A 57,671-nucleotide genomic window follows, 5' to 3' on the forward strand; every position below is an offset into this window, starting at 1 on the left:
TGATCGGCGCGGCAGCGATCAACGGCACGGGCAACGCGCTGGCCAACGTGCTCACGGGAAATGCCGCCGCCAACGTGCTGGCGGGAGGCGCCGGAGACGACACCTACGTCGTCGACAGCGCGGCGGATACCGTCGTCGAGAGCGCCGGTGCAGGCGTCGATCTGGTGCAGACTTCGATCGACTACACCCTCGGCGCGAACCTCGAGAATGTGACGATCGCCGGAACCGGCGCCGTCAATGTCCGCGGCAATGGGCTCGCGAACATGTTGCGCGGTAACGCCGCGGCGAACACGCTCGACGGCGGCGCCGGTGCGGACGCGATGCTCGGCGCCGGGGGCGACGATCTCTACGTCGTCGACAACGTGGCCGACGTCGTCACTGAAAATCCCGACGCGGGCGCGGACACGGTGCGCACGAGCGTGTCTTACGCGCTCGCGGCCAATGTCGAGAACCTGACGCTGCTCGATGGCGCCGTCACCGGAGCGGGGAACGGCCTGAACAATACGATCGTCGGCAACAGCGCCGCCAACACCCTCGAGGGGCGGGCGGGCGACGATACGTACGTCATCGACAGCGCTGCCGATCTCGTCGTCGAGAATCCGAACGAAGGCGTGGACACGGTGCGCACGGGCGTGACCTACACGCTGGCACCGAACGTGGAGAAGCTGGTGCTCACCGGTTCGATGGCTGCCGACGGCACGGGTAACGCGCTGAACAACGTGCTTGCCGGCAACGCGGCGGCGAACAGGCTCGCCGGCGACAGGGGCGACGATACGTACCTCGTCTACGACACGGCGGATACGCTCGTCGAGCGCGCCGGCGAGGGCGTCGACACGGTCGAGAGCACAGTGACCTACACGCTCGGCGCGAACGTCGAGAATCTCACTCTCGCCGGCGCCGGCGCGATCGACGGAACCGGCAACGAGCTCGACAACGTGATTGCGGGAAACGCAGCGGTCAACCGTCTCACCGGCAGCGCGGGCAACGATATGCTCGACGGCGCGGCGGGTGCGGATTCGATGCTCGGCGGAACCGGCAACGATATCTACGTCGTCGACAATGCAGCGGACTCCGTCGTCGAAAAACCCGGCGAAGGAACCGATACGGTGCGCAGCTCGATCGGTTATACGCTCGGCGCCGACGTCGAGAACCTGGTGCTGACGGGCGCCGCCGCGATCAACGGCCTCGGAAACGGGCTCGCTAACGCGATCACCGGAAACGCAGCGGCGAACGTTCTCAACGGGGCGGCGGGCGACGATACGCTCGACGGCGGCGCGGGCGCCGACACGCTGACCGGTGCTGCCGGCAACGATCTCTATGTCGTCGACAATGCCGGCGATACGGTCGTCGAGAACCCGAACGACGGCGTCGACACCGTGCGCGCCTCGATCACGCTCACACTCGCCGCCAACGTCGAGAACCTCGCATTGACCGGAACGGCGGCGATCGACGGCAAGGGCAACGACCTTAACAACGACATCGGCGGTAACGACGCGAACAACACGCTCGACGGCGGCCGGGGCACGGATACATTGCGCGGCGGGCGCGGTGACGATGCGTACGAGGTCGACAACTCAGCGGATGTCGTCCTCGAAAATGCGAACGCGGGGCTCGACGTCGTACGCACTGTCGTGACCTATACCTTGCCTGAGAACGTCGAAAACCTGGTGCTTGTCAGCTTTACTGCCATCGATGGCACCGGCAACGCGCTCGACAACGTCGTCGCCGGTAATTCGCTCGCGAACGTGCTGAGGGGTGCCGGCGGCAACGACCGGCTCGACGGCGGCGGCGGCGCCGACACTCTGATCGGCGGCCCGGGCAACGACACGTACGAGCTGCTGAGGATTCGGGACACACTGACCGCGCAGACTTTCGGAGGGCAATTCTTTACGTTCGCGCGTCCCGGCGAGGAGATCCTCGTCGAACAAACGAACGAGGGACGGGACACGGTCGTGAGCCGGACCAGTCACACGTTGCGCGCGAACATCGAGGCTCTCGTCCTGACGGACGACGCGCTGCCGGTATGGGCCGGCACGGCGGAGGAGCTGCTCGGACGGAATTCGGCGCTGGAATCGCTGGTCGAGGGCGTCGGCAACGACCTCGCGAACACGCTGAACGGCGGCGCGAAGAACAACAGGCTGAACGGGCTCGGCGGCGCGGATACCCTCTTCGGCGGCGCGGGAGACGACATCATCGACGGTGGCGACGGCAACGACTTCATCGACGGCGGACCAGGCTCCGACTCCATGGACGGCGGTGCGGGCGACGATACCTTCATCGTCGACCGTGAGTCCGACGCGACCTCGGATAGCGGCGGCTTCGACGTGGTACTGAGCTCGACCAGCTACAAGCTCGGCTCCGGCATCGAGAACCTGACGCTGACCGGGAATGCGACTTCGTCCGGCAAAGGCAACGCGGAGAGCAACCTCCTCACCGGCAACGACGCAGCGAATACCCTGTTCGGCGGAACGGGCGGCGTGGACACGCTGCGCGGCGGTGCGGGCGACGACACGTATTACGTCTATACGGGGTTCTTCGACGGCGTTGTCGAGAACTCGAATCAAGGCATCGACACCGTCGTCTCCGAAGGCGATTACACCCTGGGTGCAAACCTGGAAAAGCTCGTCCTGGCGTGGGATAACTCGAAATACGGCATGGCCGGCAGCCGCGGCTGGATCGGGCGCGGCAACGCACTGGACAACGAGATCGTGGGGACCCAAAGCGCCGGCGACACGCTGCTCGGCGAAGGCGGGAACGACCTTCTGAAAGCCGTTTCAGGTGCGAGGCTGGACGGCGGGATCGGCAACGATGTCATGCAAGCTGCCGTCAGCGGCAGCACGCTCACCGACGTGTCCGGCAACAACCTTCTGCACGACGGCGCGGGGTGGAACAGCCTCACCGTGGGTGACGGCAATGATCTGCTCATCGCCGGCCGCGGCGACGATACGATCACCACCGGAGCCGGCCGCGACGTCATCGGGTACAACCGCGGCGACGGTGCCGACGTCGTGAACGCGAGCGCGGGCGCCGATAATACGGTCAGCCTCGGCGGCGGGATTCGTTACGCCGACATGACGCTGAACAAGGTCGTGAACGATCTCGTGCTCGGTCTCGGCGCGGGCGACAGCATCACCTTCAAGGACTGGTATGCCGCACCGGCGAATCGCAGCGTGCTCAACATGCAGTTGATCGCGGAGGCGATGGCGGATTTCAACGCCGCCTCGGCCGATCCGCTGCGCAACCGCAAGGTCGAGACGTTCAACTTCGCCAACATCGCGAACGCGTTCGATGCATCCGGCGTTGCGACCGCATGGGCGCTGACCGATACGCTGCTTCGGCAGCATCTCGCGAGCTCGAGCGACACCGCCGCGATCGGTGCGGATGTCGCCTATCGCTACGGCAGGAGCGGTTCGCTCGCAGGCATGGGGTTCGATCCGGTCGTCGGCATGCTCTCGAACGGCGCGTTCGGCGCGTCGGCGCAGGCGCTGCAGGGCGCCGCCGCGACCGACGTGGGCGCGAAGCGCCTGATGTGAATGTGCGCGACGCGCAAAGAAAAAGCCGGCTCATCGCCGGCTTTTTCTTTGAAGCGGGAGGTTCGCGAATAAAGCTACTCGAGCTCCTCCGGATCGCTCGCCCGCACGCGGTCCCACGCGGCTTCGATGCGGGTGTCGAGATCGTCGACCAGGGACGGCAGCAGGAGCAGCTCGCTGATCATCGTCTCGAGCTCGTCGTCGAGGCCGTCTTCGCCGCCGTGCATCGAGGGGGCGTCATACAGCGTGGTGGCGAGCTCGATCTGCGCATCGAGCTCCGCCGCGCGGCAGATCAGCGAATGGCGGGTTGCGATGAGCGTGGCCAGGTCGTGGGCTTCTTGTGAAAGCATCGGGAGAGCGGCACGACCGACGCGTGCCGTGGGCGAAAGCGCGCAAGGATAGCCGAGAAACGCGGCCGCGAACGCGCCGCGCGCCGGGTGCGCGGGTAAAAATCCCTCTTTTCCTCACAGCAGCGCCGCGATGATCAGCACCAGCACGCCGATGACGGCGACGAGGACCAGCACCCCGATCAGCAGGGCTTCTCCTCGCCCGCGCTTCGTTCCTTGCCGGTCCGCCGGCTCGCCCGGCGCACGGGCGCGGATATGCCGGTCGAATTCTTCACCCTCGGCCTGTTCCATGACCTGCCGCAAGGCGGTTGCTTCCCGATCGGTGAGCATGCGTGTCGTGATTCGCGGTAAAAGCAAGCGGCGGCCGAAGCCGCCGCGAAGTGTGATGTCGAGGACCCGCCGTTAAAGCACATGCAGTACCAGAATTCGAGAGTGCGAGCCGGCACAACCACTTAGCGGCACTTGTCCTCGAGCCGCGCGCGCATCTGTAAAGCACGCCGACAGTTCCCTCGCGCGCACGCCTGGCGTTTCGTTCAAATCCGGCTGAAAAAAATTCGAGCTCGCGTGACACCCGCGTGAACGAAAAAGCCCGCTGTTCGCGGGCTTTTTGTTGGGGCAGTGAAACCGCTTACTCGACCTTCACCTTCGCCGCCGCAGCGACCTTCTTCCACTGCGGAATCTCTTTCGCGATGATCGCCCCGAACGTCTCGGGCGAGCCGCCGGCCGGCGCGACGCCGTCGGCTTCGAGCTTCTCGATCATGTCCTTCTGGCTGATGATCTTGGTCACTTCCGAGTTGATGCGGTCCACGATCGCGCGCGGTGTGCCTTTGGGCGCGATGAAGCCGTGCCAGTTGGAGACGTCGTAGCCTTTCACCGTCTCGTCGACCGCGGGTACGTTCGGCAGCGCCGGGATGCGCTTCGCGGTGGTCACCGCGATCGCGCGGAGCCGCCCCTGCTTCACGATCGGCATCGTCGCCGCGATCGAGCCGAAGATGAGCGTCGTCTGGCCGCCCATGGTGTCGGTGAGCGCCGGACCGGTGCCTTTGTACGGGATGTGGTTCATCTTGATGCCGGCCTGCATCGCGAAGAGCTCGGTCGCCATGTGCACGATGCTGCCCTGGCCGCTGGTCGCGTAGTTGATGTCGCCCGGCTTGGCCTTCGCCGCGGCGATCAGCTCCTTGATGTTCTTGACGGGCAGCGACGGATGCACCGACACGAGGAACGGGCCCTTGGCGATCTGGATGATCGGCTGGATGTCGGTGACGGGATCGAAGTTGAGCTTGTAGAGGCTCGGGTTCACGGTGTAGCTCGCGGCGACCATCGTCAGCGTGTAGCCGTCGGGCGGCGATTTCACGCCGAGCTCGGTGCCGATCGTGGCGCCGGCGCCGGGACGGTTCTCGACGATGAATTGCGGGCCCTTGATCGCCTCGGTCAGCTTGGTCGCGATGAGGCGCGCGATGAAATCGGTGCCGCCGCCGGGCGCGAAGGGCGCGATGATGCGCACGGGCTTGGTGGGCCATTGCTGGGCCGACGCGGTGCCGATCGTGCCGACGACGGCGGCGGCGACGAGCGTGAAGCGGAGCGTTGCCTTGGTTGCTGCGAGCATGGGGGTCTCCTGTAAGAGAGGTGCTTGGGGCTCGACTCCCTAACAGTCTGGGTCGGACCCCGTGGGTGGGGGGTTGCCGCGGGGGCGGAACTATATCATTTCCGATCGAAATCTAACGTTTTGTCAGATTTGCCCGGGCATCTCCCGCGCCGGTAAAGTCGCGCCCCTGTGCGGCTCGACTCATAAGGCGGGGGAAACAGGGACTTCGGCCGGCACGCCGCGTCATGCGGCCTGCCGGCCTTTCTTTTGTCAATCGGTCAAATCTCGCGTTCCGGGAGGTTTGCCCCGCCGTAGCCGTGTCTATACAGTCGCGTGAGCAACTACAAGAACCCGTGCAGGGCTCGAACGCTCGTCGTCTCGATTTCCGTTCGCTGACCCGCCGCGGATAACCGCGCGCTCGCTCGCGCATATACAAGCTCAAAAGGGGGCTTCATGGCATCGAAGGTCAAGGCGGTTCCGATCATCCGCGGGACCGAGGGGGACGACGTGCTCCTCGGCACGGATAAGGGCGAGATCATCACCGCGCGCGGCGGCGTGGACGTGATCACCGCCGGCGGCGGCAACGACGTCGTCGACGGCGGTGCCGGCAACGACGCGATCGACGGCGGCGCCGGCAACGACCTCCTCGTCGGCGGCGACGGCAACGACACGCTGACCGATCACGAAGGCTCGAACGTCTTCGTCGGCGGCGCCGGCCACGATGTCATCTTCAGCTTCGGCGCGCAGTCCGCGGTCGTCGACGCCGGCACGGGCGACGACAGCATCTCGACCACGCTCGTCTCGACAGTCGAGGTCTCGGCGGGCGACGGCGCCGACGTCGTCGATGTCACGCAGGCGCAGTCCGCGCGCGTCGACGGCGGCGCGGGCAACGACCGCATCCGCCTGATCGAGGCGGGCACGGCGAGCGTGGACGGCGGCGCCGGCAACGACGACATCGATCTGTTCACCGGCGCGGCGACGCTCGCGGGCGGCAGCGGCAACGACGTCATCCGCATCGGCTTCGGCGCCACGCAGGCGAAGATCTCGACCGGCAGCGGCGCCGATACGATCGTGATCGAGCGCGCGTTCAGCCCGGCCGCGGTCACCGTCACCGACTTCAGCGCCGGCAAGAACGGCGACAAGCTCGACCTCTCGACGCTGCTCGGCCAGCTCAACGGCTGGGATCGGTCGACGAATCCGTTCGCGCTCGGTTACCTGCGCGTGACGCAATCGGGCAAGGACACGCTCTTTCAGGTCGATACCGGCGGCGGCGCCGACGGCGCGCAGTTCGAGACGCTCGCCGTCCTCCAGGGCGTGAAGGCGGGCAAGCTCATCTCCGCCAATTTCGAGCCGGGATATTCGCCCGACGGCGCGGCGCCGCCGGCGACGACGATCAACGGCACGGTCGGCACCGATACCATCACGGGCACCATCGGCGCGGACACGATCCGCGCGCGCGGCGGCGACGACTTCGTCAACGGCGGCGGCGGTAACGACCGCATCTTCGGCGAGGACGGCAACGACTCGCTGCGCGGCGACGGCGGCGACGACCTGCTCGACGGCGGCGCGGGCGACGACTTCCTCGACGATGCGCTCGGCAACAACACCTTCATCGGCGGCGCCGGCAACGACAACATCAACAGCACCGGCGCCGGCACGTCCGCCATCGACGGCGGCGACGGCAACGACGGCATCGTCGCGTTCGGACACGGCACGCTGAAGGCGGGCGCGGGCAACGACACGGTGATCAGCGGCGCGCTGACGAGCGTCGACCTCGGCACGGGCGACGACACCTATACGCTCGCTTTCGGCGAAGCGGGCATCGTCACGTCGGTGAACGCCGGCGACGGCAACGACACGCTGTCGATCCATGGCGCAGCGGTGGTGAACGCGGGCGCGGGCAACGACGTCATCGCGGCGGCCGCAACGCCCGGCCAACCGGTCACGATCACGACGGGCGCGGGCTCGGACCGTATCGTCGCGGCCGCTCTGCCCGACGTCGTTCACGCCGTGACCGTCACCGATTTCGCCGCGGGCGCGGGCGGCGACGTCGTCGACTTCTCGAACATCGAGATCCAGCTCCAGAACTGGGACGGTGCGACCAATCCGTTCGCGACCGGCCACATGCGCGTCGTGCAGCAGGGCGCCGACGCGCTGCTTCAGGTCGACTTCGACGGCGCCGGCGGGTTCTACGACTACGCGACGCTGACGATCCTGCGCAACGTCAACGCGGCGACGCTGACGAGCGCCAACTTCGCGCCGGGCTGGAGTCCCGACGGCTCGCCGCCCGGGGCGCGCACACTCACCGGCACCGAGGCCGGCGACAATCTCGTCGGCGACATCACCGACGACACCCTCTTCGCGCTCGGCGGCGACGATACGGTCAACGGCGGCCGCGGCGCCGACACGCTCTTCGGCGGCGAAGGCGACGACCATCTCGACGGCGGCCCAGGCAACGACGAGCTCCACGGCGGCGGCGGGAACGACAATCTCGTCGACTCGCTGGGCGCGAACCGCTTCTTCGGCGACGCAGGCAACGATCAGATCACGAGCCTCGGCGAATCCGCGTATGCCGAAGGCGGCGAAGGCGACGATCGTTTCGACTTCTTCGCGGGCAACGTCGAAGCGCACGGCGGCGCGGGCAACGACACGCTGAATGCCTTCGGCGCGCAGTCCGCAACGCTCGACGGCGGCGACGGCAACGACGGCTTCACGGTGACCGGCCAGCCGTTCAGCGGACCCTATCGGGTGTTCGGCGGCGCCGGCGACGACAACGTGGTGCTCGTCGCTACTGCCGAGATCGATGCGGGTGCAGGGAACGACTTCATACAGCTTACGTCCGGCGGGTTCAACAGCACGATCGCGACCGGCGACGGCAGCGATACGCTCGCGGTGACTGCGTTCTCCGGGAGCTCGGCCTCCGTCTCCGACTTCACGAGCGGCGCCGGCGGCGACGTGGTCGATCTCGCGCTCGTCACGCCTTTCCTCAACGGATGGGACGGCACCTCCAATCCCTTCGCGAGCGGTTTCCTCCGCGTCACGCAGAGCGGCGCGGATACGCTGCTCGAGCTCGATATCGACGGTGTCGTGGGCAGCGGCGGCTCCAACGTGCTCCTGGCGCTCCAGGGCGTGACCGCGAGCACGTTGACCGCCGCCAACTTCGCGCAGGGGTACGATCCGCAGCAGGCGCCGGTGATCGCGGACCAGACGTTCCCGGGAACGCCGTTCGACGACTTCATCACCGACGGCCTGGGCAACGACACGCTGCTGGGATTCGGCGGCAACGACTTCCTCTTCGCAAACCAGGGCAATGATCTGCTCGACGGCGGGGACAACGACGATGCGCTCGTCGACGACGTCGGCAGCAACACCTTCATCGGCGGCGACGGTAACGATTTCATCAACAGCTCGGGCGCGCTCGCAGCGACCGTCGATGCGGGCACGGGCAGCGACACGATCTCGCTGTCGCTCGTCGCTTCGGTGGATGTGCAGGCCGGTGCGGGCGTCGACCAGGCGACGATCGTCGGCTACTCCGGCGCGACCGTGAACATGGGCGAGGACGACGACCAGCTCGTCATCGGCTCGGACTTTGGCGTCGGCGTGGCGTACGGCGGCAGCGGCAACGACTACATCGTCGCGCAGACCGGCTCGACGATCGTGGATCTCGGCGAGGGGAGCGATCGCTTCGTCGTGCAGGGCGGAACCGCGCACACCGTGACGACCGGTGCGGGCACTGACACCATCGAGTTCTGGAACCCGGTGAGCTCGCCGGTGGTCGTCACCGATTTCACGGCCGGTCCCGGCGGCGACCGCATCGAATACACCGTAGTGGCCACCTCGTTTGCAGGCTGGGACGGCGTCACCAACCCGTTCGCAACCGGGCATGTGCGCCTCACGCAAGCCGGCGCCGACACGCTGTTCGAGATCGATCGGGACGGTGCGCTCAATCCCGAAGGCTTCGTCACCTATGCGCTGCTGCAAGGCGTCGACGCGACGGCGCTCATGCCGGGCAACTTCGCGCCGACGTGGGACCTGGGGGGCTCGCAGGAGCTCACGCTCGTCGGCACCGACGATGCCGAGACGCTCGCCGGCAACGCGTCCGCGGACCACATCTTCGGACTCGCCGGCGACGACATCCTTCTCGGGTTTGCGGGCAACGACACGCTGGAAGGCGGTGACGATCGCGACACGCTCCTCGGCGGCGTCGACAACGACGTCCTCGACGGCGGCAACGGCAACGACTTCCTCAACGGCGAATCCGGCGACGACGTGCTGACGGGCGGCGCGGGCCGCGACACCCTCACCGATTTCGAAGGCAACAACGAGCTCTACGGCGGCGATGACGGCGACGCGATCAACGCGTTCGGCCTGAGCGCGTTCGTCGACGGCGGTACCGGCGACGACATGATCTCGGTGCAGACGGCCGGGCAGGCGCAGGTCCACGCCGGCGCCGACAACGACAACGTGACCATGCAGGGCGTCGCGGCCGGCTCGACGCTCGACCTCGGGGACGGCGACGATTTCGCGTTCGTGAACAGCGTCGATGTCACGGTGACCGCCGGCGCCGGCAACGACACCGTGCAGCTTGGCGGCGGCAGCGTCACGGTCGACATGGGCCAGGGCGACGACGTGATCGCGCTGGTCGCCTCTGCGGCAGACCATGCGGTCGCCACCGGTACGGGGACCGACTCGATCGTCCTCTTCTCCACGCAGGATCACCTCGCGACGGTCACCGACTTCACGACCGGCGCAGGCGGCGACGCGATCGACCTGCGGCAGGTGCTGGCGGCGACCCCGCCGGCCGGATCGCTGGGTGATTACGTCTCCGTCACCAACACCGGCGGCGGTACCGCGGTATTCGTCGACCCCGACGGCGTGGGGGGCGACTTCCACTGGGCGCTCACACTTCAAAACGTCTTCGATCAGAACGCCGCCGATATGGTGGCGAACGGCAATCTGTTGGTGTGAGGCCGCGACCCCAGCTGATCGGCGAGGGGGGGCGGCCGCCAAGCCGGCTCCTGCTGAGGGTGTTTCTATAGGCCAAGCAGTTCTTACTTTCTGAATTTATATTCCTTATAGGTGCATAAACTTCGCTGATACATTGCCGTAAACGTCTTATCGCAATGCCGCAACGCGGCAAGACCTTACGGAGTCAGCCCAGTGGTGCAGATACAGGAAGCCAGCCGCACCGACCTCACGGTGCGTTTGATCGCCGCAGCGGCGCGCGATCATGGTCCCGCGGTTTTCGTGCTCGGGACGTCGCTCGCAGACAGGGTGCTCGCGGACGTCATCGTGCGTCGCCGCATCCCGGTCGATCTGGTGGCCGTCGGCGCGGAAGCCGACGCGGTCCGGACCTGCCTCATTCGCGTGTACGACCTCGGCGTCGAGCGCGTTCGCACCGCGGACACGCTGGCCGACGCGCTGTTCGGCAAGCACGCCCGCCTCACCTCGGGCCGCGGGGCCGGCGTCCCGCCGTACGAGTACGACGCCGACCACGGCATGCTCAGGTTCAACCCGCTCGCCGGGTGGAGCGACGACGAGCTGCGGGCGTTCGCGGCGGCCGAGCACATCGACCCTTACGAGCCGGCGGGGCATCCGCACGCCTGTCGTCCCGACGCCGAGCGCGTCGCCGCCTGAAAAATCCGAACTCAAGACCGTCACCGGCGCGCCGTAACCAGCGGCTCGCTGCCCGAAGGAATAACGCTTTGAAAACGATGTTCAAACCCCTGGTCGCCGCGCTCGCCCTGGCGGCGACCGGCGCTTACGCTCAGAACTATCCCGCCAAGCCCGTCCGGCTCATCGTGCCGTTCGCACCCGGCGGCAGCACCGACATCCTCGCCCGCACCGTCGCCATCCCCCTCGGCCAGGCGTGGAAGCAGTCGGTCATCATCGACAACCGGCCCGGCGGCGGGACACTCGTCGGCACTCAGCTCGCGTCGGGGGCGCCGGGAGACGGCTACACCGCGCTCGTCACGAACATCGCCTACACGCTCATTCCCAGCGTGCAGGGCGAGGCGGGTGCGCAGGTCGCGCGGCGCCTGCGCGGCGTCGCTCAGCTCGTGTCGCAGCCGACCGTGGTGGCGGTGAATCCGTCGCTGCCGGTGAGGAACGTGGCGGAGCTCGTCAAGTACGCGAAGTCGAAGCCGGGCTCGGTGAATTTCGGCAGCAGCGGCATCGGCAGCGTCGGGCACCTCGCCGGCGAAGTGCTGCGCCAGCGCGCGTCGGTCGACATCACACACGTGCCGTACAAGGGCGGCGCGCCCGCGGCGATCGACACGATGACCGGCCAGATCCAGGTCGTCATGGTGGGACTCCCGACGGTCATGAGCTACGTCAAGACGGGCAAGCTCAAGATGCTCGCGGTGACCGATCCGAAGCGCGCGGCGGCGATGCCCGACGTGCCGACGGTCGCCGAAGGCGGTCTCCCCGGTTACTCGGTGACCAACTGGGTCGGCGTGCTTCTTCCGGGCTCCGCTTCCCCCGCCCTGGTCGAGCGCCTGAACAAGGACGTGGTCGCGGCGATCAAGTCGAAAGAGATCGGCGCCAAGCTCGAAGCGCAGGGCTTCGAGATCGTCGGTGGCACCGCGGCCTCCTTCGACCATTTCGTCCAGCGCGAGATCGGGCAGTGGACGGCGGTCGTCAAGAAGGCCGGCATCACCCAACTGTAAAACCTCAAATCGGGGACAGACCCCAATTTCCGCCCATTTCTGGCGGGTCTGTCCCTGATTCTCAATGGAATTTAAATCGGGATCTGCCCCCGATTTTAGGAAAACCGCGGGCAGACCTGAATTTTTGATGTCGCTATAAATTCGCCGATTGCGCTGCCGTTAACAGCACGGCTGTAGGGAAATCACCCGGCGGGACGAGGGAATGAAGAACACGACCAGCAAGACGGCGCAGGAGACCCTGGCGCGGCGGATACCCGCTGGCGTCGAGCGGCGCATTCTGGACGCCGTGGCGGGCATCCGCTACGGCTCGGTCGTGATCGCGATCCAGGACGGACGCGTGGTTCAGATCGATTCCACCGAAAAGCAGCGCATCCCCGCGGACGGGTTTCCCGAACATTGATTCGACAGGGCTGCAGGACTTGCAGCCCTTTTTGTCTCTACCGCAGCTGACCAGACGACTGGAGGCCGCCGAAACGACGAAGCGCTGCTCGCGCTTCGTGTGAAAGGTGCCTCATGTCGCCGCTTGCTTCACGGACCGAAATTCTCGCGCGCACGCTGCGTGACGCCGCGCGCGATCATGCGCCCGCCGCTTTCTCGTCGAGCCTCTCCGCCGAAGACATGGTCGTCACCGACGCCATCCTGTCGGCCGGCATCGACATCGAGATCTTCACCCTCGACACCGGCCGACTGCACGGCGACACGCTCGAGCTGATCCAGAAGATCAAGCAACGCTACGGATACGCCGTGCGCGTGTACACGCCGCAGGCCGACGCCGTCGCGCACTACATCGCACGCCACGGCCGCGACGGCTTCTACGATTCGCCCGAGCTGCGCCGCGAGTGCTGCCACATCCGCAAGGTCGAGCCGCTCCAGCGCGCGCTCGCCGGCAAGGGCGCGTGGGTCACCGGCCTGCGCAGCGTCGCGCACGCGCGCGAAGCCATCTCCGTCCGGCAGTTCGACGCCGCCTACGGCCTGGTCAAGGTGAACCCGCTCGCGACGTGGACCGAGGAGGACGTGTGGGAATACGTCCGCGCCAACGACGTCCCTTGCAACCGACTCTACGACCAGGGCTACCGCTCGATCGGCTGCGCGCCGTGCAGCCGCCCCACCACGCCCGGCGAGGAAGTGCGCGCCGGCCGCTGGTGGTGGGAGCAGGGCGCGGTGCGCGAGTGCGGCCTGCACGTGAGCGCGGAAGGCAAGCTCGTACGGACGAAACAAACAGCCTAATCACAAGGAAGCAAACATGAACCTCGCTGAAGCAAAAGAGCTGCGCGCAGGCCCGATCGCCCGCGAGCACCTCGACTGGCTCGAAGCCGAGTCGGTCTACATCCTGCGCGAAGTGGCCGCCGAGTGCACGAACCCGGCCATGCTCTTCTCCGGCGGCAAGGACTCGATCGTGATGCTGCGCCTCGCGGAGAAAGCGTTCCGTCCGGGCAAGTTCCCGTTCCCGCTGCTCCACGTCGACACCGGCCACAATTTCCCCGAAGTGATCGATTTCCGCGACCGCAAAGCCGTGCAGCTCGGCGAGCGTCTCGTCGTCGCGCACATGGAAGAGTCGATCAGGCGCGGCACGGTGAAGCTGCGCCGCGCCAACGACAGCCGCAACGCCGCGCAATCGGTCACGCTGCTCGAAGCGATCGAAGAGCACGGTTTCGACGCCGCGATCGGCGGCGCGCGCCGCGACGAAGAGAAAGCGCGCGCGAAAGAGCGCATCTTCAGCTTCCGCGACGAGTTCGGCCAGTGGGACCCGCGCAACCAGCGCCCCGAGCTGTGGGAGCTGTACAACACGCGCGTCCATCCCGGCGAGCACGTGCGCGTGTTCCCGATCAGCAACTGGACCGAGCTCGACGTGTGGCAGTACATCGCGCGCGAAGGGCTCGAGCTCCCGTCGATCTACTACGCGCACCCGCGCGAGATCGTGCGCCGTAACGGGCTGCTGGTGCCGGTGAGCGACCTCACCCCGCCGCGCGACGGCGAGAAGGTCGAAGTCGCGACCGTGCGCTTCCGCACCGTCGGCGACGTGACCTGCACCTGCCCGGTCGAGTCGAGCGCCGATTCGCCCGAAGCGATCATCGCCGAGACCGCGGTCACCCGCATCACCGAGCGCGGCGCCACCCGCATGGACGACCAGACCTCCGAAGCCTCGATGGAGCGTCGCAAGAAGGAAGGGTACTTCTGATGGATATGCACGTTAACAAAGAGATCGAGCGCGCCGGCGTCGAGGGCGCGGTGCTGCGCTTCATCACCTGCGGCAGCGTCGACGACGGCAAGAGCACGCTCATCGGCCGCATGCTGCACGACAGCCGCCAGGTGCTGGAAGACCAGCTTGCCGCGGTCGAGAAAGCCTCGACCAGGCGCGGCATGGCAGAGGTCGATCTTTCGCTGCTGACCGACGGCCTCGAAGCCGAGCGCGAGCAGGGCATCACCATCGACGTCGCGTATCGCTATTTCTCGACGGCCAGGCGCAAGTTCATCATCGCCGACACGCCGGGGCACGAGCAGTACACGCGCAACATGGCGACGGGCGCCTCGACCGCGCACGCCGCGATCGCGCTGTGCGACGCGAGCAAGGGCCTGCTCGAGCAGAGCCGCCGCCACCTCTACATCGCGCACCTGCTCGGCATCCGCCATCTGATCGTCGCGGTCAACAAGATGGATCTCGTCGGCTACGACCAGAAGACGTTCGAGCGGATCCGCGCCGATTTCTGCGCGTTCGCCGACAAGCTCGAAGGCAAGCCCGCGCTCCGCTTCATCCCGCTCTCCGCGTTCAAGGGCGACATGGTCGTCGACCGCGGCGACAACCTCGACTGGTACAAGGGGCCGGCGCTCCTCGAGCTGCTCGAAACGCTCGAGCCCGAAGTCGCCGCCACCGAAGCGCCTTTCCGTTTCCCGGTGCAGCTCGTGCAGCGCGACGCCGAGCGCGGCCGCACCTATCTCGGCCGCGTCGCTTCGGGCCGCGTGAAAGTGGGCCAGGCGATCAAGGTCCTGCCCGGCGCGGTCGAGACGACCGTCAAGGCGATCTACTCGCACCTGGAATCGCGCGATTTCGCCGAAGCCGGCGAATCGGTGGCGATCTCGCTCCACGACGAGCGCGACATCGTTCGCGGCGACCTGATCTCCGAAGCCGAGCGTCCTTCGACGCTCGAGCGCGGCTTCGACGCGACCCTGGTGTGGATGTCGACCGACGCGCTCAAGCCCGGCGGCCGTTACCTCATCAAGCACACCAGCCGCGTCACCAAGGCGAAGATCGCGCGCGTCAACCACCTCGTCGACATCAAGACCCTCGACAACGTGGAAGCGGGTGAGACGATCGGCGTCAACAGCATCGTGAAGGCGACGCTCAACGTGCAGCAGCCTCTCGCGATCGACGCGTATGCGAAGAACCGAACGACCGGCGCGTTCATCCTGATCGACGAAGCGAGCAACCAGACCGTTGCCGCGGGCATGATCGGATAAATCGTGTGGCGGCTTGATCGGTGCGTTAGCGCCGAGCGGCGCGTAACGCACCGCGCCGTCAGTAGCCGACGGCCTGGCCGTCGGTCCGCTTTTCGGACGCTGCGCAGTACCCGTCTTCCAGCTTGTAAATGAGCTGCGCCCGCCCGAAGTCGGTCGACCAGCGGTCTGCCACGGTCATGTCGTGGCCGCGCGCGCGCAACGTGTCGATGACGTCCGCCGGGATGTTGTGCTCCATCCCGACCTTCAGCCCCGTATCGACCCGCCAGCGCGGCGCATCGGACGACGCCTGCGGGTTCTGGTGGTAGTCGACCAGCCGCGACATCATCTGCATGTGTCCCTGCGCCTGCATCGATCCGCCCATCACGCCGAAGCTCATCAGGGGCTGCCCGTTCTTCGTGACGAAGCCGGGGATGATCGTGTGGAAGGGTCGCTTGCGCGGCGCGACGACGTTGGCGTGATCCGGCCGCGTCTTGAAGCCCGAGCCGCGATTCTGCAGGCTGATGCCCGTGCCGGGCACGACCACGCCCGAGCCGAAGCCCGAGAAGTTCGACTGGATGAACGAGACCATCATGCCCGATTCGTCGGCGGCGGTCAGATAGACCGTGCCGCCTTTCGAAGGCTTGCCGTACTGCGGGTCCTTGGCCGTGCGCATGTCGATGAGCTTCGCGCGCTCCTTGAGATACGCCTTGTCCAGCATCTCGGAGGGCTTGACGCGCATCGTGGCCGGATCGGAGACGTACTCGTAAATGTCGGCGAACGCGAGCTTCATCGCTTCGATGCCCAGATGCAGGCTGTCGGCCGAATCCACCGGCAGCGAAGCGACGTCGAAGTTCTCCATGATGCCCAGGCCGATCAGCGCCGCGATGCCCTGGCCGTTGGGCGGGATCTCGTGCAGCGTGTAGCCGCGGTAGTCGATGCCGATCGGCTCGACCCAGTCGTTGTGATGCGCGGCGAGATCGTCCATCGTGAGCACCGCCCCGTGCTGCTTGGCGAATGCCGCGATCTTCTCTGCGAGCTCGCCTTTGTAGAAAGCGTCGCCTTTGGTCTCGGCGATGCGCTGCAGCGTCTTCGCCTGTGCGGGGAACGAGAACTTCTCGCCGGGCCCGGGCGCGCGCCCGCGCGGCATGAACGCGTCGGCGAAACCGGGCTGGCTGTGAAGCTCCGCGGCGCCCGCGGCCCACTGGCGCGCGATGGTCGGCGTCACCATGTAGCCGTCGGCGGCGTACTTGATCGCGGGCTCGAAGAGATCGGCGAACGGAAGCTTTCCGAACTTCTCCGACAGGTCGCGCCACGCCATTACCGCGCCGGGCACCGTCACCGATTCCCATCCGCGCTGCGGCATCGCGGGCTGTCCCTGGAAGCGGTCGAGTGACCAGCCCGCGGGCGAGCGTCCGGATGCGTTGAGGCCGTGCAGCTTCTTGCCGTCCCACAGTATGCAGAACGCATCGCTGCCGATGCCGTTGCTCACCGGCTCGAGCACGGTGAGCGCGATCGCGGTGGCGAGCACCGCGTCGACCGCGTTGCCGCCTTTGAGCATCATGCGCAATCCCGCCTGCGCGGCGAGCGGCTGCGAAGTCGAGACCGCGTTGCGCGCGAGCAGGGGCATGCGCTGCGAGGTATAAGGGAACTGCCACTCGAATGGTTTCATGGTCGGAAGGGGAGGGTATCTCTCGGGAGGCGCCGATTATACAACCCGGATTCCTGCATACCCCATGCCGCAAGCGCGCCGTAATGCGGCGGCTCTGGACCTACGCTATTGCGAAACGGTGAGGATGGCAGCGAGCGGAAGGAAAGGAGGTCTCGGAGGGAAACCTTGGTTTCCCTCCGAGGCGTTCACCGCGCGATCCTCAGTAAGCCGCGTAGCGGCTTACTGAGGATCAATGCGGGCGTCGCGCGCCACCTTCTTCCACTTGTCGATCTCGCTGCGGATCGACTGCGCGTGCTCTTCGGTGGTGCTGCCGAGCGGCTCGGCGCCGGCGGCAATGAGCGCCTTGCTGTTCTCCGGATCGCGGATCGCGGCCTGGAGCGCGAGATTGAGCTTGTCCGCGATCGGCTTCGGGATGCCGGCGGGTCCGGCGAAGCCGAAGGGGCTGCTGACCACGAAGCCGGGAATGCCCGACTCGATCATCGTCGGGATGTCCTTCGCCATCGCGGCGCGCTTGACGCCCGTCTGCGCGATCATCCTGAGCTTGCCGCTGTGCACGTGCGGCACGAGGAGCGGGATGCTCGCGAACTGAAGCTGGACGTTGCCCGCGACGAGATCGATCACCGCGGGGCCCGCCCCTTTGTAAGGCACGTGGACGAGCTTGATGCCCGCGCTCGAATTGAGCAGCTCGGCCGCCAGGTGTCCGACGGTGCCGCGGCCGGAGGTGGAATAGAAGATCTGACCCGGCCGCGTTTTCGCCAGCGCGACCAGCGCCTTGACGTTCGGCGTCGGCAGCGAAGGGTGGATGACGAGGCCGGTCGGCACGTCGACGATCAGGCCCAGCGCGGTGAAGTCCTTCGCCGTGTCGTACGGCATCTTCCTGATCATCGCCGGATTGATGACGAAGCTCGCAGCCATGATTCCGGTGGTGTAACCGTCGGGGGCCGAGCGCGCGATCGCCTCGCCGCCGACGGTGCCGCCCGCGCCGGGTCGATAATCCATCACGATCGGTTGTCCCAGCGCTTCGCTCATCTTCGGCTGGAGCAGCCTGAAGAAGATGTCGCTGTTCCCGCCAGGGGCGGCGGGATTGACGATGCGGACCGGTTTGACCGGGAAGGTCTGGGCCTGCGCTTCGCCGCCGGCGGCGAAACATGCTGCGACTGCAAGTGCGACTGCCGACTTCACGATCATTCCTCCTCCAAGGTTTGACGCGACGTCATTCCCGCGTAGGCGGGAATCCATTTTGTTTTTGTCTGAAATGGATACCCGACAGTCCCCGCTGCCGCGGGTTCGGGAATGACGGACAGCGGTTACTCAGCTTCGATGTGCGCGTTCCTCGCCACCTTGATCCACTTCGCGATCTCGTTGCGGTTGAACTTGTCGTGCGCTTCGGGCGTGCTCGCGACGACGTCGGCGCCCTGATTGCCGAGGTTGTTCTTCACGCCCGGATCCTGCAGCGCTTTCACCAGCGTGCCGTTGACGCGCTCGACGAGCGGGCGCGGCATGTTCGCGGGACCGAAGAGCGCGAAGCCGCTCGCGACGACGAAGCCTTTCACGCCCTGCTCGACGGCGGTCGGGACGTCCTTGGCCGCGGCCGAGCGCGTCTCGCCGGTCTGCGCGATCATGCGCAGCCGTCCGCTGCGCGTGTGCTGGAGCGCCGCCGGCATGCTCGAGAACTGGAAGTGGATCTGGCCCGACACCACGTCGGTCAGCGCGAGGCCGGCGCTCTTGTAATGGATCGGCGTGAGCTTCATCTTGGTGAGCGACACCAGCAGCTCCGCCGCGAGATGGCCGACCGTGCCGCGGCCGGCGGTGGAGTAGTTGAGACCGTCGGGCGTCGATCTCGCGACCGCGATGAGCTCCTTCATGTTCTTCGCGGGGATCGACGGATGGATGACGAGCGCCGTCGGCACGTCGGCGATGATCCCGAGCGGCGTGAAGTCCTTCACCGAGTCGTACGGGAGCTTCTTGATCATCGCCGGGTTGATCGTGTGTCCCGCCGACACCATCAGCAGCGTGTAGCCGTCCGGCGCGGCGCGCGCAGCGACTTCGGTGCCGATGCTGCCGCCGGCGCCGCCGCGGTTGTCGACGATCACCTGCTGGCCGAGCACCTCGCCCCACTTGGGCGTGAACGCGCGGGCGATGATGTCGGTGTTACCGCCGGGCGCGAACGGCACGATCATCCGCACGGGTTTGGTCGGATATTGCTGAGCGGACGCCGATGCGGCGACGAAAACGGACAGCGCAAACGCTGCGCGGTGGAGCTTGCACTTCATGCGGGAGATCTCCTCGGTTCGAATCGGCGCGTCGTGAGGCGCGCCTTGCGAGCGGCATCATAACCGCGCCGCGTGCTATTTCGCCAGACCGAGATCCGACAGCACCGAGCGGAACACGGCGTACTGCGCGTCGAAGTATGCAGCGAGCTCCCGACTCTTCATGAAGTGCGCGACGCCGCCGGTGCGCTCGATCTCGCGCTGCCATTCCGGGGTGGCGACCACCTGCTCGAACACGCGTTCCCAGTAAGCCGTCTGCTGCGGCGTCCAGCCGCGCGCGCCGATCACCGGCCGCCAGTTCGCGACCACGGCGTCGACACCCTGTTCGCGCCACGTCGGCACGACCGCGAGCGCACCGCCGAGGCGTTGCGGTGCGGAAACGGCGATCGCGCGCAGCTTGCCGCTCTGCACGTGCGGGATGAGGTTGGCGGACGGCGTCACCACGAGCGCGACGTGCCCGCCGAGCAGCGCGGTCATCGATTCGCCGCCGGAGGAGAAGATCACGACCTTGAGCTTTTTCACATCGGCGCCGGCGGCCTTGGCGACGATGCCGGCCGCGATATGGTTGGTGTTGCCTGCGCTGGTCGCGATCCCGATGGGAAGCTCTGCCGCGCGCGTGCGCAGCGCCTCGATCAGGGCCTTGCCATCGCGGATCGGCGAATCGGCAGGGACCGCGAAACCGAGATATTCGTCGTACAGCATCGCCACCGGCGTGAAATCGCGATGGCCAAGCACAGTTTTCCCGGTGATGTGATTGGTGAGGAGCGAAGTCGCGGTGATCTCGTAATAGTGCGCGTCGCCCGGATGTGAATTGAGATACGCCTGCACGATCGTGCTGCCGCCGCCGGGCTTGTTGACGACGTTGACCGGCGTCGGCACGACACGCCGGTCCTGCATGATCTTCTGGATCGTCCGCGCGGTGCGGTCGATGCCGCCGCCGGGCGAGACGCCGACCAGCATCTCGACCGGCTTCGTCGGCGCCCACTGTGCGTGAGCGGCGAATGCCGCGGTGCAGAGCAGCAGCGCGGCGGCAAAACCTTTGGTCAAAGACATTCGAGCAGCCCCAGGTTGAATGGGGATAGAATTTACACTCACCTCGACCTTCCGGAAGTCACTCCTATGGCATCCAAGCGCATGACCATCATGGGGACGCGTCACGTCGTCTCCGCGGGCCACTATCTCGCCGCGCACGCGGGTTTCAAGATCCTCGAAGCGGGCGGCAACGCGATCGACGCCGGCGTCGCCGCCGGCATCGCCATCGACGTGCTGCAGACCGACAAGGTCAACTTCGGCGGCGTCGCGCCGCAGATCATCTACACCGCCAAAGACCGCAAGGTGAGCTGTATCGACGGTCTGGGCGTCTGGCCCAAGGCGATCACGCCCGATTATTTCGCGAAGCGCCACGGCGGCAAGATCCCGCCCGGCGTGGAGCGCGCGGTGGTTCCCGCCGCGCCTGACGCGTGGCTCACGTCGCTGGCCAACTTCGGCACGATGAGCTTCTCCGACGTCGCGGCTGCGGCCATCCGCTTCGCGCGCGACGGCTTCCCGATGCACGGGCTCATGTCGGAGTTCATCACCGACAACCTGTCCTCGTACCAGCGCTGGCCGTCGAGCCGCAAGGTGTTCCTGCCGAAAGGCCGTCCGCCGCTGGAAGGCGAGATCTTCGTGCAGAGCGATCTCGCGAAGACGCTCCAGTACATGGCCGACGTGGAGCGGAAAGTCGCGCGCAAGAAAGGCCGCAAGGCGGGCATCAAGGCCGCGCGCGACGCGTTCTACAAAGGCGACATCGCGCGCGAGGTGACGCGCTGGATCGAGAAAGAAGGCGGTCCGATGCGCTACGAGGACTTCGCCGGGTTCAAGGTCAACTTCGAGCCGACGGTGCGCACCAAATTCCAGGGCATCGAGCTGCACGCCTGCGGCCCGTGGTCGCAGGGCCCGGTGATGCCGATGGCCCTCAACATCCTCAAGAGCTTCGACCTGAAGGCGATGGGCCACAACTCGGCCGAGTACATCCACGTCGTCAACGAAGCGCTCAAGCTCGCGTTCTCCGACCGCCACAACTGGTTCGGCGATCCGAAGTTCGTGAAGGTGCCGATCAACGGCCTGATGAGCGACAAGTACGCGCAATGGCGCCGCGGCCTCATCAGCGTGGAAAAAGCGTTCGCCGAGATGCCTCCGGCCGGCGATCCGAAGACGCTGAAAGAGATCGCCAATCGCTGGATGCCCGAGCCGCAGTCCGAGGAGGCGCCCGGACCGGGCGACACCTCGTACCTCTGCGTCATCGACAAGGACGGCAATGCGTTCTCGTGCACGCCGAGCGACGGCTCGAACAACGCGCCGATCGTTCCGGGCGTGGGCATCGTGTGCTCGGGCCGCGGCACGCAGTCGTGGGGCGATCCCACGCATCCTTCGTCGGTCGCGCCGGGCAAGCGTCCGCGTCTCACGCCCAGTCCCGCGCTCGGGCTCAAGAACGGCAAGGCGTTCATGCCGTTCGGCACGCCGGGCGGCGACGTGCAGCCGCAGGCGATGCTGCAGGTGTTCCTGAACGTCAACGTCTTCGGCATGGACGCGCAGGCCGCGATCGACGCGCCGCGCTTCGCGAACTACACCTACCCGGGTTCGTTCGAGCCGCATCCGTACTATCCGGGGCGCCTGTACATCGAATCGCGCGTCGACAAAGCCACGCGCGACCAGCTTTCCGATCTCGGGCACAAGGTGTACGAATGGCCCGAGCAGACGTGGCTCGCCGGCGCGGTGTGCACCATCGTGGCCGATCACAAGAACGGCGTGCTGCACGGCGGTGCGGACACGCGGCGTCCGGCGTACGTGCTGGGCTGGTAGCTAGATTCCGTGCGCCACGGGATCGCGTCGGCGATCCTGTCGGAGCCGCCTCGCGATGACCGGTGCCGGTCATTGCGAGGAGCGCCAGCGACGAAGCAATCCCGAGGCGCTCGATAAAACAATCTCCCGAGGAGACAATGCGAAGAACAACGATCGCTGTCGCGCTATTCACGCTCGCAACCGCGAGCCATGCGCAGACCTATCCCACCAAACCCATCCGCTGGATCGTCGGCTATACCCCCGGCGGCACCGCGGACATGCTCGCGCGCGCCGTGGGGCAGAAGCTGACCGAAGCCTGGGGACAGCAGGTGGTCGTCGAGAACCGTCCCGGCGCGGGCACGAACATCGGCACGGAAGTTGCGGCGAAAGCCGCGCCCGACGGTTACACGCTCTTCATGCCGACCGTCGCGAACGCCATCAATCCCACCTTGTATCCCAAGCTCAACTTCGACATCCTGCGCGACTTCGTGCACATCACGAACTTCGCCAAGGTGCCGGGCATCGTCGTCGTGCATCCGTCGGTGCCGGCGAAGAACGTGAAGGAGCTGATCGCGCTCGCGCGGGCGAACCCGAACGCGCTGCGCCACGGCTCGACCGGCATCGGCAGCCCGCACCATCTCGCCGGCGAGATCTTCAAGTCGATGTCGGGCGTGAAGATGGTGCACGTGCCCTATCGCGGCGCGTCGCCGGCGCTCGTCGACATCGTCGCGGGCCACATCGAGGTCTATTTCGGCGCCATGGTGTCGACGCTGCCGCACGTGAAGAGCGGGCGCGTGCGCGCGCTCGGCGTGACGACGTTGAAGCGCGTCGCGGCGGTGCCCGACATCCCGACGATCAGCGAGCAGGGCCTCAAAGGCTTCGAGACCGGCTCATGGTTCGGCGTCTCGGTGCCGACCGGCACGTCGAAAGAGATCGTGAACCGGCTGCACAAGGAATCGGTGCGCATCCTCGCGCTGCCCGAAGTGCGCGACCGCATGATCGCCGAAGGCGCCGAGTTCGTCGGCGACACGCCCGAGCAGTTCACGGCGTTCCTCAAGGGCGAGATCGAGAAGTGGGGCAAGGCGGTGAAAGCGTCGGGCGCGAGATCCGAAGGCTAGTGATGAAGTGATGAGGTGATGAAGTGATGAGATCGTCATTCCCCCGCAGAGCTTGTCCCCGAGGTATTCGTCGGGGGCGGGAATCCATTTTGACTTTGGTGTGCGCCGCGCTTCTCTTCGGAAGCGCAGCGGGCTACGCTCAAACCTATCCCGACCGCCCGGTGCGCATGGTCGTCGGCTTTCCGCCCGGCGGCGCGGCGGACATCCTCGGGCGCATCGCCGCGCACGAGCTTTCTGCACGCATCGGCCAGCAGGTCGTCGTCGACAACCGCGGCGGCGCGGGCGGCCTCATCGCCACCGAGATCACCGCGCGCGCGACGCCCGACGGCTACACGCTGCTCTTCACGTCGATACCGCACGTCATCAATCCGCACCTCTACCGTAAGGTGACCTACGACGCGCTGAAAGACTTCATCCCGGTGATCCAGTTCGTGGCGGTGCCCCTCATGATGGCGGCCACCCCGTCTCTGCCGGCGAAGAGCGTGAAGGAGGTGATCGCGCTCGCCAAGGCGAAGCCGGGACAGCTCAACTACGGCTCGGGCGGCAGCGGCTCGTCGAGCCATCTCGCGTTCGAGCTGTTCAAGTCGATGGCGGGCATCGACATCTCGCACGTGCCGTACAAGGGCACCGGCCCGCTCATCACCGACATGCTCGGCGGCCAGATCGCGCTGACGATCGCGAGCGCGGTGCCGCTGTCCGCACAGGTGCGCTCGGGCAAGCTGCGCCCGCTCGGCGTGACCGGACCGAAGCGCTCTCCCGCGTTTCCCGACGTGCCCGCGATCGCCGAAACGGTGCCCGGCTACGAAGTCGTGAACTGGTTCGGCATCGTCGCGCCGGCCGGGACGCCGAAAGCGATCGTTCAGCGCGTCAACGCCGAGCTCAACAAGGCGCTGCAGTCGCCCGACCTGGTGAAGACGCTCGGCGCGCAGACCGCGGAAGCGGTCGGCGGCACGCCCGAAGCCTTCGACAAGGTGATACGCGCCGATTACGCGAAGTGGGCGAAAGTCGTCAAGGCGTCCGGCGCCAAGGTGGACTGACGTCCACCTTGGCACGTGTGCCGGTGAGCGCCAAGGAGGGAAACCAAGGTTTCCCTCCTTCGACCTCCTTTCCTTTTTCAAGCAATTCCCTCGTTATTCCGCTCGATGATATTGCCCGATCCGCGCCGTTACGGCGCCGGCGATCCTGACGATCCGCTGCTGAAATCCGCCGCGGCGGGCGACCACCGCGCGCTCGTCGACGCGCTGCGCGAGCTCGCGGCGAACCGCAAGGACGCGACGATTCATGCCGCGCTCGGGGCCGCGCCGTCCCAGCCGGTCTACGCAGCGCTGTGGAGCGCCCTGGCCGCAGCGGTCGAGCAGCCCGCGCCGGGCGAAGCGGTGGCGGCGCAGCTCTTCGCGATGCCGTGGGTGATCGTCGCCGCCGGCAGCGCCCCGGCGAAAGTGGACTGCGTCCTGCCCGACGTCGGTGCGCTCGCCAAAGTCTTCGAAGAGCACCGCGTGTTCGGCGCGAGCCGCACGCTCGGTCTTTCCAATGCGCTGTGCGCGGTGGAAGCGCTGGAGACGCTCGCGCCCGGCGCGCTCCTCGCGGCGCGCGAAGGCGCGACGCTGCGCGACGCGCCGCCGGCGCCCTTTACCGTGCTGCGCGGCATCGAGGAAGTGCACCTGCGTTTCCTGCTCGGCGCGGCGGTCGCGCCGTCCCACGCGCCCGGCGTGGCCGAGACCGGCTCGAACGTCGCGGCCTGGGGCACGCCCGCGCTGAAGGCGATGGCCGCCCAGCTCGCGACGCCCGGGGTCCAGCTCCTGCCGATGCCGCGTCCGCCTGCCGGCCTCTACACCGCGGCCTTCATGGGCCGCCGGGCCGCGCTCGAAGCCGCTTTCAACCTGTTCATGAGCAATTCGGTGCGCCGCATCCGCATGGCGGTAGGCGACCCGAACGTGACGATCTCGGCGCACGAGAGCGGCGAGATCCGGATCGTGCTCTGGACGCCGCTGGACGACGCGATGGTCGAAGGCTTCGGCTGGACGCTGCATCCGGCCGACGACCTTGTCGAGGTGGAAAATGCGATCCGCGGGATGATCGCCGACTGCCGCCTGCCGGAGCCGGCGGTCCATCCGGCGGTGCTGCCCGACCGCACCTCGACCGGCGCGGTTCTCTTCAGGACGGGCGGCTAAAACGACACCGCCCGCGCGAATCCTGCGCGGGCGGACGGTTCGAGGAGGTGCGGATCAGCCCCGTGCGGCGCGCGGCGCGCGGCGAGTCGGGGTGGGCGCCGGCTCGGGAGCCGGTGCGGGGGCCATGATCGGCGCGGGCGCCGGGGCGGCGATCGGCGCAGGGGCCGGGGCCGGCGTCACGGCCGCGACAGGAACGGGCTTCGGCTTCGCCGGCACGTTGTAGGTGGCGCTCCACGGATGTCCGGTGTGCAGCGTGTAGACGATGCCCCCGGCGCCCGCGCCCGAGGTGGCGCCGGACGGCGCGGGTGCCGCGGTCGACGCTGCGCTGCTGCTGGCGCTCGGCGAGGGGCTCACGCTCGTATCCTGGGCCGGGGTCTGGCTCGCACAGCCGGAAGTGAGGGCTACCACAGCCGCCGCAGCGGCCAACCACCAACTTTTCATCACACACCTCTCCTCAAAGGGTAATCGAACGGCCGCGGCGCGGTCGGCGCGTGCCACACGGCTTTAGCAATTGATACGCCTGCGCTTCCGGTTGACCTATGTCAAAAACGTAAAGCCGCCGGACCGTAGTATCGCCTCGTGCAAAAGTCCACCTGCTTTCACTGCGCGCTGCCCCTCGACGGAGCGGCTTTCCCGGTCACCGTCGGCGGCGAGACGCGCACGACGTGCTGCGCCGGCTGCCAGGCGGTCGCGCAGACCATCGTCGACAACGGGCTGGCGGACTACTACCGGAACCGCACCGCCGCGCCGCCGCGGACCGAGAATCCGCGCCGGACGCTGGCAACACTCGAACTATACGACGTTCCGGACGTGCAGCGGAGCTTTGTACGCGTCGCCCATGACGATGTCAAGGAAGCGTCGCTCCTCCTCGACGGCCTCACCTGCGCCGCCTGCGCATGGCTGATCGAGCGGCGCCTGGCGAAGGTCCATGGCGTGGTCAGCGTCGCGATCAACTACGCCGCGCGCCGGGCGCGCGTCGCTTACGACGGCCGGACCACGCTCTCCGCCATCCTGCGGGCGATCGCCGGGCTCGGCTACGGCGTGCAGCCGTACGACGCCGCCCGCTCCGAGGAAGCGCTGCACCGCGAGCGCCGCACCATGCTGCGCCGGCTCTTCGTCGCCGGTTTCGGGATGATGCAGGTGATGATGTACGCGGTGCCGGTCTACGTCGCCGACGGGGCGATGACGCCGGACATCGAGCAGCTCATGCGGCTCGCGAGCCTGGTCCTCACCGCGCCGGTCGCGCTGTGGGCGGCGCTCCCGTTCTACCGCGGCGCGCTGCGCGAATTGCGGGCGAGGCGCATCGGCATGGACCTGGCCGTAGCCGCCGGGATCGCCGTCGCCTTCGCGGTCAGTCTCGCCGCGACGTGGAGGGGCAGCGGCGACGTCTATTTCGATTCGGTGACGATGTTCGTCTTCCTGCTGCTCGGCTCGCGCTATCTCGAGATGAATGCGCGGATCAGGGCCGCGGACGCGCAGGCACGGCTCGCGCGGCTCGCGCCCGCGACGGCCGAAAAGCTGGCGTCGTTTCCCGAGCCCGGCGTGCCGCAGGTCGTCGCGGCGGCCGCGCTGCGTCCCGGCGACGTAGTCGCCGTGAGGCCCGGAGCTTCGATCCCCGCCGACGGTACGGTGCTCGAAGGCGCGAGCGCGGCGGACGAATCGCTGTTCACCGGCGAATCGCGACCCGTCGCGAAGACCGTCGGCAGCCGCGTCACCGGCGGCTCGGTGAACGTGCGCTCGCCGTTGACGATGCGCGTCGACCGCGTCGGCGAGGACAGCGTGCTCGCTGGCATCGTGCGGCTCATGGACCGTGCGCAGACCGAGAAGCCCCCGATCGCGCTTGCCGCGGAACGGGCGGCGCAATGGTTCGTTGCGGCGGTGCTCGCGCTGACGATCGCGTCGGCGATCGCGTGGTATGCCGTCGATCCGTCGCGCGCGCTGTGGATCGCCATCGCGGTGCTGGTCGTGACGTGCCCGTGCGCGCTCTCGCTCGCCACGCCCGCGGTGCTCACCGCGGCCACCGGCGCGCTGTATCGTCAGGGCATGCTCGTGACCCGCGGCCACGCGCTGGAGACGTTGGCCCACGCCACCCACTTCGTATTCGACAAGACCGGCACGCTGACCACGGGGCATCTGTCGCTGATCGGCGTGCTTCCGCTGTCCGACCTCCCGCGCGGACGCTGCCTCGAGATCGCCGCCGCGCTCGAAGCGCAATCCGAGCATCCGCTCGCGCGCGCGATCGCCGCGGCGGCGCCGCACATAAACGGGCATGCGACGGACGTCGAGAATGCGCCCGGCTGCGGCGTGTCCGGTGTCGTCGACGGCGTCGAATGGCGCATCGGCACGCCGGCTTACGTCGCCGCGCTGCACGGCCGGCCGCTGCCCCGCGAGCTCGCGTTCGTGAGCGACGACGTGAGCATGGTCGCGCTCGGCAACGCGCAGGGCTGGGTGTCGCTGCTCACGTTCGACGACGAGCTGCGCGGCGATGCGCGCCGCGTCGTCGCCGAGCTCGCCGCCGGCGGGCGCACCGTGTGCCTGCTGTCGGGCGATCGCGAAAGGCGTGCCCGCCACGTCGCGCGCGAGCTCGGCATACCGGTCGTCCGCGGCGACGCTACGCCGCAGGACAAGCTCGCGTTCGTCGAGCGCCTGCAGGCGCAAGGCGCGATCGTCGCGATGGTCGGCGACGGCGTCAACGACGCGCCGGTGCTCGGACTCGCGCAGGTGTCGGTCGCGATGGGTTGCGGCACCGAGCTCGCGCACGCGAGCGCGGACATGGTGCTGATGCACGAGCGCCTCCAGCCGTTGGCCGACGCGTTCTCGACCGCGCGGCGAGCCTTGCGCATCGTGAGGCAGAACCTCGCGTGGGCGGGCGCTTACAACGCCGTCGCGCTGCCGCTCGCGATCGCCGGCTGCGTGACGCCGCTCGTCGCCGCGATCGGCATGTCCGCTTCCTCGCTCGTGGTGGTGACCAACGCGCTGCGCCTGCTGCGCGTCCGCCGCGTGGATACCGACGGCGCCGCGCCCGTGCCGCGGATCACGCGAGCGGCCGCATCGATCTGACCATGGAAATCCTCTACCTGCTCGTGCCGCTCTCGGTCGTGCTCGTCTTCGCGATCGGCGTCGCGTTCTGGCGCGCGGTCGAAGGCGGCCAGTTCGAAGACCTCGAAGGTCCCGCTCACCGCATCCTCCAGGACGACGACTGATAGCATTGGCGTCTCCTGCGGTGCCGATGCGGTGACGCCATGTCCAGCCACTACCTTTCGAGACTGTTCGAGCCGCGCTCGGTCGCCATCGTCGGCGCGACCGAGCGCGCCGGCGCGGTCGGCCGCGTGCTCGTCGAGAACATGATTGCCGCCGGCTACAAGGGCGAGCTGTACGGCGTCAATCCCGCGCACAAGTCGGTGCTCGGCGTGCCGTGCTATCCGTCGGTGCCCGAGCTGCCCAAGCGGGTCGACCTCGCGGTGGTCGCCACGCGCCCCGAAGCGGTGCCGAACGTGATCGAGGCGTGCGGCCGCGCGGGCACCAAGGCGGCGGTCATCATCACCGCGGGCTTTTCGGAGACGGGCATCGACGGCGCCGAGCGCGAGCGCCGGGTGCTCGCGACGGCGCGCCAGTACGGCGTGCGCCTCGTCGGCCCCAACTGCCTCGGCATCATGCGTCCCGCGATCGGCCTCAACGCCACGTTCGGTCACGGCAACGCGGTGCCGGGATCGCTGGGGCTGGTCTCGCAGTCGGGCGCGATCTGCACGGCCATGCTCGACTGGGCGCGGCCCAACGGCATCGGCTTCTCCAGCGTGGTGTCGCTCGGCGGCTCGGCCGATATCGACTTCGGCGAGATCGTCGACTATCTCGCGTTCGACCCGCAGACCGAGCACGTGCTGCTCTACATCGAAGGCATACGCGACGCGCGCCGCTTCGTGAGCGCGCTGCGCGCGGCCGCCCGCGCCAAGCCGATCGTCGTCATGAAATCCGGGCGTCATCCGACCGGCGTGCGCGCGGCGGTCTCGCACACCGGGGCCATGGTCGGCGCCGACGACGTGTTCGACGCGGCGCTGCGGCGCACCGGGGCGGTGCGCGTGACGAGCCTCGCGTCGGGCGTCGGCGCGGCGCACGCGCTCTCCAAGCGGGTGCGCCCTCGCGGCGAGCGGCTCGCGATCATCACCAACGCCGGCGGACCCGGCGTGCTGGCGGCCGACCGCGCCGCGGACCTCGGTGTGCCGCTCGCCGATCTGTCCGCGGCGACGATCGAAGCGCTGCGTGCGGCGCTGCCGCCGAACTGGTCGCAGGGCAACCCGATCGACGTCATCGGCGACGCCGACGTGGCGCGCTATACCGCGGCGTTGAAAGCGTGCTTCGCCGATCCCGGCATCGACGGCGTGCTCGTCATCCTCACGCCGCAGGCGATGACCGCGCCGACCGACGTTGCCAAAGCGGTCATCGAGTGCTCGCGGCGGTCGGACAAGCCGCTGATCGCATGCTGGATGGGGGAGGAGCAGGTGGTCGAAGGCCGCGCGCTGTTCCAGAAGCGCGGCATACCGGTGTTCCGCACGCCCGAGCCCGCGGTCGAGATGTTCGCCAACGTCTCGGCGTTCTATCGCAACCAGCGCAGCCTGATGCAGACGCCGGGCCCGCTATCCGAGCAGGAGCAGCCCGATTTCGCCGCGGCGAAGCGGATCGTCGACGCCGCGCTCGCGGCGGGCGCGACGGTGCTCTCGGGCGCGCAGTCGAAGGCGCTGCTCGCCGCGTTCCACATTCCCGTCGCACGCGCGGTGCCGGCCCGGAGCGCGGAGGAAGCAGTCGCGGTCGCCGACACGCTCGGCTACCCGGTGGTGATGAAGATCGATTCGCCCGACATCACGCACAAGACCGAGGTCGGCGGCGTGAGGCTCAACCTGTCCGGCGCGGAGGACGTGCGCGCGGCGTTCGCATCGATGACCGAGGGCGTGCGGCAGGTGAGGCCGCAGGCGCGCATTCTCGGCGTGACGCTCGAATCTTTCGTCTCGCGCGCGAACGTGCGCGAGCTGTTCATCGGCGCGATCGCCGATCCGGTGTTCGGTCCCGCGATCACCTTCGGCACCGGCGGGACAGCGGTGGAGATCCACGCCGATCGCGCGGTGGGTCTGCCGCCGCTCAACGGCTTCCTCATCGACGAGATGATCCGCTCGACGCGCGTGTCGAGGCTCCTCGGCGCGTTCCGCGGCATGCCGCCGGCGAACGTGGAGGCGATCGGCAACGTGCTGCTGCGCGTCTCCGAGATGGTCTGCGAGCTGCCGTGGATACGCGAGCTGGACGTCAACCCGCTCCTCGCCGATGAGCACGGCGTGATCGCCGCGGACGCCCGCGTCGTGGTGGCGCCGCGGCCGGCCTCGAAGCGCCCGTACGATCACATGGCGATACACCCGTATCCCGTGGATCTCGTGTCCGAATGGCGCGCGCGCGACGGCGCCACTGTAACGATACGGCCGATCCGGCCCGAAGACGCGCGGATCGAGTACGAGTTCGTGCACGAGCTCTCGCCGCAGACCAAGTACCTGCGCTTCATGGGTGCGGTCAGGGACCTGTCGCCTTCGATGCTCGCGCGCTTCACACAGGTCGATTACGACCGCGAGATGGCGCTGATCGGCGTGGTATCGCAGGACGACCGCGACGGAAGAGATGGCGCGCAAGAAGCCGCGCGCGACGGAAAGGATGGCGCGCAAGAAGCCGCGCGCGAGAAGCAGATCGCCGTCGCGCGCTACGTCATCAATCCCGACGGGACGTCGTGCGAGTTCGCGATCGTCGTCGCCGAGAGCTGGCAGGGGCAGGGGCTCGCGCGCCATCTCATGGCGAAGCTCGTCGAGCTCGCGCGCGAACGGGGCTTGCGCGAGATGGTGGGGCTGATCCTCTCCACCAACACGCGCATGCTCGATCTCGCGCGCTCGCTCGGCTTCACGATCGGGGACTGGCCCGACGACCCGGAGCTCGTGCGCGCGCGTCTCGCGCTGTCGTGACCGCTTCCAGGCGAGGCCCCGCGGCTATAATCCGTCGCGTCAGTCCATCGCCTATCCTTCCGCCTTCGATGAAATCGCAACTCGCCAGGAGCCTGCTCGCGTTCGCCGCCGGAGCGGCCCTCGCAGCGCTGGGCGCGGGCGCGCTCACGCGCCGCAATCGCGACCGCGGCCTCCTCGCGCGCCACGCCGCGGACAACGAGCGCAGGGTCAATTCGATCATCGCGTCGGCGATGGATGCGATCATCACCTGCGACGAGGCGCAGCGCATCGTGCTCTTCAATGCCGCCGCCGAGAAGATCTTCAGGTGCAGGGCGGACGAGGCGATCGGCGCGCCGCTCGACATCTTCATACCCGAGCGTTACCGCGCTCAGCACGCTGTGCACGTGCGGCGCTTCGGCGAGGCGGGCGTGACGATGCGCCGCATGGGCGGCGAGCTCGTGCTCGCGGGGATGCGTCGGGACGGCGAGGAGTTTCCGATCGATGCGTCGATCTCGCAGGTCACGGTGTCCGGGCAGAAGTTCTACACGGTCATCCTGCGCGACATCACCGAGCGACAGCGCGCGGCCGATGCGCTCGCGCGCTCGAACGAGGAGCTGCGCGAGATGTACGAATCGATGCACGAGGTGCGCGAAGCGGAGCGCACTCGCATCGCGCGCGAGCTGCACGACGAGCTCGCGCAATGGCTGACGGCGCTGAAGATGGACGTGTCGTGGATCCGCTCGCGGCTGCCGCAGGACGAGACGCAGCTCGTCGGCAAGGCCGACCGCATGAAGGGCGTGGTCGACAGCACGATCGCTGCGATGCGCCGTATCGCGGCCGACTTGCGGCCGGTGATGCTCGACGACCTCGGTCTCATGCCGGCCATCGAGAACCTGCTCAACGATCTCGCCGAGCGCACCGGCATCGAGGTGAGCCTCGAAGGGAGCGCAGCGCTCGAATCGTTGCGCGATCCGCTCGTCACCGCGGTCTATCGCATGATCCAGGAAGCGCTGACGAACGTCGCGCGTCACTCGCACGCGACGCAGGTCGCGGTGACGCTCGACATCGGGGACGGCAGGCTCGGGGTGACGGTGCGCGACAACGGGCGGGGTCTCGACCCCGATCCGGACCGCAAGTCGTTCGGCCTGCTCGGCATCCGCGAGCGCGCGAGGACGCTCGGCGGCGAAGCGCGCATCTACAGCCCGCCCGAGGGGGGCACGGTCGTCGAGATCGCCGTGCCCCTCGCGCGCTACGTGCAGGCGGAGGCGCGCGCGTGATCCGGGTGCTGCTCGCGGACGATCACGCGATCGTGCGCACCGGATTGCGCGAGATCCTCGAATCGACGAGCGACATCGAAGTCGCGGCCGAGGCGGGCAACGGCACCGAGGCGCTCAACGCGGTGCGCGCCCGCGACTTCGACGTCGCGGTGCTCGACCTTTCGATGCCCGGCCGCAGCGGCATCGAGCTCATCAAGCTCGTCAAGGACGAGCGGCCGAAGCTCAGGGTGCTCGTACTGACGATGCACAGCGAGGAGCAGTACGCGGTGCGCGCGCTCCGCGCGGGCGCGTCGGGCTATCTCACCAAGGAGAGCGCCGCCGACGAGCTCGTCGCGGCGGTGCGCCGCATCGCCTCCGGCGGCGCGTACGTGAGCCCCGAAACCGCGCAGCGACTCGTGCTCGATACCTCGGCGCCGGGCGCGCAGCTGCCGCATGCCCGGCTCTCCAACCGAGAATTCGAAGTCTTCCGCATGATCGTCGCCGGCAAGTCGGTGACCGACATCGGCGCGGCGCTCAATCTCTCGGTGAAGACGATCAGCACGCACAAGGCGCGGATTCTCGAGAAGATGGGCTTTGCATCGCAGGCCGAGCTCGTGCGCTACGCGGTGGAGCATCGCCTGCTCGATTGAGCAGGCGATGCTCCCGTAAACGCCTCGGAGGGAAACCCATGGTTTCCCTCCGAGACCTCCTTTCCTTCGGCGCGCTTGGCGCGCGCTCCGCTGCCCAAGGTTCGTAGGGTGCGCGCGAGCGCACCGCGTTGTGGTAACGCTGCGCCCGTGCGGCGTCTTCCGCCGTAGGCGGATTCCTACCCCCGCTTTCCGCGTTTTCCTAGCGCCGCTTTCAGCCGTCGCCGATGGAGCCGGCGCGCTTGCGTGCCGATACTTCGATCATGCAAACGCGACCGGACGCCCAACCCGTGAAAGTATTCATCGTCGAAGATTCGCCGGCGATCTGCGAGCGGCTCGTCGAGATGATCGAAGCCGGCGACGGCAACAAGGTGGTCGGTCAGGCCGATACCTACGAAGGGGCGGTCGCCGGAATCGCCGAGAGCCATCCGGACGTCGCCATCTTCGACATCAAGCTCGCACGCGGCAACGGCATCGGCGCGCTCGCCGCCGCGAAGCGCGGCCAACCGGATCTCCACGGCATCGTGATGAGCAACCACTCGACGCCGCAGCACCGCAAGGCGAGCGTCGAGGCCGGCGCCGAGTACTTCCTCGACAAGTCCATCGACTTCGAGCGCATCCCCGAAATCCTCAGAATCCTGCAAGCAAAACAACGACAGAGGCCCGCATGAACCTGCCCAGCGCCGTCACCGCCCGCACCGTCAAACCCGCCGCTCCCGGCGCCGCGATCGCGATGAACCCCCGCGATTCGCGTCCAGGCAGCACCAGCGCCCCGGTGTCGTGTTCCAACTGCTGTCTCGCCCACGTCTGTCTGCCGCACGGCCTGACGCCGGGCGCGCTCTCCGACATGGACGAGCTCACGCGCGTCAAGCGCCGCATCGCCAGGGGCGCGTCGCTGTATCGCGCCGGCGATACGTTCGAATCGCTCTACGCCGTGCGCAGCGGCTCGTTCAAGACCGTCGGCGTCTCGCGCCACGGCGACGAGAAAGTTACCGGGCTGCACCTGCCGGGCGAAGTGATGGGTCTCGAGGCGATCAACAGCAAGCGCTACGGCTACGACGCCGTCGCGCTCGAAGACAGCGAAGTGTGCGTGATCCCGTTCGGCCATCTGTCGCAGCTCTCCCTGCGCCTTCCCGAGCTCCAGCAGCAGCTCCTGCGCATCCTCTCCGGCGACATCTCGCGCGACCAGGGCCTCATGCTGCTGCTGGGCGGGATGGACGCCGGGCAGCGCCTTGCGGCTTTCCTGCTCTCGCTCTCGCGCCGTTATCAGAAGCTCGGTTACTCCGCGACATGCTTCAGCCTGCGCATGACGCGCGAGGAGATCGGCAGCTATCTCGGCCTCACGCTCGAGACCGTGAGCCGGCTCTTCTCACGCTTCCAGAAAGACGGCCTCCTCAGCGCGCACCAGAAGGAGATCGAGATCCGGAACGTCGAGAAGCTGCGCGAGAAGGTCGGGCACTAGGCTCGACAGGAGAAGCAGGGCTACGCCGGTTCGAGGCGGCGGCTGGCGGCGGTTATATCAGCGCGGCAGGGAGCGTCGCGCAGCGGAAGGCTCAGGACGTGGGTAAACGGCCGCGTCCGGGCGGAGTTGCCGCGCGGGCCTGTTTCGCCAGCGCGCCGTCGACGAGCCTCGGAAAAAGGGCGTTGAGCCGCACGAAGAAGCGCTCGGGCCGGCCGATCTGGCGCTCGGCCACGCCTGCCGAGATCGCGGCCACCACTTCGTGGGCGACGGTCTGCGCATCGTCGACGTGTGCGCCGGTCTTCGCCTGCAGCTCGCGCACCGCCGCGCCGTTCATCGCGGTGTCGGTCGCCCGCGGAGAGACGTAGGTCACGCGCACGCCGGTCCCGGAAAGCTCTCGCCGCAGCGCCTCCGACAGCCCGCGCAGCGCGAACTTGGTGGCGGAGTACGCGGCAAAGTTCGGATGTGCGATGGCGCCGAACGTCGAGCCGATGTTCACGATGTGCCCGCGGTCGTGCGCGCCGAAGCGGGCCAGCGCCGCGCGCGTGAGCAGCAGCGGCGCGGTGAGGTTGATCGCGACGAGCTCCGCGAGCGCGTGCGGGTCTTCGGCGGCGAGCGGACCGAAGCGCTGGATGCCGGCGTTGTTCACGAGCACGTCGAGACCTTCGAGCGCCTGCGCCGCGGCCTCGACCAGCGCCTCGTGACCGTCGGGGGCCGCGAGATCGAAGGGCAGCGCGACGGCGCTCTGCGCGCCTCGCGCGCGCGCGTTCTGCACGAGCGCGGCGAGCTTCGCTGCGTTGCGGCCGGCGAGGGCGAGCTTCGCGCCCGCGCGCGCGAGCTCCATCGCGAGCGCGCTGCCGATGCCGCCCGACGCGCCGGTGAGCAGGACGCGCTTGCCGGCGAGGCTCATGCCGCCTCCCCTATGCTCGACGAGCGCGCCGCGTCCAGCTCGCGGAAGACGTCTCCGTAAAGCCGGTAGAACACCTTCGCGCAGTGCAGGAGGACGGCGCGGTCGGCCGGATCTTCGAGCCGGTCGACGAGCGTCGCATAGAAGCGCGTGTGGTCGACGTCGAGCGCGCCGTGCGAGGTGAGATAGGTGAACGCCTTGCGCGGCAGGTGCAGCGACTGCATCAGCGCCTGCGCCGCGCGGCTCGCGACCGCGGTGCTGGTGCCTTCGAGCACGAGCACCATGCCGAGGAAGCCGACCGGGTTCACGCGCTCGATGGTGTCGTAGGCGTACGAGACCAGCAGCTCGGCGGCGAAACCGGGCATCGCGTCGCGCGCGGCCGCCGCGTCGCCGCCGGACTCTCGGATGTCGTCGAGTATCCACTGCTCGTGGCCGGTCTCTTCCTCGACGTAGTGCGCCATCGCGATGCGCAGCCAGTTGAGCCGCGCGGGCAGCTTCGCGCCGCACGCCATGATGAGCGGCAGCGTGTGCTTGACGTGGTGATAGGCCTGGCCGAGGAAAGCGACGTAGTCCGCGCGCGCGAGCTTTCCGGCGGCGCCGTCGCGGATGAAGGGAATGGCGAAGAGCGCGTCGCGTTCGACTCGCGTCGCCGCGAGCACCTCATCGTAGAACGGCATCGGGATTCTCTCCGTAAAGCTCGTGCAGCAGATGCCTGTAGGCTTTGATCAGCACGCTGCGGCGTATCCGGCCGTTCGCGGTGAGCTGACCGTTGCGCGGCGAGAAGGGCTCGCTCGAACGGATCCAGCGCTTCACGCGCGCGTAGTCGGGCAGGTTCAGGTTGACCGCCGCGATCGCCGCTTCGACCGCTTCGGGCATCGCGCCCTCGCGCGGAGTCACGACCGCGAAGTTCCAAGGCAGCGCCTCCCCGTAGACCCAGGCCTGGGCGATCGCGTCGGATGCGGTGAGCTCGCTCTCCACCCATTCCGGCGAGACGTTGCGGCCGTACGACGTGATGAACACGTTGCGCCGCCGGCCGGTGAGATAGAGGAAGCCGTCGTCGTCCATGCGCCCCAGATCGCCGGTCGGATAGCAGTCTCCGTCGAAGGGTGAGCCGTGGGTGTAGCCGAGGAACGTCGCGCCGCGCACGTGGATCTCGCCGTCGGCGATCGTGACGCCTGCGTGAGGCAGCACGCGCCCGACGCTGCCCGGCCGGTTCGCTTGCGGCGTGTTGAGCGCGACGACCGACGCGCATTCGGTGAGCCCGTAGCCTTCGTACACCGGAAGCCCGGCAGCGGCGGCGCGCCGGAACAGCTCGTCCGGAACACGCGCGCCGCCGACCGCGAGAAATCGCAGTGTCCCGGGGCGCGGGGCGCCGCGCTCGATCGCGCGGCACAGCCCTGCGAGCAGCTCGGGCACCGTGATCGCCGTGGTCGCGCGATGCTTCGCCAGACACTCGGCCGCGCGCTCCATGCTCATGCCGGCGCCCGCGGCGAGGCCGATCTCCGCGAGCGGCGGCAGCAGCACGCACGCGCCTGCGGACAGCGGTGCGTAAATCCCGGCGATGTTTTCGAGCAGCAGCGAAAGCGGCAGCAGCGCGAGATGGCGGTCTCGCGGCGTGAACCGCACCGCGGCCGCGAGAGAGCGCGCGACCGCTGCGATGGCCGCTTCGCCGAGACACACGCCTTTAGGCGCGTCGGTGGTGCCCGAGGTATAGGTGATCTTTACGGTGTCCGCCGGCAGGGTCGCACGGGGAAGCGTGAGATCGATCCGGCCGACGCGAATGCCGGCGACGACGAGATCGGTGAGCCGCTTGCAATGTAGGCCATGCTCGCGCAAGCCGGCTTCGTACGCGTCGGGCCGGTCGGTGAGGAGCAGGCCCGCGCCTGCGTCGCGCAGCGCGTGGCGTTTCTGCGCTTCCGAGAAGAACGGCGGCAGCGGCAGGCACGTGCGGCGCGCCCCGGCCAGTGCGAGGTCGAGCGTCACCCATGCGGGCCCGTTGTCGAGCGCGAGCGCGACGGGCGTGTCCGAGCCGCGCAACGCGTGCCGTGCGGCGTCGATCGCGTTCGTGAGCTCGGCGTAGCTCACCGCGCGCAGGCCGTCGCTCAGCGCACACGCGTCCGGCGTGTCCGCGGCGTGCTGCGCGAGCGCCGAAACGAGCGCGCTCACGAGCTGCGGCCTATCGCTGCCGCGGCGTCCGCCACGCGCACCGCGGTCACCTGCGGCGCAGTGTCGTAATAACGGCCCCACCGCTCGCGTTCAGCCGCCGGGAGCCGTTCCGGTCTCGCCGCGCCGAGCGCGTAAAGAGGAATGCTCAGCGCCGCGAAGTTGTTACGCAGCGCGGGCACCGCGGTGAATACGACCCACCGCGCGCCGTGCGCGTAGAGATGTCTGGTGAGGAGCCGGATCAGCAGCCGCGCATAACCGGGCCGCAGGATCGCGAGATTGCCGACCTCGACGAGCGCATCGCGCGCGACGGCCTCGCCCGCCGCCGCGGACAGCGGTTCTTCGATCGGCGCGCCGAGATAAGTCTCGACGAAAAGCCGTTCCCCGGCGGCATGGCGCAGACCGCACGCGGCGACGATTTCGGTCCCACGGCTGACCGTCGCGAGGCAGGGCATGAAGGAGGTGATGCGCGCGCCGTACGCGGTTTCGTATGCCGCGTGAATGAAGCGCTCCACACGCTCGCGCTCCGCCGCAGCGACCAGCTTCAACGCATACGGCGGCGGTGAAGCAGGTGTCGCGGGCTCGGCTGCCTGCGGTCTGCCGGTAGGTGCAATCGCCTGTCGCATCGGAGGTTCTCGGAGTGCCGCACGACTTCGCGGCGATGCGACAAAAGTATCCGGGACACCATCAAAGGGCAGTGAGCACCGCGTGAAGTTATTGTGAAGGCGGCGCCGGGACCGCGTCTTTTTGATCCAGGTCATGACCGGACGGCGCGGACTCCGTAAGCTCTCTCTCGAACACGACGCAACGGAGCGACGCCGGTGAAGATGGTTTTCCTGGTACACAGCGAGTGGCAGACGCCGCGGGTGATGGAGCTGCTCGCTGCCTGCGGCATCGATTACTACACGAAATGGGACAGGGCGCAGGGCAAGGGCCGCGGCACCGAGCCTCACCTGGGCACCGGAAGCTATGGCAGCACCAACGCCGTATTCATGATCGCTTTCGAGGAGGAAGCGCCGCTCGAGGAGCTCGTACGCAGGATCGGTTCGGCAAACGCCGGGATACGACGCCCCGCCGATCGCGTCCGTCTTTTTCAAATGCCGCTCGAACGCATCGTGTGACGCGCTTGCCGCGGCTCGAGCGCACCGGCCGTCAACGGGATGCGGGCGGATCCGGATTCAGCATGTAGGCGATCGCGGCACGCACCTCGCCATCGGTGAGATCGGGCAGACCTCCCCGCGCCGGCATCCCGCCGTGACCGTGGATCGCGGAGCTGACGGTTGCGTCGAAGCCGTGCGCCAGGCGCGGTATCCACGCTGCGCGATCGCCGATCTTCGGCGCGCCGCCTTTGCCTTCCTGATGACACCGGCTGCACTGCGCCGAGACGATCTGTTTGCCGCTGCGCGCAATTCGCGTCGAGCCCACGGGCTCGGTCCACTTGCCGCCGGACTGGTTGACCATGTACGTGATCGCCCGCTCGAGCTCGAGGTCGCTCAGATCGAAGCGGGCTCCGTGCGGCGGCATGTTACGCACCCCCTTGATCGCGCTTTGCGTGAGCTTCGTGAGGCCGCGCTCGGACCGCGCCTTCCATGCTTTCGTGTCGCCGATCCTGGGCGCGCCCTGTTCGCCTGTGCCATGGCAGCGGATGCACACTTCCTGCACCGTTTCCTGACCGGTGCGCTCGCGCTGCACCTGCGCTGCAACCTCGCCCGCGCTCACAGTCGCTGCGAGCGCCGCAATCCCGATCCATTTGGAGCTTTTCATGGTCGTCTCCACTCCGGGTAGGCGGGCCCATTGTGGTCGGGCGCGCGCAGCGTTCCTTGATGTGCGTCAAAGAAAGGCCGAATCGCGCGTTCGGGATGAAAGCTCGCGCGCCCCGAATCCGATGAAGCCGCCCGCGCGCAGGCGATCTCGGTCAGGAAATGCGGCGGACTGTCGAGGCGGGCAGCGCGTACGACTCCTCGTGATACGCGCGCAGCCTCGCGATGTCGGGAATGCTCACGCGCGGTCCCTGCACGACCAGGAGCCGCTCCGCGGCGAGCTCGTGCAGGATGCGCGAGAAATGCTCCTGGGTGAGATCGAGGTGCGATGCGATGATGCGCTTCTTCGCGGGAAGCTCCACGATGGCTGCCCCCTGCGACGGCGCGTCCGCTAGCGCAGCCACGAGGAAGTCGACCACGCGGTCGGTACCGCTGTGCAGCGTCATGTTCTCGACTTCGTGCATCACGCGGCGCAGCCGCCGGGCGAGAGACACGGCCATCCGGTCGGCGAACGCGACATCGCGGCTCATGGACGCGAGCACCACCGATTTCGCGACGAAGATGAGGTGTGTCGGCACGAGCGCTTCGGCGCACATGAAGTGCGGCTGGCCGAGCAATGCCGCAGCCTCGCCGAAAGTCTCGCCGCGCCCGACGAGCGCCACCACGCGCTCGGCGTCCTGGGGGCCGCGCAGCGCGAGGCTGACGCGCCCCGAAACCACGGCATGGATACCGCCGCACGCGTCGCCGTTCGCGTACAGCATCGTGCCGCGCGCGACATCGAGCGTTTGCGCGCCTTTCGCAAGACGCGCGAACACGCGCCTCGGCAGTCCGCTGAAAAGCGGTATGGACTCCAGCTCCACGACCGCAGGCTGTAGCGCCACGCTTTCCCCCGAAATGGCCGACGCCAACGGCCATGGCGGTCCGATTGTCCGGCACGTCGAATCCGCAGCGCTTTGAGGTTCATCAAGAAAGCGCAGGTGAGGCGCCGGTGCTCAGGCGGTGAGCCCGCGCAGCTTTTCGGAGTCGAGTATGCGCACCGCGCGTCCTCGTACTTCGATCAGGCCCGCCGCCGCGAGGTCGTGCAGGATGCGCGAGAAGTGCTCGTGGGTGAGATTCAGGTGCGACGCTATGACGCCTTTCTGTACCGGCAGAATGATCTGGGCCGGCGCGAGATCGTCGGGTTCGGCCATCTGGCTGAGGAGATACGCGCCGACGCGCTGCGTCCCGTTGCGCACTGTATAGCCTTCGATGACGCCGAAGAGCAGCGACAGCCGGCGGGATAGCGCGAGGATCATGCGGCGCGCAAAAGCGGGCTCGCGCTCGATCTCTTCCATTACGGTGGATTTCGAGACGTAGAGGAGCTTGCTGTCCGCTATGGCCTCGGCAGTGGTGAGGTACTGCTGGTCGAGAAACATCGCGAACTCGCCGAACGTCTGGCCGCGGCCGAGGATCTCAACGATCTTCTCGTTGCCGCGCTGGGTCTGGAGCGCGAGCTTCACGTGGCCGTAAACGACCACATAGAAACCGGCGCAGCGCTGGCCGCGCTGCGCGAGCACGGTCCCCTTGGGGGCGTCTACCGACTCTATACGCTCGGCGATGCGCCGGAGATCGACGGCGTGGATGTCCTTGAACAGGGGCAGGCTCGCCAGGAAATCCCTGACGTGTATCGGTGACCTGAGCATGTGCGCGCGATCCATCCGAATGGGAGCGTGAGTCGATAGTCCCGCTCCTGAGCGGTCTCAATCCTGATTCAGATCAAACAATCGGCGCACGAGCGCTGTTTCGACGGTATCCGGCTTCCCGCGCCGCGGCAGCGCAGGAAAGGTTGATGTGAATCAAAGTGAAATAGTTTTCCGATCTTTATAGTGAGCGGGCATGTAACGAAAATCGCGAAGCAAAAGGGGGCATGCCATGAAATCCGGTCCGGGTTTGGTCGTTCCCGCTCTCCTCGTCGCCGCCGGCGCCGCATTCGCCGGCGAAGCGCCCGTCGACGCCGCCGCAGCCGAAGCCCTCGCCAAGAAGAGCGGATGCCTGAAGTGCCACAGCGTCGCCCAGAAGAAAGACGCACCTTCGTACAAGTCGATCGCCGAGAAATACAAGGGCAAGCCCGACGCCGAGGCGACGCTCTACAAGCATCTCACCACCAATCCGAAGGTGAAGGTCGACGGCAGGGAAGAGGAACACGACTCGCCGAAGACCAGGAACGAGGGCGAGATCCGCAACCTCGCGCGATGGGTGCTCTCGAGATAGCGCGCCGCGCAGCCGGGAGAACGACGTGCTCAGGAACGCCTGGTCCCGTCTCCGACAGCGCTGCAGTACCTGCGCGCGCGTTACCCTCATCACCGGCACGACCCTGATCGCACTGGTCGTCGGCGGCCTGCTGATGGTCGCCGGCGCCGCCGGTCTCGCCTGGACCAACCAGGAGAGCTTCTGCATCGGCTGTCACGAGATGCGGGAGAACGTCTACGCCGAGTTCAAAGGCACCATCCACGACACCAACCGCTCCGGCGTGCGCGCGACCTGTCCCGACTGCCACGTTCCGCGCGAGGTCGGCCCGATGCTCAGGCGCAAGGTGCAGGCCTCGTTCGAGCTGTGGGGCCACTTCGTAACCGGTGTGATCGACACGCCCGAGAAATTCAAGGCGCATCGCTACGAGCTCGCCAAGCGCGTGTGGACGCGCATGAAGACCACCGACTCGCTGGAGTGCCGCAACTGCCACAAGGCGGACGCGATGAGCAGCGACCTCCAGTCCGAGCGTGCGAAAGCGCGACACGCGAAGGCAAAGGCCGAGGGCAAGACGTGCATCGATTGCCATTTCGGCATCGCCCACCACGAGCCCGACGGGCCCGGGCCGCAGGACCTGCGGATCGGCAGCAGGTAAAACGGCGCGCCCCCGAGCGTGGGGCGTGTCTCGAGGGGGAACGCTCATGGGAAACAGCAGGCGGCTCACGGCGTTGTCGGGTCTATTCGTGCTGCTCGTGACAGCGGCGCTGCCCGCGGCGGCTGCGGAGCGAGCGGACCTCGTCCTCAAAGGCGACGCGAAGTGCACGCGCTGCCACAACGAAGGCGAGGAAATGCCCATCCTCGCGATCGGCGCCACCCGGCACGGCACGCAGGCCGACACGCGCACGCCGACGTGCGCGAGCTGCCACGGCGAGAGCGACACTCACGCCTTGAAGCCCGAAGGCCTGAAGGAGCGTCCCAGGCCCGAGCGCACCTTCGGCAAGAGCTCGGTAACGCCCATCGCCGCGCGCAACCAGGCCTGCCTCACCTGCCACCAGGGCGGCAAGCGCATCCACTGGCAGACCGGGGCGCACTCGCGCTTCCAGGTCGCTTGTACGTCGTGCCATCAGGTCCACACGCAGCACGACAGGGTGCGCGACAAGGCGACGCAGCCGGAGGTCTGCTTCGCATGCCACAAGGAGCAGCGCACGCAGATCACGCGGCCGTATCGCCATCCGATTCCGGAAGGCAAGGTGGTGTGCTCCGATTGCCACAATCCGCACGGCAGCGCCGGCCCGTCGATGCTCGCCCGCGACAACGTCAACGACACCTGTTACGCCTGCCACACCGAGAAGCGGGGGCCGTTCGTGCGCAACCACCAGCCGGTGAACGAGAACTGCGCGATCTGCCACCAACCGCACGGGACCACCAATCCGAACCTGCTGCGGCAGCGCTCGCCTTTCCTCTGCCAGCAGTGCCATGAGCCGACCGGGCACCGCGGAACGATACCCAACGTGACCGGCGGCGCGCCCGGATCGCTGGCGCGCACCGTGATCCTCGCCCGCGGCTGCGTGAATTGCCACACGAACATCCACGGCACGAACAATCCGATCGATGCGGCGGGCGAGCGCACGTTCAGGCGCTGAGGGACGGGAGGCTCACATGAGAACGACAAGACGGTTGCCGCTGACGCTGCTCGCAGCAGCGGTGCCGGCGGCGTTCGCCAACGCAGGCTACGCAGCCGAAGAGAACGTCGAAGCCGAAGGACCGACCGCCAGGGAGCTCGCGACGCCGACCAGCCACGCCGAAGCGGGCGTCGGCTACGTGTCCGACGCAGCGCGGCGCTTCGGCGAGTACAACGGGCTGAAGGACGCGCAGCTCTACCCGCTGATCGACCTGGAGTATCGACGCCGCCTCGATGAGACGGGCACGTGGATCGGATTGCGCGCGCGCAATCTCGGCCTGGAAACTCGCGAGATACGCTTCGACCACAACCGGCAGGGTAACTGGGGCTACTTCGTCGAGTATACGCAGACGCCGCGCTTCGAGCCTTACACCGCGGTGACCGGACTGGGCGGCATCGGCACGAACGCCCAGATCGTCAACGGAACCGCGCCTCGCCCGGTGGAGCTCGGGACGCGCCGGGACACGTGGTCGATCGGCGGCGACAAGTTCTTCGCCGGCGTCTTCGAGGTGAACCTGCGCTTCAGGAACGAGGACAAGAACGGCTCGCGGCTCTATGGCCAGGGCGACAACCCCGGCGCGCCGACGACGCGTTTCCTGGTCGACCCGATCGACTACAAGATCCGGCAGTGGGAAGCGATCGCGAGCTACAACGGCCGGCGCATGCAATTCTCGCTCGGGTATTACGGCCTGTCGTTCGACAACCAGAATCCCGCGCTCACGCTGACCGGCACGCCCGCGCCGATCTTCACGCCGGTGGCGCTGCCGCCGGCGAACCGCTCGCACCAGATGTATCTCAACGGCGGCTACAACTTCACGCCGACGATGCGCACCAACTTCAAGGTCGCGTATAGCCGCGCGACTCAGGACGAAGGTTTCATCGTGCCGTCGGTGCCCGGCGTCGCCAATCTCGATGCGCGCGTCGACACGCTGTTCGCCAACGTCGGTTTCACCGCGCAGCCGCTGCCCGCGCTCTCGGTCCTCGCCAACTTCCGCTACGACGACCGCGACGACAAGACGCCGGTGCGCACGTATTTCACGGGCTTCGGCACCGCCTCGACGCTGTCGGGCGAGAACGAGCCGCGCTCGATCCGCACGATCGGCGGCAAATTCGAGGCCGCGTATGCGCTGCCGTGGTGGGGACTGCGGGCGCTGGCCGGCGTGGACTACGAGGAAAAACACCGCAACTTCTTCCAGGTGCGCTCGGTCAGCCATCGCGACAAGACCGACGAGATCTCCTATCGCGCGGAAGTGCGCAGGCCGATCGGCGAGACGCTCACCGGCGCGCTCGCTTACATCCGGAGCGACCGCGACGGGTCCGACTTTCGCACGACGACGCTGGCCGGCGGTGGCGCGGGCAGCAACCTCATCGCGCCGCTGCACCTTGCGGACCGCACGCGCGACAAGGTGCGCGCAAGCCTCACATGGATGGTCACGGACCCGCTGACGATCCAGTTCGCGGTGGACGAAGGTCGTGACCGTTACGCCCCGCGCACTGCCGCCGACATCGGGGTACGCGAAGGGCGGATGCATCTCGCGTCGGTCGACGCATCGTATGTTTTCTCGACGGCGTGGACCGGGACGGCGTGGTGGACCATGAACGACGTGCGGCAGGTGCAGTCGAGCCTGTCCGGCGCCACCCAGTGGATCGCCAACCTCGGCAACTCGAGCGACACGGTCGGCGTCGGCTTGCACGGCAAGCCCTGGCCGAAGATCGACCTTGGCGCCGATCTGCTGTATTCGAGGATCATCGACGATTTCGGCGTGTCGACCGCCTCGGGGCCCACCGCGGCCTCGCAGATCCCGCGGATCCGAACGACGATGACACGAGCGACCCTGTTCGCAAAATACGCCGTTCAGAAGAACATGGGATTCCGGCTGAACTACATCTACGACCGCTGGCACACCAACGACTGGACGTGGGCTGACTTCGTCTACACCGACGGGACGCGGCTCGTGCAGGACAACAGTCAAAAAATCCACTTCATCGGGATCACCGCGTATTACCGGTTCCGTTGAGACCTTGACTGATTTCGAGCGATGAATGGCAGCGCGTTGATTCATGTCAACGCGGGGTCGTTCGCGCCGCGCGACCATGAGGCTCGGCAAACGCCCTATTCCTCGCCGAACCTCAGGAGGCACCGATGAACCGAAGCCTGTATGCGGCATTGACGGCGGCCGCCGTGATCGCGCTGTCGCATGGCATGACGTCGTACGCGCAGCCGGGTCCGAACGCGCAAAAGCGCGAGCCGATCTACGGCTATCGCATGATGACCGACGAAGAGCGCAACGACTATCGCGAGAAGATGCGCAATGCCGCGACATCGAAGGAGCGGCAGGCCGTGCGTGACGAACATCGAAAGGTCATGCAGGACCGGATGGCCGAACAAGGCATGCACGGCGGGCCCGCCAGCCGCGGTCGCGGCCAGGGCATGGGGCCGCGCGGCGGCCCGGGATCCCACCCCGGAAACGGACCCGGGAAACCGCCCGCGACGGCGCCGCGCACACCCGACGCCCCGGGCTGATCCGATCAGCGCGTTCCGCCGCGTGCCGTCGACGACGGCGGAGCGCGCTGCACGACAAGATCGTGCAGCACGAAACCGGCGAGCATGGCCGCGACGAAGACGTAGACGAAGGTATTGCCGGTGACGAGCGCGGCGATCGCCGGGCCCGGACACAGACCTCCGAGGCCCCAGCCGATGCCGAACACAGCCGCTCCCAGAAGGAGCTGCGGTTCGAGGTCCGTGCGCGTCGGGAGCACGAAGCCCGGCGCGAACCAGGGTTGCCGCCGTCGGAGGACTCCGCGAAACGCGGGTACCGTCACCGCGAGCGCGCCGCCCATGACGGTGGCGAGTGTCGGATCCCACGCGCCGGCGACATCCAGGAACGCAAGCACCTTGCCCGGATCGATCATGCCGGATATCGCGAGGCCGAGCCCGAACAGGACGCCTGAAAGCAAAGCGAAGAAAACGTGCAGCGACCCGGCTCGATCGTCGCTCATGATCGGAGCAGGTGGCGCACGACGTATACGGTCAGCATCGCCGAGGCCATGAACACGACCGTCGCCGCGGTGGAGCGTTTCGAAAAGCGGGCGATGCCGCAGATCCCATGACCGCTCGTGCAGCCGCTGCCGAGACGCGTTCCGAATCCGACGAGCAGCCCGGCCGCGGCGGCGAGCGCGAGCGTCGGCGCTGCGTCTATGACGATCGGCTCTCCACGCGCGACCCGATACACGACCGCGCCGAGTCCGAGGCCGGCGATGAACGCGACACGCCACGCGACATCGCCGCGGACGCGCCCCAGCACGCCGCCCGCGATGCCGCTCACGCCCGCGATCCGTCCATTGGCGACGAGCAGCAGGACTGCGGCTAATCCAATCAGCGCTCCGCCAAGGAATCCGGTAATCGGGGTGAACTGTGTGCTCATGGGCGCGACCACTCCAACGGGAGCATCAAGGGTAACGCGGCGCCGGTCGTTGATCAGGATCAAAGTATCGGCGCGCGCACGGTCTACGATCAAGTCATCCACACGGAGAGCGAGATGACCAAGATCGGCGAATTGTGTGAACGCGACGTCGTGGTCACCGGGCCGGAAACCATCGTCGCCGACGCCGCGAAGCTCATGCGCACCCGGCACGTCGGGTGCGTGGTCGTGGTCGATCGGCGGGAAGCGGGGCTTCCGCTGCCGCAGGGAATCGTCACCGACCGCGACCTGGTCGTCGAGATCATGGCGCTCGGGTTGGATGCGAGCGTCATGGCAGTAGGCGACATCATGTCGCAGGAGCTCGTCACGGTCCATGCGGATGCGGATCCGCACCAGGCCATGCGGCTCATGCGCGCGAAAGGGTTACGCCGCCTGCCGGTCGTCACCGCGAACGGCGGTCTGATCGGCCTGGTTGCGTTCGACGACCTGCTCGAGTTCGTCACTGGCGAACTCTCGGACCTGACTCGTGCGGTAGGCCGCGAGCAGGCGCGCGAGGCCGCCGCGAGGCGATGACCGACCGGAGGGCTGCGATGGCAAAGAGCAAAAGGCAACGTCCGCGCGCTGAACGCAGATCGAAACCGGGCCCGGAGCGCGGCCCGGCAGTAAGCGCGGAGGACCGCACGAAGCTCGCAACCTGCTGTGCGTTCTTCAAAGCGGTGCAGTACCGCGAGGCCGGTCCCGACAGCCTGCGCGAGAGCGATGTCGAGATCGCGCAGGAAGCCATCAGCGAAGCGATCGAGACTTCGTGCGGTCCGCGCGAACAGCGCGCCAGGCGGCGCAAGTAAACGGCGCTCGCGATGCGCAATAGCGCGAGCGAGCGCCGCGACGGTGTGTGCCGGCGGGAAGTAGCGGCAGGTCATGGCAATCTCTGGCCACTGGTTGCAACTCATCGTTGCAGGTGGCCGAGCAATTCGGCGCTGCCCGGCAGCGTGAGCGGCGCGCAACCGTCGACGTGGACGACCGGCAGGCCTTCCGCGGCTTCGATCGGTTCGGCCGTTGCGATCTGCCGTTCCAGTACCTGCGACGTGGCCTCGGACGCATCCGCGCGGCGCGAGCCGACGCGCGCATCCAGCACGCTGCGCGGCGCCTGCACGTCGATCACGATCGCGGGAACGCCGATCCCGCGCGCGACGCCGCTGAAGCGGGCGCGCTCGGCGCGAGCGAGGAACGTCGCATCCACGACCGCCGTATAGCCCGCGCCTGCGATGGCTGCGGCGCAATCCAGAAGCCGCGAGTACACGGCCTCCGAAACGGTGCGGGTATAGAGGCCGCCGCCGACCGCCGAGCCGCTCGGCTGCAGCGCCGGCAGGCCGTGCAGTCGCTTGCGCTCGACATCGGAACGCACCCGGATCCCGCCGATCGCACGCACGATGTCGCGCGCGACCGTGGTCTTGCCGCAGCCGGAGTAACCGTGCATGAGCACGATGCCGGCCCGCCCGATGCGGGTGCAACGCTGTGCGAGCTTCACGTAGCTGCGATATTCCTCGAGAAGGCGCCGCCGCTCGGCCACATCGGTGCATTGCGACGCGCGCAGCAGGTGCACCTTGGCGCGCACCATCGCCCGATAGACGAGATAGAACCGCACGACCGCGACCCCTGCGTAATCGCCCGACGCTTCGAGGTATTCGTCGAGGAAGAGCCACGCCAGCGCGTCCGCGCCGCGGTCGAGCAGGTCCATCACCATGAACGCGACTTCGTTCATGACGTCGATCCAGCGCAGCGCCGCGTTGAACTCGACGCAGTCGAACGGAACCAGCTTGCCGTCGATCAGGACGATGTTGCCCAGGTGCAGGTCGCCGTGGCACTCCCTGACCGAGCTCCCCGCGCGCACGCGCAACCGATCGCGAACCGCCGGGAACTCACGCTCGGTCCATTCGCGAAGCGCATCCGCGGCCGGCGCGTCGTGCGCCTTGCCGAGCGTCTCGAGCAGCGCGCGCACCGCGGTGAAATTCTCCTGTGCGTCGCGCAGGACGGCTTCCGGGCTCCCATACCGTGATTCCGCCGGCGGAGGCGGCAGGCTCGCATGAAACGCGGCGATGCGGCGGGCAAGATCGCCGACGAGCGGCGCGGTGAGGCCGCCGGCGTCGAGGAGACGGCTCGCGAGCGCGTGCTGCGGGAACTCGCACATGCGCACTGCGTATTCGATCGCCGGACCGTTGCCGCCGACGCGCGGCGACCCGGACGTGCCGCAGATCGGCACGACGTCGAGATACAGCGCCGGCGCGAGGCGCCGGTTGAGCCGCACTTCGTCCTCGCAGCAGCGCCGGCGCGCGTCGAGCGTCGTGAAGTCGAGGAAGCCGAAGTCGACCGGCTTCTTGATCTTGTAGGCGTAGCGGCCGGTCAGGAATATCCACGAGATGTGGGTTTCGAGCCGCACGACGCGATCGACCGCGTGCGGGTAGCACGCGGGACCGGCGAGCGCCCGAGCGAGCACGCAACCCGTGTCGTGGTCGGCGCTCACGATTCGTGTCTCTCCGATGCAGCTCTCGTCACGGATCCGGATACAGCTCTTCGGTCTTGTCCCGTCCGGCGCGCCCCGGGACGGATTCGCGCCGGCGGGCTGGTTCGAGGACGAACCCATCATGCGCGGCGCAGCCTTTGCGGATATTGACCTGAATCAATGAGGTGATCGCCGCCGGAGCGTTGGCGTTCGTCGGACGCGTCCGGCGCAGCGCTTTCGGCGGCGGGCAAGCGCCGTCGAAACGAGCGATGCGATCTTGATCCACGTCAAACCGGCCCGACTCCACGCGCCTATGATGAGCTTGCTTCGATCCATCCGACCCGGAGGACAACATGTATCGTCGAATACTCGTACCGGTCGACGGCAGTGCGCCGTCGCTGCTCGGCCTGAAGCAGGCCATCGGCCTCGCCAGGGACCAGCATGCCCGGTTGCGCGTTCTGAACGTCGTCGACGAGCTCGTCATCGCGCCGATGTTGATGGAACCGGCGTCCTTCGACGTGGCGGAGATGCTCGGGCCGATCCGCGCCGAAGGCCGCAAGGTGCTCGAGCGCGCCGCCGCGACCGCCGCCAAGGCCGGTGTCAAAGCCGAGACCGCGCAGATAGACAGCCGCGCCGGGCCGGTCTCCGGCGCCATTCTCGCGGACGCACGGCGCTGGGGCGCGGACGTGATCGTCATGGGCACGCACGGCCGCCGCGGCATGAACCGCCTGCTGCTGGGCAGTGATGCGGAGCGCGTGTTGCGCGACGCCACCGTTCCGGTGCTGCTCGTCCGCGCGAAGCAGCCCGCGGCGCGGCGCACGAAACGCGCCGCCGCGCGCGTACCGGACAACGGCAAGCGCCGCACCCCGCGCGGCTCCAGGCGGTCACAGGCGTTCTTCGAACGCGATGCGTGAGCGCTGCAGGAGATCTCGCCGCAACGGCGGCCTCATCGAGTACCGCATCGACGAGCGGCCGGAGCGGCGCGGCGGCGACGCGACCCACTCGTGAGCGGCGGCTATCGGTTGCCGATGGACCGCGTCGGCACCCGCGGCAGGATCGTGTTTCTGGCGATCGCGGCCGCGCTGCCGGCGATGCTCTTCGCAGGCTATCTGCTGGTCCGCCACGATACGGTCGAGGCGGACGTGCTGTCGTACGGCATGGCGGCGCTGATCGCGGTGTTCATGGTCGTGCTCGTCGCGTGGTACGGCGCCGAGCGTCTGATCCTGGCTCCCATCCGCAGGATGCTGGAGACGACGGCGCGGGTCAGCTCGGGAGACCTCGCCGCGCGCACCGGCATGAAGCCCGGAAGCGAAGAGCTGTCGAGGCTCGGTGCGGAGCTCGATGCGATGGCGGAGCGGCTCGAGGCGCGCGACCGCGACCTCCAGCGCGTGCTGGCCGAATTGCAGCAGCAGGCGCTCACCGATGCCCTGACGGGCCTCTACAACCGCCGCTTTTTCCGGGACGCGCTGTCGCGCCAATGCGCGGAGACGAGAAGGACCGCGAATCGGTTCTCGCTGATCCTGCTCGACATCGATCACTTCAAGCGGGTGAACGATACGTGGGGACACGACGCGGGCGATCGTGTGCTCGGCGCGGTGGGAAGACTCCTGGCGGCCGGGATCCGCGAGTCCGACATCGCCGCGCGCTACGGCGGAGAAGAATTCGTGGTGCTCATGCCCGACACGACCCGGGACGTGGCGGCCGAGCGCGCGGAGGCCATGCGGCTTCGTGTCGGAGAATTGCGCGTCGACCACGAAGGCGCTCACATCGCGCTGACGGCGTCGTTCGGGGTGGTCGAATGGTCGCGCGAGCTGGACGATCCTGCCGCGCTGCTGAAAGCCGTAGACGCGGCGATGTACGAGGCGAAATCCCGCGGACGCAATCGTGTGGTGGTCAGCAGCGACGGACAGTTCCACGATTATGGCGATCCGGGCATACCGATGCCGCTCGGTCGCACCGTGTAGCGTCGCGTGACGATGTCATGCAAGGGCGCCCGGCCGGCGCTGGTGTGTGGGGAGCGCCGACCGGACGATGCGCCGCGCTTTGTCGAGGCGGTGCACATACCTGGCATTGCAACGCGTGTTCCAATGCGGTTCGCATAATCAAACATCGCCTGGTTACAACGCGTTGCGCGCGCCGGGGCGGCGGCGGAGTGTCGCCTCGCGCTGACGCGCGCATTGCACGCCGCGGTGCGCCGCCCCTAAAGCACTGAAGTTACTGCGTCATTCGATGTCGTAGCGCGCCGACGCCCCGCTGTCGCCGGGGCACAGAATAAGCGGCGCCTCAAGGCAGACCGAGGATGCGCCCGATCTCCGCGATGTAGCGGCTCGCCTTGGTGCCGGCGGCGGTGTCGACGGTGTCGCGTATCCCGTGCAGGCTGTCGCGCACCCAGTGGTGGCGCTTCACGGGAGATTCGAGCACGTTGCGCAGCGTCTGCACTTCGTCCTTCAGACGCTGCACGGCGGTAGAGTCGTCCGTGACGTGCTCGAGGTCGCGCTCGAGCACGTCGAGCAGCTTGCGGACTTCTTCGAGATCGATTTCCTGCGGGTTTCCGGGTGCGACGGCCATTCCAAATCTCTTTCGGTGAATCTGTCGCCTAGGTTAGTCGAGATCGCATCGGCCGTCGACGCGTGTCGGTGCTTTCCCGACATACATCGATGACGGCGCCTGGTACACGTCGGTGATGGCCGAACCCGGGGAGTTGCACGACATGGAAGAAATCGATCGTGAGCTCGAGAAGCTGAAAGGTTTCGGCACCACGCTGTTCTTCGCGCTCGGCGTCGCGGCGCTGGCGGGCGTCCTCATCGCGCTCGTGCTGTGGGTGGCGATGTTCTGATCCGCGGCGGGCGACGATGTTCAGCGGTTGTGCCTGGAATAGACGGCGGCGCTGCCGTCGGGGCGCACCAGCACCACGTCGTAGGGCTGCTTGCGCCCGCCTGCTTCCATGCCGGGCGAGCCCGCAGGCATGCCCGGCACCGACAGCCCGCGCGCTTTCGGACGTTCGGCGAGCAGGCGCCGGATGTCCTCGGCCGGGACGTGCCCTTCGATCGCATAGCCGTCGACGACGGCGGTATGGCAGCCGCCGAGCGCATCCGGTATGCCGTGGCGGCGCCGGTACTCGGTGGGGTCTTTCACATCGACCGGGTTCACACGGAACCCGCCGGCGCGCAGGTGGTCGACCCACGCGCTGCAACAGCCTCAGTTCGCGTCCTTGTAGACGTCGACCGTCACAGCCGTGGCGGTCGCCGCGCTCGCGGGCGTCGCGAATTCGGTGGCCACCGTACCGATGGTGATCCCGCACATCGCCGCGAAGACCGCGGCGGCCAGCACCAGGTGTTTCATCCTGCGCTCCTTCGAATAGCCGACTCGTTCGAGGTGCAAGGATAAGGCCTTCTGCCGGCGAAGGTTTGACCCAGATCAAGCCGTCAGGCGACCGGCGGTGCCATCTCGGGCGCTGTCACGGGCGCGGCGGTCGGGGACGTGCCGACGGCCGGAGGCGTCCGGGCCCGCCGCTTCGCCATCACTTCGTCGTACCAGTATTCGTGGTGTTCTTTCGCCCATTGCTCGTCGACGCGGCCGTCGCGGCGCATCGCGTGGTAGGCGCCCTCCATCCCGATCGAGCCCAGGTACATGTGGCCGAAGATCATCGCGATGTAGAAGAGCGCCACGACGCCGTGCAGGATGTTGGCGTACTGCATGATCTCGCGCGTCTGCCCGTAGCCGGGGAAGAGCAGGACCAGGCCGGAGACGCCGACGACGATGCTGAAGAGCGTCAGACCGACCCAGAACACGATCTTCTCGCCGGCGTTGAAGAAGCCTGACGGCACGTGCTCGCCGGTCAGCATGCCGCCGCCCTTCATCAGCCATCCGATGTCGTGCGCGCGCGGGATGTTGCGCCCGAGGTAGGTGAAGAACATCAGGGCCGCGGCGATGAGGAACACCGGCCCCACGAAGTTGTGGACGTTCTTCGACACGATCGCGAGCGCCGAGAACAGCGCGTAGCCGAAGACCGGGAGCAGCAGGTACTTGCCGAAGATCAGGACCACGCCCGAGATCGCGAGCGCGAGCCACGTCAGGGCGACGGTCCAGTGGATGGCGCGGTCCCACGGCGTCAGGCGCTGGATCTTGCGTCCGGTGAGCGCGCCGTGGACCTTGATCGGTCCTTTCCACAGGTAGAACGCGAACAGCACCGCCAGCGCGAAGATCAGCATCGCGCCGCCGAACACGGTGATCGGGCCGTTGCGGATGCGGCGCCAGACCTCGCCTTCGGTCTGGATCAGCACTTTGGTCTCGGGGCCGCGCACCTGCGACGTCGTGAAGCGGCGCGTCTCCCCGCTGCGCACGTCGCGCCATACCGGCGCATTGTTGTGCGGCTGCGTGACTTCGCGCTCCGCCGCGGCGGGCTGACCGCGCGCGGCTTCCGGCTGCGGCGGCGCATCGTCGGCACCGGCCGCCACGGCGGTGCCCAGCAGCAACAGCGCAATCGCGAGCCGTCGGAGCCTCACAGGCGTTTTCATCCGGATCGTCCTCCGCTCATCAGGCCCTGGTGACTTGGCACAGCGTCGTCTTGGTCTCCTGCATCATCGTGACGATGTCGTAGCCGTACGTCGTCCCGGTGTTCGCCGCCTCGCCGCGCACGTAGGGCGCCGTGCCCTCCGGGTAGAAGGCCTTGAGGTCGCGGCCTTCCCACCAGCCGGCGAAGTGGTACGGCAGGAACACCGTGCCGGGGCCGACGCGGTCGGTCACGAGCGCCTTCATCCTGAGCTTCGCCTTGGTCGGCGTCTCGACCCATACCCACGCGTCGTCGCCGATGCCGCGCGCGTCGGCGTCCTTGGTGTTGATCTCGACGAACATGTCCTGCTGCAGCTCGGCGAGATACGGGTTGGAGCGGGTCTCGTCGCCGCCGCCTTCGTACTCGACCAGGCGCCCGCTCGTCATGATGAGCGGGTACTGCTGCACGGCGTTCTTGTTCGCCTGCTGCACGGTCTTGTAGAGGATCGGCAGGCGCCAGCGCACTTTCTGGTCGTCGTAGGTCGGGTACTTGTCGACCAGGTCGGGGCGCGGGCTGAAGAGCGGCTCGCGGTGTATGGGAACCGCGTCGGGGAGGTTCCACGCGACCGCACGCGCCTTCGCGTTACCGTAGGGATGGCAGCCGTGATTCTTCATCACGACGCGCTGGATGCCGCCGGAGAGGTCGGTCTTCCAGTTCCTGCCTTCGGCCGCTTTCTGTTCTTCGGGGGTCAGCTCCTGCCACCATCCCAGCTTCTTCATGAGCACGTGATCGAACTCGGGATAGCCGGTGGTGATGTCGGCGCCGACCGAATGCGAGCCGTCCTCGGCGAGCAGCGACACGCCGTCGCGCTCGACGCCGAAGTTCGCGCGGAAGTTGCCGCCGCCCTCCATGACGTGCCGGCCGGTCTGGTACAGGTTGGGCGACCCGGGATGTTTCAGCTCGGGATTGCCGTAGCACGGCCACGGCAGCCCGAAATAGTCGCCGTCGAGCACGTAGCCGGTCTTCGCGTCCTTGCCGCCGTTGGCGCGCAGCGTGGTCGCGTCGAACACGTGCATGTTGCGCATGTGCGCCTGCAGGCGTTCCGGCGATTGTCCCGTGTAGCCGATGGTCCACATGCCGCGGTTGATCTCGCGCAGCGTGTCCTCCATCGACGGCTCGTCCATGCCGCCCTTGCCCTTGACGAGCTTGATGTTTGCGACGAGCTCTTTCGCAAAGCCGAACTTCTGCGCGAGCTGGTACATGATCATGTGATCGGTGCGCGATTCGAACATCGGCTCGATCACGCGCTCGCGCCACTGGATCGAGCGGTTGGACGCGGTCACCGAGCCTTCGGTCTCGAACTGCGTGGCGGCGGGCAGGAGGTAGACCCCGTCCTTGCGCGCGAACGCCGCCATCATGGCGGTCGCGGACGGGTAGGGATCGATGACGACAAGGACGTCGAGCTTCTTCATCGCCTCGAGCATCTCCTTGCCGCGCGTCTGGCTGTTCGGCGCGTGTCCCCAGTAGACGACCGCGCGCACGTTCGGTCCCTGGTCGAGGACCTCGTTCTTCTCCAGCACCGCGTCGATCCAGCGCGAGGTGGTGATCCCGGGCTTCTCCATCAGCGTCTGGTCGACGAACTGCGACTTGATCCAGTCGTACTCGACGCCCCAGACCGCGGCCCAGTGCTTCCATGAGCCGGTCGCCAGCCCGTAATAGCCGGGCAGCGAATCGGGATTGGGCCCGACGTCGGTGACGCCCTGCACGTTGTCGTGGCCGCGATAGATGTTGGTGCCGCCGCCGGACAGGCCGACGTTGCCGGTCGCGAGCTGGAGGATGCACGATGCGCGCACGATCGCGTTGCCGTGGGTGTGCTGGGTCTGGCCCATCGCCCACACGATCATCGCCGGTTTGTTCTTCGCCATCATCTCGGCGATGTAGCGCACGTCGGCTTCCCTGATGCCGGTGACGCGCTCGACCTCGTCGGGCGTCCACTTCGCGGCTTCCTCGCGGATCTTGTCCATCCCGTAGACGCGGGTGCGGATGAACGCCTTGTCCTCCCAGCCGTTCCTGAAGATGTGGTGCAGCATGCCCATCAGGAAAGCGACATCGCTGCCGGAGCGGATGCGCACGTACCTGTCGGCCTTGGCCGCGGTGCGGGTGTAGCGCGGGTCGACGACGATGACCTTCGCGCCTTTCTCCTTGGCGTGCAGCGTGTGCAGCATCGACACCGGGTGCGCCTCGGCCGCGTTGCTGCCGCAGAACAGGATCGTCTTCGAGTTCTGCTCGTCGTTGTACGAGTTGGTCATCGCGCCATAGCCCCACGTGTTCGACACGCCGGCGACGGTCGTGGAGTGGCAGATGCGCGCCTGGTGGTCCATGTTGTTCGTGCCGAAGAACGACACGAACTTGCCCAGTAGATAAGCCTGCTCGTTGTTGTGCTTGGACGAGCCGATCCAGAAGGTCGCGTCGGGGCCGGACTCCTTCCGGATTCCGGCGAGCTTCTGCGAGACCTCGTCCAGCGCCTGGTCCCACGTGAGGCGCTGCCATTTGCCCCCGACGAGCTTCATCGGATATTTCAGCCGATGCGAATCGTGCGTCATCCCGTGCTCGCGGACGCACGCCCCCTTCGCGCAATGCGCGCCGAGGTTGATCGGCGAATCGAACACCGGTTCCTGGCGGACCCACACGCCGTTCTGCACGACCGCGTCGACCGCGCAGCCGACCGAGCAGTGGGTGCATACCGTGCGCTTGACCTCGGTTTTGCCGCCTTCCACCGGAGCGCTCGCACCCGCATCGCCGAGCATGCTGTAAGGCAGAGCGCTCGCGGCGACGCCGGCGCCGACGGCGATGCCCGAGCGCCTCAGGAAGGTGCGGCGATCGATCGTGCGCCCGAGCAGTCCCCCGACCGGCCGGATCAGTCGGCTTCGCGCTCGCTCTGCACCGCGTGATTTGCGGACGAGCGGCATGCGTTCTCTCCTCAGCGTGCGGCGGCTGTGATCGTTGCGGGCGAGGCGAGGCGGGCCGCCGCAATGCCGCCGGGAACGACCATACTGCCGGGCTCGCCCGGTCGCACTTGGACCTTGGTCCAATCCCCCGGCGCGCGGGAACGGCGGATGATCTATCGCCATGAAGCTCGCCAAATTCGTGAAGTTCCGTGAGGAAAAATTCGGCGGCGTGCTGTTCGAGACGCGGGCCGAAAAAGTGTTCACGCTGAACGCGACCGCGACCGCGGTGGTGCGCGAGATCGACCGCGGCGCGCCCGAATCCGAAATCCCGCAGCGCCTGCGCGAGCGCTTCCGCGACGACAGCGGCACGATCGACCGCGAGGCGCTGGCCTTCATCGCCGAGCTCAAGCACAAAGGCCTGGTGGAGAGCTGACGCGATGGCGGCTGTCGCAACCGCCGTAAGTGCCTCCCCGCGGCCCGCCGGCACACCTGCGGCGACGTCTTCGGGAGACCTCGGCGCGCCGCTCTACCTCGCCTGGCAGGTGACGAACGAGTGCAACCTCGCCTGCCTGCACTGCATCGAGGAGAGCGGTCCGGGGAAGAAGTTCAGGGACGAGCTCACCGACGC

55 protein-coding genes (1 of these 55 running past the window's edge) are annotated in these 57,671 nt (G+C 67.7%); 32 read left to right on the forward strand and 23 right to left on the reverse strand.

The window, feature by feature from the left end; genetic code table 11:
- A partial coding sequence (locus VHP37_29120) for a calcium-binding protein (GenBank protein HEX2830434.1) occupies positions 1-3,533 on the forward strand: 3,533 nt, incomplete at its 5' end.
- Positions 3,534-3,607: 74 nt separating this feature from the next.
- On the opposite strand, the gene VHP37_29125 is transcribed toward VHP37_29120, so the two are convergent.
- The 3 genes from VHP37_29125 to VHP37_29135 all read right to left on the reverse strand — a co-directional run bounded on the left by VHP37_29125 (position 3,608) and on the right by VHP37_29135 (position 5,483).
- A complete protein-coding gene (locus tag VHP37_29125) occupies positions 3,608-3,880 on the reverse strand; it encodes a hypothetical protein (protein HEX2830435.1) in 273 nt (90 codons plus the stop codon).
- Positions 3,881-3,994: 114 nt separating this feature from the next.
- Positions 3,995-4,207, reverse strand: a complete 213-nt coding sequence (locus VHP37_29130) for a hypothetical protein (protein ID HEX2830436.1) — start codon at positions 4,205-4,207, stop codon at positions 3,995-3,997.
- A gap of 298 nt (positions 4,208-4,505) precedes the next feature.
- Complete coding sequence (locus VHP37_29135; GenBank protein HEX2830437.1) at positions 4,506-5,483, reverse strand: tripartite tricarboxylate transporter substrate binding protein; 978 nt, start codon at positions 5,481-5,483, stop codon at positions 4,506-4,508.
- 432 nt (positions 5,484-5,915) lie between these two features.
- Between VHP37_29135 and VHP37_29140 the strand changes: the two genes are divergently transcribed.
- From VHP37_29140 to VHP37_29170, 7 genes are all read left to right on the forward strand, one after another.
- On the forward strand, positions 5,916-10,430 hold the full coding sequence (locus VHP37_29140; protein HEX2830438.1) for a calcium-binding protein: 4,515 nt from the start codon (positions 5,916-5,918) through the stop codon (positions 10,428-10,430).
- Positions 10,431-10,622: 192 nt separating this feature from the next.
- Entirely contained in the window at positions 10,623-11,099 is a 477-nt protein-coding gene (locus VHP37_29145; protein ID HEX2830439.1) for a hypothetical protein, read from the forward strand.
- Positions 11,100-11,176: 77 nt separating this feature from the next.
- On the forward strand, positions 11,177-12,130 hold the full coding sequence (locus VHP37_29150) for a tripartite tricarboxylate transporter substrate binding protein (GenBank protein ID HEX2830440.1): 954 nt from the start codon (positions 11,177-11,179) through the stop codon (positions 12,128-12,130).
- Between the two features lie 202 nt (positions 12,131-12,332).
- Entirely contained in the window at positions 12,333-12,530 is a 198-nt protein-coding gene (locus VHP37_29155) for a YezD family protein (GenBank protein ID HEX2830441.1), read from the forward strand.
- 113 nt (positions 12,531-12,643) lie between these two features.
- On the forward strand, positions 12,644-13,357 hold the full coding sequence (locus VHP37_29160; GenBank protein ID HEX2830442.1) for a phosphoadenylyl-sulfate reductase: 714 nt from the start codon (positions 12,644-12,646) through the stop codon (positions 13,355-13,357).
- 16 nt (positions 13,358-13,373) lie between these two features.
- Positions 13,374-14,309 carry a sulfate adenylyltransferase subunit CysD gene (gene cysD / locus VHP37_29165; GenBank protein HEX2830443.1) on the forward strand — a complete coding sequence of 312 codons (936 nt, stop codon included), beginning with the start codon at positions 13,374-13,376 and terminating at the stop codon, positions 14,307-14,309.
- On the forward strand, positions 14,309-15,586 hold the full coding sequence (locus VHP37_29170) for a GTP-binding protein (GenBank protein HEX2830444.1): 1,278 nt from the start codon (positions 14,309-14,311) through the stop codon (positions 15,584-15,586). Before cysD ends, VHP37_29170 begins: the two co-directional genes overlap by 1 nt.
- 58 nt (positions 15,587-15,644) lie before the next feature.
- On the opposite strand, the gene VHP37_29175 is transcribed toward VHP37_29170, so the two are convergent.
- From VHP37_29175 to VHP37_29190, 4 genes are all read right to left on the reverse strand, one after another.
- Positions 15,645-17,234 (reverse strand): gamma-glutamyltransferase family protein, encoded by a 1,590-nt coding sequence (locus tag VHP37_29175; protein HEX2830445.1) that lies wholly within the window; start codon positions 17,232-17,234, stop codon positions 15,645-15,647.
- 219 nt (positions 17,235-17,453) lie between these two features.
- On the reverse strand, positions 17,454-18,416 hold the full coding sequence (locus VHP37_29180; protein ID HEX2830446.1) for a tripartite tricarboxylate transporter substrate binding protein: 963 nt from the start codon (positions 18,414-18,416) through the stop codon (positions 17,454-17,456).
- A 125-nt stretch (positions 18,417-18,541) separates the two neighbouring features.
- The gene (locus VHP37_29185; protein ID HEX2830447.1) at positions 18,542-19,507 is read right to left on the reverse strand and encodes a tripartite tricarboxylate transporter substrate binding protein; all 966 of its coding nucleotides are present in this window, start codon (positions 19,505-19,507) and stop codon (positions 18,542-18,544) included.
- A gap of 75 nt (positions 19,508-19,582) precedes the next feature.
- Entirely contained in the window at positions 19,583-20,557 is a 975-nt protein-coding gene (locus VHP37_29190; GenBank protein ID HEX2830448.1) for a tripartite tricarboxylate transporter substrate binding protein, read from the reverse strand.
- 66 nt (positions 20,558-20,623) lie between these two features.
- On the opposite strand from VHP37_29190, the gene VHP37_29195 reads away from it, so the two are divergent.
- The 11 genes from VHP37_29195 to fnr all read left to right on the forward strand — a co-directional run bounded on the left by VHP37_29195 (position 20,624) and on the right by fnr (position 34,947).
- Positions 20,624-22,345: a gamma-glutamyltransferase family protein gene (locus tag VHP37_29195; protein ID HEX2830449.1), complete on the forward strand. Its 1,722-nt coding sequence runs from the start codon at positions 20,624-20,626 to the stop codon at positions 22,343-22,345.
- A gap of 137 nt (positions 22,346-22,482) precedes the next feature.
- On the forward strand, positions 22,483-23,442 hold the full coding sequence (locus VHP37_29200) for a tripartite tricarboxylate transporter substrate binding protein (protein ID HEX2830450.1): 960 nt from the start codon (positions 22,483-22,485) through the stop codon (positions 23,440-23,442).
- Positions 23,443-23,540: 98 nt separating this feature from the next.
- Positions 23,541-24,479 (forward strand): tripartite tricarboxylate transporter substrate binding protein, encoded by a 939-nt coding sequence (locus VHP37_29205; protein HEX2830451.1) that lies wholly within the window; start codon positions 23,541-23,543, stop codon positions 24,477-24,479.
- A gap of 105 nt (positions 24,480-24,584) precedes the next feature.
- Positions 24,585-25,613 (forward strand): hypothetical protein, encoded by a 1,029-nt coding sequence (locus VHP37_29210; GenBank protein ID HEX2830452.1) that lies wholly within the window; start codon positions 24,585-24,587, stop codon positions 25,611-25,613.
- 579 nt (positions 25,614-26,192) lie between these two features.
- On the forward strand, positions 26,193-28,673 hold the full coding sequence (locus VHP37_29215) for a heavy metal translocating P-type ATPase (protein HEX2830453.1): 2,481 nt from the start codon (positions 26,193-26,195) through the stop codon (positions 28,671-28,673).
- A gap of 2 nt (positions 28,674-28,675) precedes the next feature.
- Positions 28,676-28,816 carry a cbb3-type cytochrome oxidase assembly protein CcoS gene (gene ccoS / locus VHP37_29220; protein HEX2830454.1) on the forward strand — a complete coding sequence of 47 codons (141 nt, stop codon included), beginning with the start codon at positions 28,676-28,678 and terminating at the stop codon, positions 28,814-28,816.
- Positions 28,817-28,855: 39 nt separating this feature from the next.
- Complete coding sequence (locus VHP37_29225) at positions 28,856-31,603, forward strand: GNAT family N-acetyltransferase (GenBank protein HEX2830455.1); 2,748 nt, start codon at positions 28,856-28,858, stop codon at positions 31,601-31,603.
- A 68-nt stretch (positions 31,604-31,671) separates the two neighbouring features.
- The gene (locus VHP37_29230; GenBank protein ID HEX2830456.1) at positions 31,672-32,859 is read left to right on the forward strand and encodes a PAS domain-containing sensor histidine kinase; all 1,188 of its coding nucleotides are present in this window, start codon (positions 31,672-31,674) and stop codon (positions 32,857-32,859) included.
- Positions 32,856-33,488 (forward strand): response regulator transcription factor, encoded by a 633-nt coding sequence (locus tag VHP37_29235; protein HEX2830457.1) that lies wholly within the window; start codon positions 32,856-32,858, stop codon positions 33,486-33,488. The genes VHP37_29230 and VHP37_29235 overlap by 4 nt, the downstream gene beginning before the upstream one ends.
- A gap of 287 nt (positions 33,489-33,775) precedes the next feature.
- A complete protein-coding gene (locus VHP37_29240; protein HEX2830458.1) occupies positions 33,776-34,156 on the forward strand; it encodes a response regulator transcription factor in 381 nt (126 codons plus the stop codon).
- Positions 34,153-34,947, forward strand: coding sequence for a fumarate/nitrate reduction transcriptional regulator Fnr (gene fnr, locus VHP37_29245; protein HEX2830459.1), 795 nt, complete (start codon positions 34,153-34,155; stop codon positions 34,945-34,947). The genes VHP37_29240 and fnr overlap by 4 nt, the downstream gene beginning before the upstream one ends.
- 91 nt (positions 34,948-35,038) lie before the next feature.
- Here the strand turns inward: fnr and VHP37_29250 are convergent, their stop codons facing one another.
- The 4 genes from VHP37_29250 to VHP37_29265 are packed head-to-tail and all read right to left on the reverse strand — an operon-like array spanning position 35,039 to position 38,640.
- Positions 35,039-35,854: an SDR family oxidoreductase gene (locus VHP37_29250; GenBank protein HEX2830460.1), complete on the reverse strand. Its 816-nt coding sequence runs from the start codon at positions 35,852-35,854 to the stop codon at positions 35,039-35,041.
- Positions 35,851-36,528, reverse strand: a complete 678-nt coding sequence (locus tag VHP37_29255) for an iron-containing redox enzyme family protein (GenBank protein HEX2830461.1) — start codon at positions 36,526-36,528, stop codon at positions 35,851-35,853. Before VHP37_29255 ends, VHP37_29250 begins: the two co-directional genes overlap by 4 nt.
- A complete protein-coding gene (locus tag VHP37_29260; protein HEX2830462.1) occupies positions 36,512-38,017 on the reverse strand; it encodes an AMP-binding protein in 1,506 nt (501 codons plus the stop codon). The genes VHP37_29255 and VHP37_29260 overlap by 17 nt, the downstream gene beginning before the upstream one ends.
- Complete coding sequence (locus tag VHP37_29265; protein HEX2830463.1) at positions 38,014-38,640, reverse strand: thermostable hemolysin; 627 nt, start codon at positions 38,638-38,640, stop codon at positions 38,014-38,016. Before VHP37_29265 ends, VHP37_29260 begins: the two co-directional genes overlap by 4 nt.
- A gap of 195 nt (positions 38,641-38,835) precedes the next feature.
- On the opposite strand from VHP37_29265, the gene VHP37_29270 reads away from it, so the two are divergent.
- Positions 38,836-39,135, forward strand: coding sequence for a hypothetical protein (locus tag VHP37_29270; GenBank protein HEX2830464.1), 300 nt, complete (start codon positions 38,836-38,838; stop codon positions 39,133-39,135).
- Positions 39,136-39,166: 31 nt separating this feature from the next.
- Here VHP37_29270 and VHP37_29275 read toward each other — a convergent pair whose 3' ends face one another.
- From VHP37_29275 to VHP37_29285, 3 genes are all read right to left on the reverse strand, one after another.
- The gene (locus VHP37_29275) at positions 39,167-39,778 is read right to left on the reverse strand and encodes a c-type cytochrome (GenBank protein ID HEX2830465.1); all 612 of its coding nucleotides are present in this window, start codon (positions 39,776-39,778) and stop codon (positions 39,167-39,169) included.
- 151 nt (positions 39,779-39,929) lie between these two features.
- Complete coding sequence (locus VHP37_29280; GenBank protein ID HEX2830466.1) at positions 39,930-40,655, reverse strand: Crp/Fnr family transcriptional regulator; 726 nt, start codon at positions 40,653-40,655, stop codon at positions 39,930-39,932.
- A 111-nt stretch (positions 40,656-40,766) separates the two neighbouring features.
- A complete protein-coding gene (locus tag VHP37_29285) occupies positions 40,767-41,456 on the reverse strand; it encodes a Crp/Fnr family transcriptional regulator (GenBank protein HEX2830467.1) in 690 nt (229 codons plus the stop codon).
- A gap of 229 nt (positions 41,457-41,685) precedes the next feature.
- Here VHP37_29285 and VHP37_29290 point away from each other — a divergent pair, with 229 nt between their 5' ends.
- The 5 genes from VHP37_29290 (at position 41,686) to VHP37_29310 (ending at position 46,205) form a co-directional block, all read left to right on the forward strand.
- Positions 41,686-42,024: a c-type cytochrome gene (locus VHP37_29290; protein HEX2830468.1), complete on the forward strand. Its 339-nt coding sequence runs from the start codon at positions 41,686-41,688 to the stop codon at positions 42,022-42,024.
- Positions 42,025-42,049: 25 nt separating this feature from the next.
- Positions 42,050-42,655, forward strand: a complete 606-nt coding sequence (locus VHP37_29295) for a NapC/NirT family cytochrome c (GenBank protein HEX2830469.1) — start codon at positions 42,050-42,052, stop codon at positions 42,653-42,655.
- A 46-nt stretch (positions 42,656-42,701) separates the two neighbouring features.
- Entirely contained in the window at positions 42,702-43,643 is a 942-nt protein-coding gene (locus VHP37_29300) for a DmsE family decaheme c-type cytochrome (protein ID HEX2830470.1), read from the forward strand.
- Positions 43,644-43,659: 16 nt separating this feature from the next.
- Entirely contained in the window at positions 43,660-45,699 is a 2,040-nt protein-coding gene (locus tag VHP37_29305; protein HEX2830471.1) for an MtrB/PioB family decaheme-associated outer membrane protein, read from the forward strand.
- 125 nt (positions 45,700-45,824) lie between these two features.
- On the forward strand, positions 45,825-46,205 hold the full coding sequence (locus tag VHP37_29310) for a hypothetical protein (protein ID HEX2830472.1): 381 nt from the start codon (positions 45,825-45,827) through the stop codon (positions 46,203-46,205).
- A gap of 5 nt (positions 46,206-46,210) precedes the next feature.
- On the opposite strand, the gene VHP37_29315 is transcribed toward VHP37_29310, so the two are convergent.
- Positions 46,211-46,681, reverse strand: a complete 471-nt coding sequence (locus VHP37_29315) for a DUF6691 family protein (GenBank protein ID HEX2830473.1) — start codon at positions 46,679-46,681, stop codon at positions 46,211-46,213.
- The gene (locus tag VHP37_29320) at positions 46,678-47,106 is read right to left on the reverse strand and encodes a YeeE/YedE thiosulfate transporter family protein (GenBank protein HEX2830474.1); all 429 of its coding nucleotides are present in this window, start codon (positions 47,104-47,106) and stop codon (positions 46,678-46,680) included. Before VHP37_29320 ends, VHP37_29315 begins: the two co-directional genes overlap by 4 nt.
- 114 nt (positions 47,107-47,220) lie before the next feature.
- On the opposite strand from VHP37_29320, the gene VHP37_29325 reads away from it, so the two are divergent.
- Together VHP37_29325 and VHP37_29330 are read left to right on the forward strand one after the other, a co-directional pair.
- The gene (locus VHP37_29325) at positions 47,221-47,676 is read left to right on the forward strand and encodes a CBS domain-containing protein (GenBank protein ID HEX2830475.1); all 456 of its coding nucleotides are present in this window, start codon (positions 47,221-47,223) and stop codon (positions 47,674-47,676) included.
- 17 nt (positions 47,677-47,693) lie between these two features.
- Positions 47,694-47,948, forward strand: coding sequence for a hypothetical protein (locus tag VHP37_29330; GenBank protein ID HEX2830476.1), 255 nt, complete (start codon positions 47,694-47,696; stop codon positions 47,946-47,948).
- Positions 47,949-48,049: 101 nt separating this feature from the next.
- Here VHP37_29330 and VHP37_29335 read toward each other — a convergent pair whose 3' ends face one another.
- Positions 48,050-49,624: an AAA family ATPase gene (locus VHP37_29335; protein HEX2830477.1), complete on the reverse strand. Its 1,575-nt coding sequence runs from the start codon at positions 49,622-49,624 to the stop codon at positions 48,050-48,052.
- 28 nt (positions 49,625-49,652) lie between these two features.
- Positions 49,653-49,889 carry a hypothetical protein gene (locus tag VHP37_29340; GenBank protein ID HEX2830478.1) on the reverse strand — a complete coding sequence of 79 codons (237 nt, stop codon included), beginning with the start codon at positions 49,887-49,889 and terminating at the stop codon, positions 49,653-49,655.
- Positions 49,890-49,956: 67 nt separating this feature from the next.
- On the opposite strand from VHP37_29340, the gene VHP37_29345 reads away from it, so the two are divergent.
- Both VHP37_29345 and VHP37_29350 read left to right on the forward strand, forming a co-directional pair.
- Complete coding sequence (locus VHP37_29345; protein ID HEX2830479.1) at positions 49,957-50,517, forward strand: universal stress protein; 561 nt, start codon at positions 49,957-49,959, stop codon at positions 50,515-50,517.
- Between the two features lie 90 nt (positions 50,518-50,607).
- Entirely contained in the window at positions 50,608-51,567 is a 960-nt protein-coding gene (locus VHP37_29350; protein HEX2830480.1) for a diguanylate cyclase, read from the forward strand.
- A 319-nt stretch (positions 51,568-51,886) separates the two neighbouring features.
- Here VHP37_29350 and VHP37_29355 read toward each other — a convergent pair whose 3' ends face one another.
- Entirely contained in the window at positions 51,887-52,171 is a 285-nt protein-coding gene (locus VHP37_29355) for a hypothetical protein (GenBank protein ID HEX2830481.1), read from the reverse strand.
- A gap of 142 nt (positions 52,172-52,313) precedes the next feature.
- On the opposite strand from VHP37_29355, the gene VHP37_29360 reads away from it, so the two are divergent.
- Positions 52,314-52,439 (forward strand): hypothetical protein, encoded by a 126-nt coding sequence (locus VHP37_29360; protein ID HEX2830482.1) that lies wholly within the window; start codon positions 52,314-52,316, stop codon positions 52,437-52,439.
- Positions 52,440-52,459: 20 nt separating this feature from the next.
- On the opposite strand, the gene VHP37_29365 is transcribed toward VHP37_29360, so the two are convergent.
- From VHP37_29365 to VHP37_29380, 4 genes are all read right to left on the reverse strand, one after another.
- Positions 52,460-52,753 (reverse strand): DUF411 domain-containing protein, encoded by a 294-nt coding sequence (locus tag VHP37_29365; GenBank protein HEX2830483.1) that lies wholly within the window; start codon positions 52,751-52,753, stop codon positions 52,460-52,462.
- A 48-nt stretch (positions 52,754-52,801) separates the two neighbouring features.
- Positions 52,802-52,945: a hypothetical protein gene (locus VHP37_29370; GenBank protein ID HEX2830484.1), complete on the reverse strand. Its 144-nt coding sequence runs from the start codon at positions 52,943-52,945 to the stop codon at positions 52,802-52,804.
- Positions 52,946-53,028: 83 nt separating this feature from the next.
- The gene (locus VHP37_29375; protein ID HEX2830485.1) at positions 53,029-54,120 is read right to left on the reverse strand and encodes a formate dehydrogenase subunit gamma; all 1,092 of its coding nucleotides are present in this window, start codon (positions 54,118-54,120) and stop codon (positions 53,029-53,031) included.
- Positions 54,121-54,139: 19 nt separating this feature from the next.
- Positions 54,140-57,064: a formate dehydrogenase subunit alpha gene (locus tag VHP37_29380; protein ID HEX2830486.1), complete on the reverse strand. Its 2,925-nt coding sequence runs from the start codon at positions 57,062-57,064 to the stop codon at positions 54,140-54,142.
- Between the two features lie 160 nt (positions 57,065-57,224).
- On the opposite strand from VHP37_29380, the gene VHP37_29385 reads away from it, so the two are divergent.
- Together VHP37_29385 and VHP37_29390 are read left to right on the forward strand one after the other, a co-directional pair.
- Entirely contained in the window at positions 57,225-57,476 is a 252-nt protein-coding gene (locus VHP37_29385; protein ID HEX2830487.1) for a PqqD family protein, read from the forward strand.
- 4 nt (positions 57,477-57,480) lie between these two features.
- Positions 57,481-57,671, forward strand: the 5' end (the start) of a protein-coding gene (locus tag VHP37_29390) for a radical SAM protein (GenBank protein HEX2830488.1). It continues 808 nt past the right edge of the window; only the first 191 of its 999 coding nucleotides appear in the window; it begins with the start codon at positions 57,481-57,483; the stop codon falls past the right edge of the window.

The organism is Burkholderiales bacterium, assembly GCA_036262035.1.
In the GTDB taxonomy this organism is placed as follows: Bacteria; Pseudomonadota; Gammaproteobacteria; order Burkholderiales; family SG8-41; genus JAQGMV01.

Coding starts and splice junctions, on each gene's coding strand:
- VHP37_29125 (HEX2830435.1), bottom strand. CDS start 3,880: ATGCTTTCACAAGAAGCCCACGACCTGGCCACGCTCATCGCAACCCGC.
- VHP37_29130 (HEX2830436.1), bottom strand. CDS start 4,207: ATGCTCACCGATCGGGAAGCAACCGCCTTGCGGCAGGTCATGGAACAG.
- VHP37_29135 (HEX2830437.1), bottom strand. CDS start 5,483: ATGCTCGCAGCAACCAAGGCAACGCTCCGCTTCACGCTCGTCGCCGCC.
- VHP37_29140 (HEX2830438.1), top strand. CDS start 5,916: ATGGCATCGAAGGTCAAGGCGGTTCCGATCATCCGCGGGACCGAGGGG.
- VHP37_29150 (HEX2830440.1), top strand. CDS start 11,177: ATGTTCAAACCCCTGGTCGCCGCGCTCGCCCTGGCGGCGACCGGCGCT.
- VHP37_29155 (HEX2830441.1), top strand. CDS start 12,333: ATGAAGAACACGACCAGCAAGACGGCGCAGGAGACCCTGGCGCGGCGG.
- VHP37_29160 (HEX2830442.1), top strand. CDS start 12,644: ATGTCGCCGCTTGCTTCACGGACCGAAATTCTCGCGCGCACGCTGCGT.
- cysD (HEX2830443.1), top strand. CDS start 13,374: ATGAACCTCGCTGAAGCAAAAGAGCTGCGCGCAGGCCCGATCGCCCGC.
- VHP37_29170 (HEX2830444.1), top strand. CDS start 14,309: ATGGATATGCACGTTAACAAAGAGATCGAGCGCGCCGGCGTCGAGGGC.
- VHP37_29175 (HEX2830445.1), bottom strand. CDS start 17,234: ATGAAACCATTCGAGTGGCAGTTCCCTTATACCTCGCAGCGCATGCCC.
- VHP37_29185 (HEX2830447.1), bottom strand. CDS start 19,507: ATGAAGTGCAAGCTCCACCGCGCAGCGTTTGCGCTGTCCGTTTTCGTC.
- VHP37_29190 (HEX2830448.1), bottom strand. CDS start 20,557: ATGTCTTTGACCAAAGGTTTTGCCGCCGCGCTGCTGCTCTGCACCGCG.
- VHP37_29195 (HEX2830449.1), top strand. CDS start 20,624: ATGGCATCCAAGCGCATGACCATCATGGGGACGCGTCACGTCGTCTCC.
- VHP37_29200 (HEX2830450.1), top strand. CDS start 22,483: ATGCGAAGAACAACGATCGCTGTCGCGCTATTCACGCTCGCAACCGCG.
- VHP37_29210 (HEX2830452.1), top strand. CDS start 24,585: ATGATATTGCCCGATCCGCGCCGTTACGGCGCCGGCGATCCTGACGAT.
- ccoS (HEX2830454.1), top strand. CDS start 28,676: ATGGAAATCCTCTACCTGCTCGTGCCGCTCTCGGTCGTGCTCGTCTTC.
- VHP37_29225 (HEX2830455.1), top strand. CDS start 28,856: ATGTCCAGCCACTACCTTTCGAGACTGTTCGAGCCGCGCTCGGTCGCC.
- VHP37_29230 (HEX2830456.1), top strand. CDS start 31,672: ATGAAATCGCAACTCGCCAGGAGCCTGCTCGCGTTCGCCGCCGGAGCG.
- fnr (HEX2830459.1), top strand. CDS start 34,153: ATGAACCTGCCCAGCGCCGTCACCGCCCGCACCGTCAAACCCGCCGCT.
- VHP37_29250 (HEX2830460.1), bottom strand. CDS start 35,854: ATGAGCCTCGCCGGCAAGCGCGTCCTGCTCACCGGCGCGTCGGGCGGC.
- VHP37_29255 (HEX2830461.1), bottom strand. CDS start 36,528: ATGCCGTTCTACGATGAGGTGCTCGCGGCGACGCGAGTCGAACGCGAC.
- VHP37_29265 (HEX2830463.1), bottom strand. CDS start 38,640: ATGCGACAGGCGATTGCACCTACCGGCAGACCGCAGGCAGCCGAGCCC.
- VHP37_29275 (HEX2830465.1), bottom strand. CDS start 39,778: ATGAAAAGCTCCAAATGGATCGGGATTGCGGCGCTCGCAGCGACTGTG.
- VHP37_29285 (HEX2830467.1), bottom strand. CDS start 41,456: ATGCTCAGGTCACCGATACACGTCAGGGATTTCCTGGCGAGCCTGCCC.
- VHP37_29290 (HEX2830468.1), top strand. CDS start 41,686: ATGAAATCCGGTCCGGGTTTGGTCGTTCCCGCTCTCCTCGTCGCCGCC.
- VHP37_29300 (HEX2830470.1), top strand. CDS start 42,702: ATGGGAAACAGCAGGCGGCTCACGGCGTTGTCGGGTCTATTCGTGCTG.
- VHP37_29305 (HEX2830471.1), top strand. CDS start 43,660: ATGAGAACGACAAGACGGTTGCCGCTGACGCTGCTCGCAGCAGCGGTG.
- VHP37_29310 (HEX2830472.1), top strand. CDS start 45,825: ATGAACCGAAGCCTGTATGCGGCATTGACGGCGGCCGCCGTGATCGCG.
- VHP37_29315 (HEX2830473.1), bottom strand. CDS start 46,681: ATGAGCGACGATCGAGCCGGGTCGCTGCACGTTTTCTTCGCTTTGCTT.
- VHP37_29320 (HEX2830474.1), bottom strand. CDS start 47,106: ATGAGCACACAGTTCACCCCGATTACCGGATTCCTTGGCGGAGCGCTG.
- VHP37_29325 (HEX2830475.1), top strand. CDS start 47,221: ATGACCAAGATCGGCGAATTGTGTGAACGCGACGTCGTGGTCACCGGG.
- VHP37_29330 (HEX2830476.1), top strand. CDS start 47,694: ATGGCAAAGAGCAAAAGGCAACGTCCGCGCGCTGAACGCAGATCGAAA.
- VHP37_29345 (HEX2830479.1), top strand. CDS start 49,957: ATGTATCGTCGAATACTCGTACCGGTCGACGGCAGTGCGCCGTCGCTG.
- VHP37_29355 (HEX2830481.1), bottom strand. CDS start 52,171: ATGGCCGTCGCACCCGGAAACCCGCAGGAAATCGATCTCGAAGAAGTC.
- VHP37_29360 (HEX2830482.1), top strand. CDS start 52,314: ATGGAAGAAATCGATCGTGAGCTCGAGAAGCTGAAAGGTTTCGGCACC.
- VHP37_29370 (HEX2830484.1), bottom strand. CDS start 52,945: ATGAAACACCTGGTGCTGGCCGCCGCGGTCTTCGCGGCGATGTGCGGG.
- VHP37_29375 (HEX2830485.1), bottom strand. CDS start 54,120: ATGAAAACGCCTGTGAGGCTCCGACGGCTCGCGATTGCGCTGTTGCTG.
- VHP37_29380 (HEX2830486.1), bottom strand. CDS start 57,064: ATGCCGCTCGTCCGCAAATCACGCGGTGCAGAGCGAGCGCGAAGCCGA.
- VHP37_29385 (HEX2830487.1), top strand. CDS start 57,225: ATGAAGCTCGCCAAATTCGTGAAGTTCCGTGAGGAAAAATTCGGCGGC.